Here is a 55,370-nt window from a genome sequence, read left to right on the forward strand (position 1 = left end):
CCCGCCGTGGTCACCGCCATGGCGGTCGCGGCCGCGCTCCCCGTCCCCGCCGCGGCGGCGGCGCCCGTCCCGGCCGGTCCGGCCGCGGCGCGCGCCGCCGACCCCGCCTTCGACTTCAACGCCCCCAAGGTCCTGGCCACCAACCTGACCGTGCCCTGGGGCCTCGCGTTCCTGCCCGACGGCAGCGCGCTCATCTCGGAACGGCCGTCCGGCCGCGTCCTCAAGCTGGCCCCGGGCTCGACCACCCCGACCGAGGTGGCGAAGCTCACCGGCCCCGTGTCGACGGGTGAGGGCGGGCTGCTCGGCCTCGCCGTCTCCCCGACCTACGAGCAGGACGGCTACGTCTACGCCTACTACACGTCCTCGTCCGACAACCGGATCGTCCGGTTCAAGCTCGCGACGCCCGCGCAGCAGGAGGTGCTCTACTCGGGGATCCCGAAGAACACCTTCCACGACGGCGGACGCCTCGCCTTCGGCCCCGACGGCAAGCTCTACGCCACCGTCGGCGACGCCGGGACGCGGACCAACGCCCAGGACGCGAACTCCCCGTCCGGGAAGATCCTGCGGATGAACCCCGACGGCACCCCGCCCGCCGACAATCCGTTCCCGAACTCCCGGGTCTACTCCCTCGGCCATCGCAACGTGCAGGGCGTCGCCTGGGGCAACGGCCAGATGTACGCCACCGAGTTCGGTGAGAACTCCTGGGACGAGATCAACCACATCGTCCCCGGCGGCAACTACGGCTGGCCGAACGTCGAGGGCAAGGGCGGCGAGCCCACCTACCACGACCCCATCGTCGTCTGGCAGACGCGGGAGGCGTCGCCCAGCGGCGCCGCCGTGGTGGGCGACACCCTGTACGCCGGGGCCGTCGGCGGGCGGCGGCTCTGGACGGTCCCGCTGGACGGCAAGGGCGGCACCTCCGGCGCCCCGACCGCCGTCCTCCAGGGCACCTACGGGCGGATCCGCACCGTCGCCCTCGCCCCCGACGGCAGCCTCTGGATCATGACGAGCAACCGGGACGGCCGCGGCTCGCCCGCCGCGACCGACGACCGCGTGATCAGCTTCCCGAAGAAGAGCCGCTAGCCGGGTCGCCTCCGGCGCTCCCGCGGCTGGACCGCCTGCGCCGGCCGGACGAGCTCGGGTCGTCCGGCCGGCCGCGGGTTTCCCCGCGTCCCGCCCCTTCCCCGAACCCGGCGGCCGTGCTCTGCTGGACGGAGGGCCGCGCCGCCCGCGGCGCCCGCGACCGAAAGGCAGGACGGACATGGCGGACGCCCCGCTGAGCCCCCTCGACCCGAGCCGGCTCCAGACCGACCGGCCGCACTCGGCGCGCGTGTACAACTACATCATCGGCGGCGCGGACAACTTCGCCCCCGACCGCGAGACCGCCGCCGAGGTCCTCGCGGGCTGGCCGGGGCTGCGCGCGTCGATGCTCGCCAACCGGGCGTGCATGCGGCGGATGGCCCGCTACCTCACCGGTCTCGGCCTCCGGCAGTTCATCGACGTCGGCAGCGGCATCCCCGCCTCGCCGAACCTGCACGAGGTCGTCCAGGCGGCGGCGCCGGACGCGCGGATCGTGTACGTCGACAACGACCCCGTCGTCCTCGCGCACGCGCGCGAGCTGCTGACCAGCACGGCCGAGGGCCGCACCGCCTACATCCAGGCCGACATGCGCGACCCGGAGGCGCTGCTCGGCGACCGCGTCCTGCACGGGCTCGTCGACCTGTCCGCGCCGGTCGCGCTCACCGTGATCGCGATGCTCCAGTTCGTCGCGGACGCGCGGGGCCTGGTGGAGGCGCTGGTCGGGCCGCTCGCGTCCGGCAGCCATGTCGCGGTGACCGTCCCGACCGGGGACCTCGCGCCCGAGTCGCGGCGGCTCGCCGAGCAGTACACGCGCAGCGGGATCCCGATGTACCTGCGCGACCGCGCCGAGGTGGAGCGGCTGTTCACCGGCCTGGAGATCCTCGCGCCCGGCGTCGTCCCGATGCCGCGCTGGCGCCCCGACCCCGGCGACGCCCCGCTCCCCGACACGGCCACCAACATGTACGCGGCCGTGGCCCGCAAACCCTGACCGCCGCGCCTCAGGGGACGTACAGCGACAGCGTGTCCGCGACGCACGCCGGACGCTTCCCACCTTCGACCTCGACCGTGACCCGCACCGTCGACAGCTTCCCCGCCGGGGAGTTCTTCAGGTCGACCAGCTCGGCGCCGCCCCGGACGCGGGCGCCGGTCCTGACCGGCGCGGGGAAGCGGACCCTGTTGAGCCCGACGTTGACGCCCATCGACACCCCGGCCACGTGGAAGATCTCCGGCATGAACGCGCTCACCAGCGACAGCGTGAGGTACCCGTGCGCGATGGTGCCGCCGAACGGGCCGTCCGCCGCTCTCCCGGGGTCCACGTGGATCCACTGGTGGTCGTCGGTCGCCGCGGCGAACAGGTCGATCCGGCGCTGGGTCACCTCGCGCCAGGGGCTGTAGCCGAGGTGCTCGCCCTTCGCGGCGGCGAACTCGGCGAGGTCGGCGAAACGTCTCATGGCGCCGATCCTCACGAGCCGGTCCGGCGGCGGGCAATGCCGCCGCGGCACAAGAGGCCGCCTCCCGGTTTGTCCCCCGGCCGACGTCCGGACGGTCATGTCCCCTGCCAGCGGGGGTAGGGGCAGGGGGAGGCGCAACCGGCAACCGAGGGGACGGCATGGACGACGCCCGAAAGGAGGAGTACCACGGCAAGGCGCCGGAGCTGTTCGAGCCGGCCCCGGTGGGCGTCGCCATCACGAACGGCCCGGACCACGTCCTCACCTACACCAACAACGCGTTCCGCAGGAGCTTCGGGGAACGGGCGCTCGGACGCCCGATGCGGGAGACGTTCCGCGACCTCCTCCAGGAGGACTACCTGGACCTGTTCGACCGCGTCCTGTCCACCGGCCTCCCGGTCAGCCTCGCCGAGGCCCCGGTCAGCCTCTACTACCCCGACAGCGGGTACGAGGAGCGGTTCTTCTCGTTCAGCCTGTCCAGGATCTCCACCGACCGGCCGGGCGTCCTCGTGCTGGTCGTGGACGTCACCCGGCAGGTCCTCGCCGCCCAGCAGGCCGACCACACGGTCGAGCGGCACCGCCGCGCCCTGCACAGGTTCCAGAGCCTCCTGCGGGTCAGCGCGGACATCGTCTGGGTGACGAACCCGGAGGGCGAGCCCATCGAGCCGAGCCCCGGCTGGGAGCGGGTCACCGGGCAGACCTGGGAGGAGTTCCGGGGCCGGGGCTGGCTGCGGGCGCTGCACCCGGACGACCGCGACCCCGCCCTGCGGTCGTGGCGCGCGGCCATCGAGGACGCCCGCCCGTGGGAGTACGTCCTCCGGCTGCGCACCGTCGACGGCGACCACCGGCACTTCGAGGTCCACTCCGCGCCCGTCTTCGAGGACGGCGCCATCGTCGAATGGGTCGGGACCTGCGTCGACATCGAGCAGCGCTGGCGGCTGGAGCGGCGCAGGGAGCTGCTGGAGCGGGCCGCCGTCGCGACCAGCGAGCACACCGGGGTGCGGGAGATGCTCGGCGCGCTCGCGGACGTCCTCGTCCCGGCGCTCGCCGACGGGTGCGGCGTGCACCTGCTGCCCGACTTCACCGACCGGCCGGGCGGCGCGCCGGTCGTCGCCGAGCGCGTCGCGACCGCCGCGCGGGCGGGGCTGCCGCGCCAGCCGCCGTTCGGCGAGGAGTGGTTCCCCGCCGACAGCGAGTTCACCCGGACGGTCCGGCGCCGCCGCCCGCTGTACCGGACCTTCCCGCCCGGGGAGCCGCCGCGCGGCCTGTTCCCGGAGGTCACCCGCGACTGGCTGGTCAAGGCGAGCGCGAACAGCATCGTCCTGCTCCCGGTGACCGTGGACGGGACGGTCGCCGCCGTCGTGACCGCCGCCGCCACCGCCGACCGCGAGCCGATCAGCGAGGACGACGTCGCCCTGCTCGGCCAGCTGTTCGACCACGCCCACGACGCGCTGAGCAGCGCCATCCAGTACCAGCGCACCCACCAGGTCGCGCTGGCCCTCCAGCACAGCCTGCTCGCCGAGCCGCCCGCCGTGCCCGGCCGCGAGATCGTGGCCCGGTACCGGCCGAGCCCCGCGACCGCCGAGGTGGGCGGCGACTGGTACGACTCATTCGTCCTGCCGGACGGGGCGCTCGTCCTCGCGATCGGCGACGTGGCGGGCCACGACCTGGCCGCCGCGGTCGCGATGAGCCAGCTCCGGAACATCCTGCGCGGCCTGATCGTCGACCGCGCGGGCCCGCCGGGGGAGATCCTGCGGCGGCTCAACATCGCCATGGCCACGCTCACCCCGGACGGCACGGCCACCTGCGCCCTCGCCAAGATCGAGGAGCGCGAGCCGGGCGAGCCGCGGCTCAGCTACGCCACGGCGGGCCACCCGCCGCCGCTCCTCGTCGGCCCGGACGGCGACGCGCGCCTCCTGGAGGACGGCACCAACCCGCTGCTCGGCCTCGGCGACCTCTACGACCTGCCCTTTCGCAGCGCGACGCTGGGCCTGCCGCCCCGCCACACCCTGGTGCTCTACACCGACGGCCTGGTCGAGCGGCCGGGCGAGAACCTGAACGTCGGGCTGGGACGGCTCCGCGAGCGGGCGGGCGTCCTCGCGGGGCGCCCGCTCCCCGCCTTCTGCGACGGCCTGATCGGCCACCTCCCGACCGCGGGGATCGACGACCTCGCCATGATCGCGCTCCGCCGTCCCGGCGCGGACTGACCGATATCTTGGGCCGGACGCGGGATGTCGAAAGGAGGCGGGCCGGTGGCGCGCAGACCGCTCGGGCAGCTGGAGGCCGAGGTCCTCGCCGCGCTGGCCGCGCTCGGCGGCGACGCGAGCACGGCCGAGATCGTGGCGCGGCTCGACGGCGACCCCGCCTACACGACGGTGAACACGATCCTGCACCGGCTGCACGAGAAGAGGCTCGTGTCGCGCACCAGGTCCGGGCGGTCCTACCGGTACCGGCTCGCCGTGGACGAGTCGGCCCTCGTCGCGGGACGCATGCACGACCAGCTCCGCCACGCCGGCGACCCGGGCGGGGCGCTCAGCCGGTTCGCGCGGTCGCTCAGCGCCGCCGAGGCCCGCGCGCTGCGCGAGTTCCTCGACGGCCTCGACAGGCCGGAGGACGCCGGGTGACCTGGTTCACCGTCCTGCCCCTGGCGATCGTGCTGGCGCTGGCCCTGGCGCTCGGCCTGGCCCCGCTGCCGCTGCATCCGTCCTGGTCGGCGCGGCTGCTCGCGACGACGGCCGCGATGACGGCGACGGCCGCGCTCGGCACCGGGAGCTTCGTCGGGATCAACTACGCGGCGTCGCTGGCGCCGGCCGCGGCCGCGCACGTCCCCGAGTGGGCGCTGTTCGGCGACGACCGGCCGGTGCCCCACCCGGTCGGCGTCCCGGCGATCGCCCTGACGCTCGCCGGGCTGGGCGCGGCGGCCCGGACGGCGCTCCGCTGGACGCGCGAGCTGCGCGCCGCGCGGACGGCGGCGGCCGGGGAGCCGCTGGAGACGGACGTCCCGATCGCCGTCGCGGTGCCGGGACGCGACGGCGGGGTCCTCCTCTCCAGGGGGTTGCTGAGCGGGCTGACGACGCGGGAGCTGCACGTCGTGTTCCAGCACGAGACGTCCCACCTGCGGCACCGGCACCACCGCTACCTCGCCGCCGGGCTGCTCGCGGCGGCCGTCCTGCCGCCGCTCGGGACGCTGGACGCGCGGCTGCGCCTCGCGGTGGAGCGCTGGGCGGACGAGGACGCCGCCGAGGCGGTCGGCGACCGGACCCTGGTCGCCCGCACGATCGCGAAGGTGGCCCTCGCCCAGCCCCGGGCCGCCGGGCCGGGCGCCGCGTTCGCCGAGTCCGGGGTCGTCCAGCGCGTGGAGGCGCTGCGCGGCACGGCCCCGGCGAAGAACGCGGTCACCGGCCCGCTGCTGTGCATGGGCAACGGCGTCGTCACCGGCACGCTGACCGCGACGACGCTGCAGCTCGACCACGTCCTCGTGTCGTGCCTCGTGTCGCTGCTCGCCTTCGGGTGACCCGGCCGGGAAATGACTCGAACCCCGCGCGCCCGCGGCGCATCCTTGAGTCAGAGGCGCAGACGAAGGAGATACGCCGCGACGCACGGGGGCGAGACGACGATGAGCGACCAGGGGCTGCTCCGGCTGGGTGCGCGGATGGCCGAGGTCGAAGGGGCCTACGTCCGGGTGCTGCGGGCGCCCGGGCCCCGCGAGGAGGAGCGCGGCCTCGCCGAGCTGGCCGAGGCGGCGGCGCTGCTCGCCGCGGCGGCGCGGAGCGTGGCGGGCGCGCGGCCGCGGGTGGGGGAGCACCGGCACCGGGCGGCGACGGCGGCGCCCGAACGGACGCGGCTGCGGCGCCGGATCGTCCGCGTCCGCCGCACCACGGAGTGGATCATCGCGCGGGCGGGCGGCCCGCGCGGCTGAGCCGGGTGGCCGCGCGGCTCAGCCGACGTGGACGACCGGGCGCCGCTCGACGTCCGGTTCGGCCTGGCGGAGGATCTCGCGGGTGAGGGGCGGGATGTCGCCGCCGCCGAAGACGAGGTAGCGCAGCAGCGCGCCCACCGGGTTGCCCTCCACCCAGTGGAAGTAGACGTGCGCCTGCTTGCCGGTCTCGTCCTGGACGTGCAGCAGGATCGCGGCGATGGCGTTGGCGATGCTCGGGCTCTCGGCGCGCAGCACCCGGTAGCCGTGCCGCTCCTCGCCGACGACGTGGACGGTCGACTCGAACTCGGAGGCGTCCGAGACGGTCATCTCCAGGAACAGCAGGCCCTCGTCGGCGCGGAGCCGGTGCAGCGCCCACGCCTCGTCCGCCTTGTCGCGGTACTCGCGCTCGTCGCGCTCGTCCGGCTCGTTGGCGATGACGCGCAGGTCGCGGGTCTCGGCGAGGAACCGGCGGGCGGTCTCGTCCAGGTCGACGCCGGTGATGCGCAGCTCGGTGGAGCGGGTGGCGCGGGAGATCAGCGACGTCACGACGATCGCGACGCAGAACAGCACGGCGATCACCACGCCGTCCGGGCGCTCGACGACGTTCGCGACGGTCGCGTACACGAGGACCGCCGTCACCACGCCGAACCCGGCGCCGACGCGGCGCCGCCCGCGCCGCCACGCGGAGAGGGTGGCGGCCACGGCGGCGGACAGGATCAGCGCCAGCACGCCGGTCGCGTACGCGCCGCCCTGCGCCTCGACCTCCGCGCGGAACAGCAGCGTGATCACGAACGAGACGCCGGTGAAGATCAGGACGAGCGGCCGGGTCGCGCGCGCCCAGTCCGGCGCCATCCCGTAGCGGGGCAGGTAGCGCGGCACGATGTTGATCAGCCCGGCCATGGCGGACGCCCCCGCGAACCACAGGATCGCGATCGTGCTGACGTCGTAGACGGTGCCGAACCAGTCGCCGAGGTTCTCGTGCGCGAGGTAGGCGAGCGCCCGGCCGTTGGCCTTGCCGCCGTCCTCGAACTCCTTCTTCGGGATCAGCACGGTCGTCGCGAAGCTGGAGGTGATCAGGAAGACGCTCATCACCGCCGCCGCCGTGGTCAGCAGCTTGCGCGCGCCCCGGATGCGCTGTTCGAGACCGCCCTTGACCAGCGGCATCACCGCCACCCCGGTCTCGAAGCCGGAGAGGCCGAGGGCGAGCTTCGGCATCACGAACAGCGAGACGGCGATCATCGCGACGGGGCTGGAGTGCTCGGTGGTGAGGACGTCCGTCCAGTCGCCGACGAGCGAGGCGTCCCCGGCGACCTTGGCGAGGGCCGTGCCGACCACGACGACGTTCAGCGCGAGGTAGACCGCGACCAGCACCACGGCGATCGAGATCGCCTCGCTGAAGCCCACGAGGAAGATGCCGCCGAGCGCGGCGATCAGGATCAGCGTGACGGGGATCTGCCAGCCCGCCATGACGTCCGGGACGAACGGGTTGTGCAGCAGGTGCGCCGTCGCGTCGGCCGCCGACAGGGTGATGGTGACGATGAACGCGGTCGCGACGAACCCGAGCAGGAACAGCACGAGCAGCTTCCCGCGCCAGCCGGGCAGCAGCCGCTCCAGCATCGACAGCGAGCCGAGCCCGTGCGGGCTCTGCCCGGCGACCGACCGGTACACCGGCAGCGCGCCGAACAGCGTCAGCGCGACGAGCATGAGCGTCGCGATCGGGCTGAGCGCCCCGGCCGCGAGCGCGGCGATCCCCGGCTGGTAGCCGAGGGTGGAGAAGTAGTCGACGCCGGTCAGGCACATGACCTGCCACCAGGCGTGCTGCTTGTGCGGCGCGTCCTCGTGGCTCGGCCTGCGGTGCGGCCCCGCCTTCCGGCCGGGGCGGTGCAGCCCCTGCAGCAGCCATCTCCGCACCCCTGAGCCCGTGTCCCCCTGGATCGACGTGCTCATCCGCATTCACCTCGGTCCCACCCTGACCAACAAAAACAGGACACCTTACTGGCGTCAGGACGGATCGTGCGCCCCCTCCGGAAGAAAGAACGGCGAACACGCGCCGGGACGGGCCATCGGCCACCGGTCGCGGTGCGGGGCGGCGAGCCGTACTCTAACCGGCAAGATGAACTTGACAAGTTAGGTGCGACGCTGGCTAACTCTAACTGTCGTAAGTGCCTTCAACAGTTAGGTGGAGCGATGGACGTCCGTCATCACACGGTCCGGGTCAACGGGCTCGACGTCTTCTACCGGGAGGCCGGGGACCCGGCCAAGCCCGTCCTGGTGCTGCTGCACGGGTTCCCCACCAGCTCGGCCATGTACCGCGACCTGCTGCGCGACCTGGCCGACGACTTCCACCTCGTCGCGCCCGACTACATCGGCTTCGGCCAGTCGGCGATGCCGTCCGTGGACGAGTTCGACTACAGCTTCGACAGCCTCGCCGAGGTCACCCTCGGGCTGCTCGACGCGCTGCGGCTCGACCGCTTCGCCATCTACGTCCAGGACTACGGCGCCCCGATCGGGCTGCGCATCGCCAGCCGCCACCCGGAGCGGATCACCGCGATCGTCACGCAGAACGGCAACGCCTACGAGGACGGCTTCACGCCCTTCTGGGACGTCCTGTTCGAGTACTACAAGGACCGCGAGACCCACGAGCCGACCGTCGCCGCGTCGCTGAGCCTGGAGGCGATCCACTGGCAGTACACGCACGGCGTCCCCGCCGACCGCCTGGACCGCGTGTCGCCCGACTCCTGGACCCTCGACATGAGCTACCTGGACCGTCCCGGCAACAAGGAGATCCAGGTCCGGCTGTTCTGGCTGTACCAGACCAACATCGCCGCCTACCCGGCCTTCCAGGAGTACTTCCGGACGCACCGTCCGCCCATGCTGATCGCCTGGGGCCGCAACGACGAGATCTTCGGCGTCGAGGGCGCCCGCGCCTACACCCGCGACCTGCCGGACGCCGAGCTCCACCTCCTCGACGCCGGGCACTTCGCCCTTGAGACCCACGGCCGCGAGATCGCCGCCCTCATCCGCGGCTTCCTTCCGCGCGCGCTCGCCTGACCTCCGGCGCCATGCTCGACGGGCCGCGACCGATGGCGCGCCGTCAGGTCCTGGCGGGGAGGGCGGCGCGGGCGACGGCGTCGCGCTCGGCCGCCTCGCGCTCGGCGGCCGCCCGCTCGGCGGCGGCGCGCCGGTCGTAGGCGGTGCGGGCGGCGGCGATGGCGCCCTGGTGCTCCTCCGTCCACCCGACCAGGGCGCGGATGGTGCTGTGCAGGGTCGCGCCCATCGGCGTGAGCGCGTAGTCGACGCGGGGCGGGACGGTCGGGTGCACCGTCCGGCTCACCAGCCCGTCGCGTTCGAGGTGGCGCAGCGTGCGGGTCAGCATTCGCTGGCTGACCCCGTCGATCGCGCGGCGCAGCTCGGTGAAGCGCAGGCTCCGCTTGTCCAGCAGCGCGATCACGAGGAGCGACCACTTGTCGGCGACGCGGTCGAGGATCTGCCGGACCTCGCAGTCGGCGCGCTGGTCCCACTGGACGACGTCGTCGTCGAGGCCGGTATCACAGCGGTTACCGAGGGACTCCGAAGTTCCGTCTTCCATGCTCACCGATGGTGCCCGACGATGCTGTCGGTTACAAGAGGGAACCGACCGACATCCGGGGAACCGCCCCGGACGGCTCCCTCCGCGAAAGGGCGCCATGTCCAATTCCGTGTCCAATTCCGCGGCAGAGGCCGAGGACGGGTCCGCCCGCCTGACGGGACGCGCGCGGGCCGTGCTCCTGGTGCTGTGCGGCGCGATCTTCCTGGAGGGGATCGACGTGGCGATGCTGAACGTGGCGCTGCCGTCGATCCGCGCCGACCTCGGGCTGTCGACCGGGACGCTGTCCGGCGTCGTCAGCGCCTACGTCCTCGGCTACGGCGGGTTCATGCTGCTCGGCGGGCGCGCCGCCGACCTGCTCGGGCACCGCCGGGTGTTCGTCGCCTCGCTCGGCGCCTTCCTGGTGTCCTCCGGCCTCGGCGGGCTCGCCACCGAGGGCTGGATGCTGCTCGTCGCCCAGTTCGCCACCGGGGTCGCCGCCGCGTTCATGGCGCCCGCCGGGCTGGCGCTCGTCACGTCCAACTTCCCGGAGGGGCCCGCGCGGACCAAGGCGCTCGGCCTCTACGCCGGGACGGCCGCGGGCGGCTTCTCGCTCGGCGTCGTCGCGGGCGGCGTGCTCGCCACCGCCGGATGGCGGTGGGTGTTCTTCGCGCCGGTCGTCCTGTCGGCGCTGATCCTCGCGGCCGCGCTGGCCGTCGTCCGCGACACCCGGGGCGAGCGCCCGCGGGGCGGGTTCGACCTCGCGGGGGCGTTCAGCGTCACGGGGGCGATGCTGGCGCTGGCGTACGGCGTCGTCCGGCTGGAGCATCCCGGTGAAGGGGCCTGGGCGACCGCCGGGATGTTCGCCGCCGGTCTGGTGCTGCTGGGGCTGTTCGCGGCGGTCGAGCGGAGGTCGTCGTCCCCGCTGGTGCGGCTCGGGGTGCTGCGGTCGGCGCCGCTCGTGCGGGTGAACGTCGCCGCGCTGCTCTTCCTGGCCGCGTTCTCGGGGTTCCAGTTCCTCGCCACGCTGTACTTCCAGGAGGAGCGGGGCTGGAGCACGCTGGAGACCGGGCTCGCCATGCTGGTGATCGGCGTCGACACCGTGCTCGCGCCCGTCCTGACGCCGCGGCTGGTGGAGCGGTTCGGCAACGTCCGCGTGCTGTTCGGCGGGGTCGTGCTCGCGGCCGTCGCGTACGCCCTGTTCCTCCCGGTCGGGACGGACTGGAGCTACGCCGCCATGCTCCCGTCGCTGGTCCTGCTCGGCGTGTCCTTCGCCCTCGCCTACGGGCCGTTCACCATGGCGGCCACGGACGGCGTCGCGCCGGACGAGCACGGGCTCGCGGGCGGCCTGCTCTACACCTCCATCCAGTTCGGCATGGCGCTCGGCCTGTCCGCCGTCACCGCCGTCGGCGTCGCCGCCGGGTCGGGGATGGACGGGCTGCGCGCCGCGCTGGTCGTCCCGGTCGCGGCGGCGGCGCTCGGCGCGGCCGTCGTCGCCACCGGCCTGCGCGCTCCCCGCGCCCGCCCGGACGCCGGTCCCGCGACGGCTCCGGCCGCCCGCGACACGGCCCGCATGTCGTGATGCGGTCCGTGACACCGCCGGGGGTCGGTGACCGCGCCCGGCACGGACGGATCGGGCGGCGATCGGATATGCATGAAGGGTGATCGATCCCTCCGGGCCCATGCCGAAGTACCTCCAGCTCCGCGCCATCCTGCTGGACATGATCGAGGACGGCGGGCTGCCGGTGGGGGCGCCCGTCCCGTCCGAGCGCGACCTCTGCCGCAGGTTCGGGCTGTCGCGGGCGACCGTCCGGCAGGCCGTCGACCAGCTCGTCGCCGAGGACCGCCTCCGCCGCGTCCACGGGAAGGGCATGTTCGTCGCGCGCCCGAAGGTGCGGATGCCGAAGGAACTGGTGTCCTTCACCGAGGACATGCGCGCCCTCGGCATGGCGCCCGGGTGCCGCGACCTCCGCGCCCGGACGATCGAGGCCGACGCGCGCCTCGCCGGGTACTTCGGCGCGGCGCCCGGGCTGGCGGTGCACGTGCTGGAGCGGCTGCGCCTCGCGGACGGCGAGCCCATGGCGGTGGAACGTTCTCATATCCCGGCGTCCCTCGCGCCCGGCCTGTTCGAGCGCCGCGCGCCCGGCGGATCCCTGTTCAGGACGCTGGAGACCGAGTTCGGGATCGTCATGGACGAGGGCGACCAGACGATCGAGGCGGGCCCGGCCGGGAAGGACGACGCCGCGCCGCTCGGCATCGCGCCGGGCGCCGCCGTGTTCTTCCTGCGCCAGCGGACCTACAGCCGCGGGGTCTGCGCCGAGGTCGCCTTCTCCACCTACCGGGCCGACCGGTACCGCATCCACCTCGGGCTGAAGTCCCCGCGCCGCTCCGCAGGGTAGGCGGGCGGAGTCAGCGTTCCGGCGGTTTCACCCGTTCGGCGAGCCGGTCGATCGCCCGGGCGGTGGTCTTCGCGGCGAACACCGTCCACAGGATGAGCGGGCCCAGCAGCCAGCCGCCGACCACGTCGCTCGTCCAGTGGTAGTCGCACCACACCAGCGCCGTTCCGTACGAGCCCGCCGCGACGGCGACGACGGCTCCGACCGCCCACGGTCTCCAGCGCGCCAGCGGCCAGGCGGCGAGGATCAGCGCGGTCCCGTAAAGGGTGAGGAATGTGGTGGTGTGACCGGACGGGTAGAACCCGGTCCCGCCGTTTCCCGGATCGGCGGGATTGGGGCCCGTCCGGTGGTAGAGCAGTTTCGGAATCATCACGGTGACGACCAGCAGCACCACGGCCGCCACGGCGTGGAGCATCGGCCGGACGTCGCGGCGGAGGAACGCCAGGACGAGGGCGACGAGGGCCAGGACCGTCCCGGCCGCGACCGGGTCGCCGACCCTGGCGTACTCCCGGGCCGCGTGCGTCGGCGCGGACCAGCGTCCGTCCGCCGTGGCGTGGACGACGGCGTCCCTGATCGTCACGTCCAGGTGGACGACCGGGCCGCCGACCAGCACGAGGAGGGTCCACACCGCCAGCGCGACGGCCAGCGCGAGGGGCGCGGCGGCCCGCCGCCACCGGCCCGCTCCCGGCTCGGCGGGCGGCGAGACTGGTCGTCGCATTTCGGACGCACGCACGAGCCAACCCCCGGTCGCCACCTGTGCCTGGTCTCCACGTCCGGGACGAGGTCGGCGCGGCGGCCCCTTCGCCCGGCAGGACGACGGTACAGCGCGCGGTCGCCCGGCCGCGGCGACGCGCCGCTGCCCCCGTCCATTGTTGGGTAAGATCATCAGCAGTTGTCCGGCCCCCCGAGAAGGTGCTTCTTGACGACCGCCGAATCATTAGGTGATCGGGAATCCGGCCCGGAATACGCGCCGCGCCCTTTCCGGGAATTCCCGCCCGAGTGGAAAAGGGCCGCGGGCCCGGCGGAAGCGGTGTAGCCGTGGCGGAAGGCGCGGTGCGGGTGTTCTCCGCCCACCTCGACGACGCCGTGCTGTCGGCGTCCGTGCAGCTCGCGCGTCCGGGCGCGGAGGTCGTGACGGTGTTCGCGGGCGCGCCGCCGGAGGACGTCGAGAACACCGAGTGGGGACGGCTGACCCGCGCGAGTTCGGCCGCCGAGCGGCACCGGGAGCGGCTGGCCGAGGACGACGCCGCCATGTCCGCGCTGGGCTGCGCCTGGCGGCGGCTCGACGAGCCCGAGGACGAGTTCCGCACCGGCGCGCCCGACCTCGGACGGCTGGCCGACCGCCTCCGGCCCGACGTCGCGGACGCGGCCGAGATCTGGATCCCGGCCGGGATCGGCGGCCACCCCGACCACGTCGCGCTGCGGAGGGCCGTCCTCGCCGCGCTGGACGCCGCCGGCGACCGCGCCACCCCGGTCCACCTGTACGCCGACCTCCCCTACACGATCGCGCACGGCTGGCCGACCTGGGTCACCGGGGCCGAGCCCGCCGACTACCTCGACCCCGACCGGTGGGTCGTCGACGAGCTGGTGGGCAACGGCGTCGACCCGGCCGGGCTCGCCCGCCGGGCCGTCCGGCTCGCGGCGGACGAGCGGGCGCGCAAGGCCCGCGCCGTCAGGGCGTACCGCAGCCAGCTCCCGGCGCTCGGGCTCGGTCCCGCCGACACGCACCGGTGGACGGCCCTCCTCGCCCACGAGGCCGCGTGGCGGCTGGCGCGCTGACCGCCCGGCCCGGCGCGCGGCGGTGTCGATGAGGCTGTCCCCCCTGTTCGCGGTGCGGGGAGCCTGACCGCCGATCGGGGTGATCGCCGCACTGCGCCGGGCCGTGCCGCGGCCTAGCGTCGGTGGACATGACCACAACCGAATCCAGGCGGGGACGCGCCGTCCGGAGGGCGGTCGCGGTGCTCGCGGCGGGCGCCGCGATCGGGGTCCCGGCCGTGGCGCCCGCGCCGGCGCGGGCCGCCGTCCCGCGCGGCTGCGACCACGCCGCCGCCCGGCGGGTGCTCGACCGGATGACGGGCGTCCACGGGCTGACCGGCGCGGCGGTGCGGGTGGACGACCCGCGCTGCGGGACGTGGACGGCGGCGACCGGGCAGGCCGACCGGCGGAACGGACGCCCCATGGACGCCGCCTCGCGGACGAGGATCGGCAGCATCACGAAGACGTTCACCGCGACCGCCGTGCTCCAGCTCGCGGCCGAGCGGCGGATCTCGCTGGACGCGCCCGTCGCGCGCTACCTGCCCGGCCTGCTCGACCGGAACGGCCACGACGGCCGGCGGATCTCCGTGCGGAGCCTGCTGAACCACACCAGCGGCCTGCCCGACCACATGGACTCCTTCGCGTCCACCGACGAGTTCCGGTTCCGGCACTTCGAGCCGGTGGAACTGGTCGACCGCGCGCTGTCCCTGCCCGCCCCGAAGACCGGATGGCATTACTCCACCACCAACTACGTCATCGCGGGGCTGCTCATCGAGAAGGTGACCGGGCACCGCGTGGAGGACGAGATCCAGCGCCGGATCATCGCCCCGCTGCGGCTGCGCGACACCTACTGGCCGGGCGACGAGGTCCGGATCAGGGGCCGCCACCTGCGCGGCTACGTGCGGCAGGAGGACGGCACGGTCCTCGACTACACGGAGCTGAACACCACGGTGGCGTGGACGGGCGGCGCGCTGGTCTCCACCCAGCGGGACGTGTCCGTCTTCCTTGGAACGCTCCTCGGCGGCCGCCTGCTGCCGCCCGCGCTGCTCGCGGAGATGAAGGACACGGTCGCCCTCGACCCCGACCGCGTCTGGGACGGCGCCGCCTACGGCCTCGGCCTGATCGGCACGCCGCTGCGCTGCGGCGGGACGTGGTGGGGCCACGCGGGCGACATCGACGGCTTCACCTCGATCGCGGGCGCCGCGCCGTCCGGCCGCCGGGTCGCGATCGCGTTCAACGAGAACCCCGCGACCAAAGAGGCGTTCGACGACGAGCTGAACCTCGTCCAGACCGCCCTGTGCGACACGTGACGAAGGGACTCACGGTGACCACGATCCGATCGGCGGCCGTGCTCGTGATCGGCGCCGCCGCGGCCGCCGCGCTGGCGGTGCCCGCGATGTCGGGGACGCCGTCCTCGACCGCCGCGACCTCCGCCGCTGGGCAGGGCGGTCTCGGCCGGTTCTACCAGCAGCGGCTCGACTGGAAGGCGTGCACGCTCGGCGCGGGCGACGAGACCGGCAAGGAGCTGGACGCCGCCGGGGCCCGCTGCGCCGACGTGACCGTCCCGCTCGACTACACGAAGCCGGACGGCCGGACGATCACGGTGGCGATCTCCCGGCTGAAGGCGTCCGGCCCGGGGCCGCGGCTCGGCATGATGCTGCTCAACGGCGGCGGGCCCGGCGCGGCCATCGACCTGCCGCCCTACATGCGGACCCTGATGGGCGCGGCCGGCCCGCGCTACGACCTGGTCGGCATGGACCCGAGGTCGCTCGGCCGCAGCGCCGGGATCGACTGCGGCTGGCCCAGCGCCACGTGGATCAAGGGACCGGGACCGACGCGCCGCTCGTTCGAGCGGGGCGCGGCCTTCGCGAAGGACCTGGCCGACCGCTGCGCCCGGACGAACGCCGACGTGATCCAGCACATCAGCACCCGCAACATCGCCCGCGACATGGACGTCATCCGGGGAGCGCTCGGCGAGAGCAGGATGTCCTACAACGGTGCGTCCTATGGCACCTACCTCGGTTCGGTGTACGCGACGATGTTCTCCGGCAGGCTCGACCGCGTTGTCCTGGACAGCTCGCAGGACCCCTACACCTGGGGCCCGCGCCTGATCGCCGGGACCGAGGGCGCCAACGAACGCGCCCTCGCCGCGTGGGCCGGATGGGCCGCCGAGCGCGACCGGGCGTACGGCCTGGGCGACACCCGAGACGAGGTGCTCGCGGTGGTGCGCGGCATCGCCGCCGAGGCGGGCCGCCGCCCGCTCGCGGTCGGCTCGTACCGGCTGGACGCCTCGATGCTCCCGATCGTGCTGATGGACAACCTCGGCACCGACGAGGACGGCGCCCGCGCGGTCCTCGCCGACTCGGTCCGGGTGCTGCGGGAGGCGGCGGCGGGACGTCCGGCCGAGCCCACGCCCGAACTGGACGACGAGCTGGCCTACCTGCTGACCGGCGCCGATTCCGCCGAGGGCAGCGGCCAGTCCGCGATCATCTGCGGGGACCGGGCCGCGCCCCGCGACCCGGCGTTCTACTGGCGGGAGGTCCAGAGGCACCGGCGCTCGTCCCCGACGTTCGGAGCGCCGGCCCACAACATCCAGCCCTGCGCGTTCTGGGCGGTGCGTCCCGCCGAGCCGCCGACCAGGATCGACGCGGACCTGCCCGCGCTGATGGTGGCGGCGACCGGCGACACCCGCACCACCTACGAGCGGAACGAGACCGTCCACCGGCTGCTGCGCGGCTCGCGGATGATCACGCTGGACGCCGCCGTCCACGCGCCCTATCAGCGCGGTTACCCGAACAGATGCGTCCGGGACCGCGTGAACGCCTACCTGCTGACCGGCCGCCTCCCGGCCGCGGACCAGACCTGCCCGCCGGAGCGGTGACCGGCCCCGCGTTCACCGCTGGAGAATCAGGTGGAATTTCCCGATTGGAGATTCGAGTCGTGGACGTCCATGACGACGGCGCCGCTGGTGTCGCTGTCGCCTATCTGCGCGTTCACGTCCCCGGTGCCGCCGGTCACCACATTCGAGTCGTCGTAGGTCGCGATGTTCCGCTTTCCCCGGACGGTGGTGCCGAGATTGTCGTAGCCGTCGGCTCCGATCGTGAGGCTGTTCTTGCCGGTGGCGTTGGATTCGCCCTCGTCGGTCACCGTGCTGGAAGTCTGCCCTTTCGGGGTCGCCGGCGTCGCCGGCCGGCCGACCGGCTCGGCCGTCGGGCGGGGTTCCGCCCGCCTGTCGTTGTCGTCGCCGTTCTCGCCGTCCTCGGTGTGGTTGCCCGACTTGACGGTCGAGCCCGAAACGTCGACGGCGTTGAGGCCGCTCGAATCGGTGTCACCGGTGTTCGCGTTGAGCTGCCCGTTGCGGTTCACGAAAAGGTTGGAATCGTCGTAGACGGCGATCTGGTCCTGGCCGGAGACGTTCACCGAATGGTCCTCGTATCCGGAAATGGCGGTGCTCTGCCCCTTCTCCCCGGCCGGGACCGGGAACTTCGGCGGCGTGGCCCGCGTGCGGGTCTTGCGGACGGGCCGCGGCTTCCCGGCGCGGGCGCCCGCCGGGCGCGGAGTCCCGTACCTGGCCTGGGGGAGGGGCCGCGAACGCGTCGCGGCCGGATCCGTCCTGGTCGGAGTCGCGGGCGCGCCGTTCGCCGAGGCGCCGGACTGCAGCGTCGAGTTCCTGTCGTCGATTCCCAGGGTTCCGCTTGACGAGACGTCACCGGTGTTGGCGTTGGGCCGGGCGCCGTTCCCGATCGTCGCCACCGACCGGTCGGTGACGATGGTGTTGTTGTCGCCGTAGACGTTCACCACCGTGACGGGTGCCTTCGCGCCATTCCCCACGTGTTGCGACGGCGGCGGCGCGGCCGGTGGAGTCGCGGCGTTCGCGCCGTTGCCGAGCAGGACGGTTCCCGCCGCCGCGATGGCGATCAGGAAAATGCGAAACGTCATACTTCCCCCTTCTTGGACGCGCGGACCACCCGGAACCGGCGCGCCGTTGACCCCGTCACGATTTACCGCAGCATCGTAACGAGGGTGCGAAGAAGGACGCTAAGGAAGTCGTTTAATGAAGAGTCAACATCGTGCCGCCTCCTCGCCCGGGAGTGCGGGCGGTATTGCCGAATTCGGGGGAATGGTGCGGTGTTCTTCAGCCTTCGGGGTAGAAGAGGAACAAAGTGCAGCCTGTCGTGGTCTGCGGGACGTGGCTGGAGCCCGCCGGGGCGTGGATGAACGACCCCGCCGGATAATCGCGGACGCCGTCGTTGAAGACGCCCGACGTGACGAAGACTTCCTCCGGGCCCGGCTCGTGGACGTCTACGCCCTGCCAGCGGGAACCCGGATCCATTTCCAGCACGTGGGCGGAGGCGCCATTGTCCCCTTTCCATAGCGTGCGTAGGCGAATGCCCGGGAAGAGTTCGCGAACCGGGGCGTCCTGGACGGCCGCCCACACGCAATCGACTGTCGCCATGGGGCCACCCTGCCCGGGCGCTCGCCCGCGCCCCCAGTGTCAGGAAAGACGCCCTAGGGTACTTTTCTGCCATGCATCGGGTGGTGGCGCTCGTCCGGCCGCGGCAGCTGACCTTCGAGCTCGGCTTCGTGGCCCAGGTGTTCGGGACGCCGTGGCCGGAGCTTCCCGTCCGCTACGGCTTCGGCGTGTGCGCGGAGCGCCCCGGCCCGGTCAGCACCCGCGCCGGGTACTCGATGCTGGTCGAGGACGGGCTGGAGGCGCTCGGCCGCGCCGACACGGTGGTCGTCCCGGGCTGGACGCCCGTCGAGGAGCCGCCGTCGCGCGCGGTCGTCCGGGCCCTGCGGGACGCGCACGAGCGCGGCGCGCGGCTGGTCAGCATCTGCACCGGCGCGTTCGCGCTGGCGCACGCGGGCCTCCTGGAAGGACGGCGGGCCACCACGCACTGGGCGCGGGCACGGGAGCTGGCGGACCGGTTCCCGTCCGTCCAGGTCGACGCCGACGTCCTCTACGTGGACCACGGGGACGTCGCCACGAGCGCCGGCGCCGGCGCGGGCATCGACCTCTGCCTGCACCTGGTGCGCGCCGACCAGGGCGCCGGGTACGCCGCGCACATCGCGCGGAGCATGGTCATGCCGCCGCACCGCGAAGGCGGCCAGGCGCAGTACGCGGCGCCCGCCCGTCCCGTCCAGATCGACGGGTCGCTCGCGCCGCTGCTGGACTGGGCCGCCGGACGGCTGGCCGACCCCATCGGCGTCCAGGACATGGCCGCGCACGCGGGCGTCTCCGCGCGCACCCTCGCCCGCCGGTTCACCGACCAGCTCGGCGTCGGCCCGGGGCGATGGCTGCTCGCCCAGCGCCTTTCCGCGGCGCGGGAACTGCTCGAATCCTCCGACCTGCCGCTGGACGCCGTCGCGCGGCGGGCCGGGCTTTCCTCGTCCACCAACCTCCGCAGGCGCTTTCTCCGCGCCCTCGGCACCACTCCCGGCGCCTACCGCCGCGCATTCCACGCCCGAAAGCCCTGACGCGACCGAAGGGGCGGGCGCCATTTCGTCCCGGCGCCGTCAGCCCGGCGGTTCGGGGACGAGTTGCTCGCGGGCGAGGCGCTCGACCAGCACGGGGACGAAATCCCGAATGGGCCGGTTGTCGAAGCGGCGGTACACCGAGTCGACGGTCTGGGTCACCTGCTCGGGACGGCGCCGGCCGGCGAAACTGCGCAGGAGGCGGTCGGTCACCTCCCGCATGACGTGCTCTTCGCGCTCTATCGGATTCCCGGACGGGGTCATCGGCAGGCCCCCGCGGCCGGGCGGCGGCTGGGGGATGAACTGCTCGGCGAGGTGCGAATACCCGAGCGAGCACGCGCCCACCCGCGGCTGGACGGTGTCGATCGTCGCCAGGTCGGCCTTGATGGCGACGCTGACGAGGGAGATGAGCAGCGCGATGTCGTCGTCGCCGCCCAGCCAGATCCGCAGCCAGCCGTTGCCGGGCCGGATCCGCACGGAGGCGCAGTCCATGAGGGGGCGGCGCATCCGCCAGATGAGCGGCCAGGTCAGATACAGCTCGGCCAGATCACGGCCGTGCAGATGGAGGATCTGGTCGCCTCCGCAGGCGAACGCTCTGCCGAAACCGCAATCGGCTCTGCACAACCTCAGCGCCGGCCAACCGCTCAACTGCTCCACGACGCAGTCGGTCGGACAGATCCCCAGACCACCGGTCCCGCCCATACCCGCAGGATCCAGCCTCGACCAGCATGATCAGTACCCGCGCCGCGAAATCGTTACCAGAATGGTTGCCGAACCGCCGATTTCTCGTCCGCTCCGCGCCAAACCCGTCACCTAAGAGCGCGACAACGGCCACGGTGAGCGGCACCCGATTCCCAAACGGAGCAAAAGCGTACTTGCTTCACTTTGCCGTCGCGCCCTTAAATCCAGTTACGGTCTATCCCATGAAAGCCGGGCATCCCCTCCTCCGGTCCAGAGCGGCTCGATCCCGGCTCCAGGGCGGGTCGGCACGCTGGGCGGGTCCGGTTCGCATCGCGGCGAAGGAGGATTCATGGCGCACGAGACAGGGCCCACCGCGCTGGTCACCGGGGCCACCAGCGGCATCGGCCTGGAGATCGCCAGGCGGCTCGCCGGGCTGGGCGCGCGCGTCTACGTGACCGCCCGGCGGCCGGACGGGGTGGCCGGCACGGTCAAGGAGCTGCGCGACAAGGGCGGCACGGCGGACGGCGGCACCTGCGACGTCTCCGACGCCGCGCAGATCAGGGCGCTGGTGGCGGACGCCGTCGACCGGTTCGGTCCGATCGACGTCCTCGTCAACAACGCCGGGCGCAGCGGCGGCGGCGAGACCGCCGAGATCTCCGACGAGCTGTGGTTCGACGTCATCAACACCAATCTGAACAGCGTCTTCCTGATGACCAAGGAGGTGCTGACGACGGGCGGGATGCGGAAACGGGGACGGGGCCGCATCATCAACATCGCCTCCACCGGGGGCAAGCAGGGCGTCGTGCACGCCGCGCCGTACTCGGCGTCCAAGCACGGCGTGGTCGGGTTCAGCAAGGCGCTCGGGCTTGAGCTCGCCTCCACCGGGATCACCGTCAACGCCGTCTGCCCCGGGTTCGTCGAGACGCCGATGGCCGAGCGGGTGCGCGAGCACTACGCCGGGATCTGGGGCGTCACCGAGCGGGAGGCCCACGACCGGATCACCACGCGCGTGCCGATCGGCCGGTACGTCGAGGCCCGCGAGGTCGCCGCCATGGTCGAGTACCTCGTCCACGACGACGCGGCGGCGGTGACCGCACAGGCCCTGAACGTGTGCGGCGGGCTGGGCAACTACTGATGGGCGCCGCACGGATCGCCGTGGTCACCGGCTCCTCGTCCGGCATCGGCGAGGCGATCGCCCGGCGCCTCGCCGCGGCGGGCCACGGCGTCGTCGTCAACTCGGCCCGGTCGGTGACCGCGGGCCAGAAGGTCGCCGCGGACCTGCCGAACGCCCACTACGTCCAGGCGGACGTCTCCGCCGAGTCCGAGGCGGCGGCGCTGATCGACGCGGCCGTCGACCGGTTCGGCCGCCTGGACCTGCTCGTCAACAACGCGGGGCGGACGCGCGCCATCCCGCACACCGACCTCGCGGGCGCGACGCCCGAGGCGTGGCGGGAGATCCTCGCCCTCAACGTCGTCGGCACCTGGCAGACGACCGTGGCGGCGATGCCGCACCTGGCGCGCGCGAAGGGCTCGGTGGTCAACGTCTCGTCCGTCGCGGGGAGCCGCCCCGCCGGGAGCTCCATCCCGTACGCGGTGAGCAAGGCCGCCATCGAGCACATGACGCGGCTGCTCGCGGCGGCCATGGGCCCGGACGTGCGCGTCAACGCGGTGGCCCCCGGCCTCGTCGCCACCCCGTGGACCGAGCGGAGCGAGTTCTTCGAGCCGATCGCCGAGAAGGTGCGGCAGAGCACGCCGCTGCGGCGCGTCGGGACGCCGGAGGACGTCGCGCGCGCGGTCCTCGACCTCAGCGAGATGACCTACACGACCGGACAGGTGCTGCTGGTGGACGGCGGAGCCCACCTCATCTGACGGCGTCCGACGACCCGGGGAGACGACCCGGGGAAGGGGAGAGCATGTCCTCGTACACGGCACCGCGGTCCGGCGTCCTCGCCGCGGCGGACGAGGTGGCCGCCGTCGCCCAGAAGTGGGCCGAGACGGCGGAGCGGGAGCGCAGGATCACGCCCGAGACGGCGGACGCCGTCCGCCGCGCGGGCTTCCTCCGGCACTTCGTGCCGCGCCGCCGGGGCGGCGCGGGCGGCGGGTTCCTGGAGTACCTGCGCGCGATCACCAGGGTGGCGGAGGGCGACGCGTCGGCCGCGTGGGTCGCCGGGGTCGCCGCGGCCGTCGGACGCATGGCGGCGTTCCTGCCCGAGGAGGGCCAGCGGGCGCTGTGGGAAGGCCACCCGGACGGCCCGGACGTCTTCCTCACCTGCGCGCTCATGCCGGGCGGCACGGCGGTCGACGCGCCCGGCGGCTGGCGGGTGAGCGGGACGTGGCGCTTCCTCAGCGGCGTCCACTACGCGGACTGGGCGCTGCTCTGCTGCCCGGTGCCGACGCCCCGCGCCGACGGGCCGGAGGTGCGTTTCCTCCTGGTGCCGAAGTCCGCGTACACCGTCGAGGACAGCTGGGACGCGACCGGCATGCGCGCCACCGGCAGCGACTCGGTCGTCCTGTCGGACGTGTTCGTGCCGTCCGCCCACTCGTTCGCCCGCGCCGACCTGCTCGACGGAACGCCGCGCGAGGCGGGCGACCGCTGCCACGCCGCGCCCCTGCGGGAGGTCAGCGGCCTCGGGTTCGCCGGTCCCGTCCTCGGCGCCGCGATCGCCGCGCACCGCTGGTGCGTCTCGGCCGCCGCCCGCAAGAGGGCGATGGCGCCGCCCGCCGCCGCCCGCATCACCGGCGGCGAGGAGGCTTCGACCGACCTCCTCCTCGCCGGGGCCGACCTGCGGCTCGCCGGGGCGCGGCTGCTGCTGGAGCAGGCCGCCCGCGACGCCGACGAAGGACGCCGGAGCAACCGGGCCGCGTGGGTGTACGCGTACGCCGCGGAGACGGCGGCGGCCTGCGTCCACGACCTGTTCGCCCATTCCGGGACGAGCGCCCAGGCGACCTCCCATTCCCTCCAGCGCCACTGGCGCGACGCCGTCGCGGGCGCGAGCCACGCGGCGCTGCGCCCGGAGCCCGCCGCCCGCGCGCACGCCGCCGACCTGCTGGCGTCCACGGCGCCGTAGCCAGGTGCCGTAGTCACGACCGGGAGCCATGACCAGGAGCCACGATGCAGATGCTCTTTCACGACGACTTCGCTGAGGGGCTGCGCCACACCGGCCCCCGCGCCCCCTGGACGGTCCGGCCGGGGGAGACGTCGCCGAGCGGCGACGGCGTCCCGCTCGCCTCCGCCGGCGGGCTGGTGGTGGAGCCTCCGGGCGCCGACCCGGACACCGGGCTGCCCGCCTTCGCCGGGACGTCCGCCGCCGGGCCCGTCGACCACCTGCGCTGGGCGGCCTTCTCGGCTCCGTGGCCCGTCCCGCCGGACGGGGTGCTGACGGTCGCCGCGCGGATGTCGGCGCGGCAGTTCAACACCCACCGCCATCCGTTCGGTCCCGCCGCGCGGGCGGCGGACGTCGAGCGGCGCAGCGGCTACGGGGCGCTGGTGGCGGCCGAGCGCGGCGCGGGCCTGGTGATGGACTTCGCGCTCACCGAGACCCGGGCGTGGGCGCTGTACGTGCGGATCCCGGCGCCGGACGCGGGAGGCGGCGGGTTCTCCTACGAGATCGACGTCGCGGCCCGGGCGCCGGACGAGTTCGCCGAGTACGCCATCGCGGTGGACGGCGCGGAGGGCCGGGCCCGCTGGCTGATCGACGGCAAGGAGGTGTTCTCGGTGTCCCCGCTCGGCCTCCCCCTGGGCCAGGACGTCCCCGCCCACTGGCGGGTCGACGGCGGTTTCGCGCCCGTGCGGGCGAAGGCCCTGGCCGCCGGGCTCGGACTGCTCAGCGAGGAGTTCTACGGGCAGGGGGTGCGGCTCGCCGTCCAGAGCCTCTCGGTGTACGGCGAGGACGGCGCGCGGGCGTAGCGGGCGGATGTTCCAGCGTCCGCACAGCCGGGCTCAAGGGGCGCTCCACCGCGCCCGCCTAGCGTCGGCCGCATGAGATTCCTTTTCGTTTCCGGAGGAAGCGCGGGCGCGGTCTTCCCGCTCATCCCGCTGGCGCAGACGGCCCGGAACGCCGGGCACGAGGTCATCGTCACGGCCACCGAGGGCGTGGTGCCGCTGATCGCGGCGGCGGGGCTGCCGGGGGCCCCGCTCAGCACGACGAGCATGTGGGACTTCATGCTGAAGGACAACTTCGGCAACAAGCTGGAGATCCCCGCGGACCCGCACGAAAGGAACCTGTTCAACGGCAGGGGGATGGCCCGGCTCGCCCGCGGCAGCATCGACGCCGTCTCCGCCCTGATCGAGGACTGGCGGCCCGACGCGCTGGTGTCCGGCGCGCTGTCGTACGTCTCCCCGCTGCTGGCGCACCGGTACGGGCTCCCGTGGGTGCGGCACGCGCTCAACATGGGCGAGCCCAAGGTCATCGACCTGTCGGCGGAGGCCGAGCTCGGTCCCGAGCTGGCCGCGGAGGGGCTGGACGGGTTCCCGGACCCGGACGTCTACGTCGACATCTGCCCGCCGTCCGTCCGCGACCCGGAGGCCGGACCGGCGCAGTTCCTGCGGTACATCCCGTTCAACACCCAGCGGGCCCTGGAGCCCTGGATGTACGTCAAGGGGGACAAGCCGCGGATCCTCGTGTCCGCGGGCAGCCGCGTCACCGCCGACTACGAGCTGGACGCGCTGTCCGCGCTGGTCGGCAAGGTGGCGGCGCTGGACGTCGAGATCCTCATCGCCGCCCCGGACGACGTGGTCGAGGGGCTCGGCGAGCTGCCCGGCAACGTCCGCGCCGGCTGGCTGCCCCTGGACGTCGTGCTCCGCACCTGCGACCTGCTGGTCCACCGGGGCGGCGGCAACACGATGCTGCACGCCATCGTCTGCGACGTGCCGCAGCTGGTGATCCCGGCGATGCCCAAGCAGATCGACATGACCCGCCGGCTCACCGAGTACGGCGCGTCGCTGATGCTGCTGCCGGGCGAGGACGACTCGCCGGACAACGTGGCCAAGGCCGCCCGGGAACTGCTGGACGACCCCGCCTACCGGCGGCGGACCGAGGAGCTGAGCCGGGAGATCGCCGCGCTGCCCGGCCCGTACGAGGTGAACCTCCGCGTCGAGGAACTCGTCCGCGACCGGTAGGACCGTCCCCGGTGTGACTCCACGGGGGTGACTCACGGGGATGGCTCACGGCGTGAGGACGACGCGTCCCGGGCACATCCCCGACTCGACCAGCCGGTGCGCCTCGGCGGCCTCCGACAGCGGCAGCGTCGCGCCGATCTCGTGCCGGACCTCCTCGCTCAGCAGGGCCGAAGCCAGCTCCACGTGCTCGGCGTGGAACTGCTTCGGCCTCGCCGCCCGCCATCCCGACAGGGTGAACCCGGTCACCGACCGCATGCCGAGCAGTTTCAGCAGCGGGACGTCGGGGACGTCCCGCCCGCCTCCGGACGAGCCGTAGAAGACGAGCCGCCCGCGCGGCGCGAGCAGGTCGATCCCTTCGAGCAGGGTCCGCCCGCCGGCGCTGTCGAGGATGACGTCGACGCCCGCCCCGCCGGTGGCGGCGCGGACCTGGTCGTCCCAGGGGCCCGCGTGGCGGTCGACCGCGACGTCCGCGCCGAGCTCCGCCGCGAACCCGGCCCGCGCGGGGCCGCCCGCCGTGCCGATCACGAGCCCCGCGCCCTTCCGCCTCGCGAGCTGGACGCTCAGGTGCCCGATGCCGCCCGCCGCCGCGTGCACGAGGACGCTCTCCCCCGGCCGGAACCGCGCGGCGTCCAGGGTGCCCGCCGCGATGGGCCCCGGCGCCGGGATCGCCGTGGCGACCGCGGCGTCCAGCTCGGCGGGGACGGGCAGCAGCGCGGCGGCGTCGACCGCGACGTACTCGGCGTACGCCCCGAGCAGCGTGTAGGCCCCCACCCGCGCGCCGACGCGCGCCGTGCCCGGCACGCCGGGGCCGAGCCTGACCACCTCGCCGACCACGTCCCCGCCCAGCACGAGCGGGAGGGACGGCGACCACATGGGAGCGGGGAAGCGGTCCCCGCGCATCTGCGTCTGCGCGTAGCCCACGCCGACGGCCTCGACCTTGACGAGGACCTGGCCGGGCCCGGGGGCGGGCACCGGGATCCGCTCCGGCCGCAGCACGTCGGGGGAGCCGAACTCGTGCAGGACCACCGCGCGCATGCCCATCCGTGCCTTCCTCTCCACGAGTGACTCTCAGGCCGCCGGCGCCGTCCGCCCGGCGATCCGGCGGACGCGGTCGACGATCCTCGCCTGGGCCCGGGTGGCCCGGCTCGTGCCCGCCCGCCCGGCGCGGACGTCGGCGGCGAACGCGGCGAGGCTGTTGCGGAACTGGTCGTCGGCGGCGACGGCCTCCTCGTACCGCCGTCCCGCCCGCTCGACGCGCAGGACCGGCTCGTGCTCGGCGGGAGTCGTGAAGACGTGCTCGACGGCGAGCCGCCCCGCCGACCCGAGGAACCGGTAGCCGGACGCGTAGTAGTGGTCGAACCCGAACTCGCAGTGCACCGACGCCCCGCCGGGCGCGCGCAGCAGCGCCGCGCCCGCCACGTCGACGCCGAGGGCCGGGTCGATCCGCAGGTGGGCGCCGAGCACGTCCAGGTCGGGGCCGAGGAAGCGGACGGCGGCGCGCAGCGGGTACCCGCCGCAGTCGAGCAGCGCCCCGCCGCCGAGCTCGGGCCGGTGCCGGACGTCCCCGGCGGGACGGGGCGGGATCGCGAACACCGCGTCGAAGGAGCGGATCTCGCCGATCAGCCCCTCGGCCAGCAGCGCGGCGACGCGGGCGTGGAGCCGGTGCCCGGGGAACATGTAGTTCTCCCGCAGCACGAGGCCCGCCTCGAACGCCGCCGCGTGCAGCCGCTCGGTGTCGCGGGCCTCGGTGGTCAGCGGCTTCTCCGCCAGCACGTGCTTGCCCGACGCCAGCGCGCGGCCGATCCAGTGCGCGTGCAGCCCGGACGGGAGCGGGATGTAGACCGCGTCGATCTCGGGCATCTCCAGCAGGGCGTCGTAGCCCTCGACGGGACGCCCGCCGAACCGCGCGGTGATCTTCTCGGCCTTCGCCCGGCTCCGGCTCGCGACCGCGGCGAGCTCCAGCCCGGCGACCCCGGACAGCGCGGGCAGCACCCGCCGGACGGCCACGTCCGCGCCGCCGACCACGCCGAGCCGCAGCACGTCCCGGCCGCCCGCGGACGGGCTCATGACGCGATCGTGCCGAAGACGCGGTCCACGAAGACGAGCGCGTCGCCCTCGCCGACCTCGCCTCCGATGACCTCGCCCACGAGGATGTCGTGGTCGCCGCCCGCGTACCGCGCCCAGACGCGGCACTCCAGGACCAGCCGCGCGCCGTCCACGGCGAGGGCCCCGCAGCCGGTGCGGCGGAAGCGCCCGCCGGCGAACTTGTCGGCGCGCTTGGTGGCGAACAGCCGCGCGAGCGCCGCCTGGCCGGGCCCGGCCACGCTGACGACGAACGAGGACGCGGCGGCGAAGGCGGGGTAGCAGTTCGCGTCCCTCGCCACGCACACCGAGACGAGCGGCGGGTCGAGCGAGACCGACGTGACCGTCCCGGCGGTGAAACCGTGGTCGGCGCCGCCGCCGTGCCGGGTGGTGACGATCGACACCCCGGTTGGGAGCCGGGCCATCGCCGCCCGGAACGCGGCGCCGCCCGCGGTCACCGCGGCGGACATGGCCGTATCTTCCACGGCGAAGACCTCCTCCAATTGCGGATCGTCTCGTGTTGCGGATCGTCTCGTGTCGGTGGACCGCCGCCGACTCTTCCCCGGCCGCCTCGAAGCGCGCTCGACCCCCGCTGGGCGGACGCGGCCGGGGCGGGGCTCCGGGCGGGGCTCCGGGCGAGGGCGGCCCGGAGCGCGTCCCGGGCCGCCGTCGCCCGGTCACGCCGCGGTCGACAGGTGCGGCTCCCAGAACCAGGGATTGCTCTTGTACCAGTCGACGGTCGCGGGGAGCCCCTCGTCCAGCGTCCACCGGGGCCGGTACCCGAGGTCGGCGCGGATCGCGCTGTCGTCGACGGCGTACCGCAGGTCGTGCCCCTTGCGGTCCTCGACGCGGCGGACCGCGCTCCAGTCCGCCCCGCAGAGGTCGAGGAGCCTGCCGGTCATCTCCAGGTTGCTGAGGGCCGTCCCGCCGCCGACGTTGTAGACGGTCCCGGCGGACGCGCGGGTGGCCACCAGGTGCACCGCCCGGCAGTGGTCGTCCACGTGCAGCCATTCGCGCACGTTGCGGCCGTCCCCGTACAGCGGCACCTGGCGTCCCGACAGCAGGTTGGTGATGAAGCGCGGGATGAGCTTCTCCACGTGCTGGTGCGGGCCGTAGTTGTTGCTGCAGCGCGTCACGCGCACGTCGAGGCCGTGCGTGCGGTGGTAGGCGCGGGCCATCAGCTCCCCGCCCGCCTTGGACGCCGCGTACGGGGAGTTGGGGAGCAGCGGCTCCCGCTCCGTCCACGCGCCCCGCTCGATCGACCCGTAGACCTCGTCGGTGGACACCTGCACGACCGTGACCGGTCCCGCCCGCAGGCACTGCTCCAGCAGGAGTTGGACGCCCACGACGTTCGAGCCGCTGAACAGGCCCGCGTCCGGTCCGAGCGACCGGTCGACGTGCGACTCCGCCGCGAAGTTCACCACCAGGTCGTGCCCGGGGACGAGGCCCGCCAGCAGGTCGGCGTCGCACAGGTCGCCGCGCACGAACGTGAGGTTGGCGTGCTCAAGCGGGAGGTTCCGGGTGTCCCCGGCATAGGTGAGCTTGTCGAGGACGGTCACCCGCGCGTCCTCGAATCCGGGGTAGCCGCCGCCGAGCATCGTCCGCACGTAGTGGGAGCCGATGAACCCGGCTCCGCCGCAGACCAGCACCCTCATGAGCCGATCTCCACCCGCGCGTCGTCGCCGACGCACACGCTGCCGACCGCGTCGCCGGAGCCGGTGATCACGGCCCTGCTGCCGATCACCGACGCGCGGACCCGCCCGAGGCCGCGGACGGACGCGCCGTCCAGCACGATCGTGTCGCTCACGCCGACCCCGCTCAGCCGGGACCCGGCCCCGACCGTGACGTCCGGCCCGACCACGCTGTCCTCCACGACGCTCCCGGCGGCGATGGCCACCGGGCCGGTCAGCCGGGACGCGCGCACCCGCGCCCCGCGCTCCACGACGACGCGACCCGTGATCTCGGTCCGCTCGTCGACGTCGCCCTCCACGCCCGGCGGCATCCGTTCGAGCATCCTGCGGTTGCAGTCGAGGAGGCCCTCGATGGTCCCGGTGTCCGCCCAGTAGTCGGTGTACTCGGCGGCGAGCACCCGCTGGCCGGACGCGACCAGGTGCGCGATGGCGTCGGTGATCTCCAGCTCGCCGCGCGCGCTCGGCGTGATCGCGCGGGTGGCCGCGTGGATCGCGGCGGTGAAGAAGTACCCGCCGGTCAGCGCGAGGTCGCCGACCGGCTCGCGCGGCTTCTCGGCGAGGGAGAGCACCACGCCCTCCGGGTCGACCTCGGCGACCCCGTAGTTCTCCGGGTCGGTGACCTTCTTCGTGACGACGAGCGCGCTGGGCCGCTCCTCGCGGAACCGTTCCGAGGCGCCGGAAAGCCCCCCGGCGAACACGTTGTCCCCGAGGAGCATCACGAAATCGTCGGCGCCGAGGAAATCGGCGGCCGTCTGCACGCAATGCGCGAGCCCGAGCGGCGCGTGCTGCGGGATATAAGTCAGGTCGACGCCATGCGCGCGGCCCGAGCCGAGCGAATTCTCGATCTCTTCGGCACGGCCGCCGACGATGATCCCGACGTCTCGTATCCCGAGTTCCCGGATCACCTCCAGGCAGTGCACGATCACTGGTTTGTTGGCCACCGGGACGAGTTGCTTGGCCATGGTGTGGGTAAGCGGCCGGAGACGGGTGCCCGAACCGCCGGAGAGCAGGAGTGCTTTCATCTTCGACGTCCTCACTGGACTATTCGGCCTTTGTTGCCGGGCCTTCACCACGAACTGTCCACGGCGCTGATCGAAGCCCGGTCGAATGCCACTGGTCCGCCGCCGAAGCCCGCTGGCGGCGCCCCGGCCGAGTCCGCCGCCGGGCCTCCTCGGGACGCGCGTTACAGCGTTCTTCGAGGGCGCCTCAAAGCGATCCGGCGATGCTGTCGGCGTTTTCAGCGGGCCGCGACACCGGTGCCGGCGCCGACGCGAATTCAGGTGAGGAAACGGGCATGGAGCTTGGCGGGAGTGTCGGTGACTGGATCGGCAGGCGGCAGCGGATGCGCGGCTACTCCGTCACCAGGACGCCATTGAGTGAAATGGACGGCTGGTACTTCCGTCCGGACGACGGGGATCTCGTCCACCGCAGCGGGGGATTCTTCGAGGTGCAGGGAATCGAGGTGTCCATCGAGGGCCGTCCGTCCTGGACCCAGCCGATCATCAGACAGGACGAGATCGGAATACTCGGCATCCTCACCACCGAATTCGACGGCGTCCCGCATTTCCTGCTGCAGGCGAAGATGGAGCCCGGCAACGTCGGCCCGCTGCAGGTCTCGCCCACCGTCCAGGCCACCAGGAGCAACTACACCCGCGTCCACCGGGGCGCCTCCGTCCCTTACCTGGAGTACTTCCTCGAACCGGAGGAGGGACGGGTGGTCTTCGACGCCCTGCAGTCCGAACAGGGGTCGTGGTTCTGGGGGAAGCGCAACCGGAACGTCGTCGTCAGCACGGCGAACGACGTCCCGGTCAAGGACGGCTTCCGCTGGTTCTCCCTGGACGAGATGGCCGAGGCCATCCGCGTGGACAACCTCATCAACATGGACACCCGCACGGCCCTCTCCGGCCTCGCCCGGCTGCCGGGAGCGGAGCATCACCCGCGGCACCCGACGTCCCACGTGCTGAGCCGGTTCACGGCGGCCAAGGCGGGACGGCGCTTCACCCGCCGCCGCCTCCCGCTCCGGTCCGTGCGCGACTGGACGGTCGGCGGCGACCGCATCGCCCGCGCCGACGGACGCTTCTTCGAGATCATCGGTGTCGCGGTCGAGGCGGGCGACCGCGAGGTGGCCCGCTGGTCGCAGCCGATGCTCGCGCCCGCGGGCACCGGTGTCGTCGCCTTCGCCGCCCGCAGGTTCGGCGCCGAGCTGCACGTGCTGATGGAGCTGCGCAGCGACGCGGGGACGTTCGACCTCGTCGAACTGGGCCCGACCGTGATGTGCCTGCCGTCCAACTACGAGACCCCGTCCTCAGACCCGGTCACCGGAGGGCCGCCCCCTTATCTGGAGGCGGTGCTCGGCGCGCCGCCCGAACGGCGGCTCGTGGACGTCGTCCATTCCGAGGAGGGCGGCCGCTTCTACCACGCCCGCAACCGCTATCTGGTGGTCGAGATGGACGACGGGTTCGCCGAGCGGCCCGGCGGCGGCCACGTGTGGGTGTCGCTCGGCCAGCTTGCGGCCTTCGTCCGGTACGGCAACGTCGTCGACGTCGGCGCCCGCTGCCTGCTGACCTGCCTCATGCTCGCCGGACATCACCCCGTCGTCGAGCCGGGCCGGTGACCCGCGCCGCGTGCGCCTCACGCGCCCAGCAGCTCCGCGTGGATCTTCTCGATCTCGGGTGACGGGTCGATTCCGAGCTGGCTGCTCAGGACCTCGCGCAGCGACCGGTAGACGCCCATGGCGTCGCTCCGGCGCCCGTTCTGCCACAGCGCCAGGATGAGCTGCTCGTGGATCCATTCGTCGTAGGGAAAGGTCAGCCGGAGTTCCTGTAGATCGGCGATGATGTCCGCCTGCATTCCGCAGGCCGCCTTCGCGCGGATGCACATCTGCAGAATGCTCCGGTACCGCTCCCGCAGGTTGATGACCTGCGGGAGGAGGCGCGGCCCGAGCTTGACATTGGAGAGCGGCCCCTCGGACCAAAGGTCGAGCGCCTGTTCGAGTGCCTTGATGGAGCGAAAGTACTCGCGCTGCTCGTAGAGCTCGCGGCCCTCGGCGGCGAGGGCGTCGAAGAGGTGCAGGTCGAGGTCCGCCGGCCGGATCCGCAGGATGTAGCCGGGCATCTTCGTGACCAGCGGTTCGTCGTCGTCCTCGCCCACCTTGGCGCGCTCCAGAATGCGGCGGATCTGGTAGATGTAGGTCTGCACGGTGGTGTTCGCGCTGCGCGGCGGGTTCTCGTCCCAGAGCTCCTCGATCAGGGTGTCGGTGGGCACGATCTTGTTGGCGCGCAGGGCGAGGAGCGCGAACACCTGGAGCACCTTGGGGGCGCTCGGGGTGAAGTCCCGGCCCTGGCTTAAGATGGTCAGCGGCCCGAGAAGGCGCACGTTGAAGGACACCCCGGATCCGGGGTCGGCGTCGGTCGAGGACATTTCCGAGTGGATGAACCTGAGTTCTGAAGGCCGGGTTGCGGCCATGAAAATCACTCCCCTGGAAAACGTTCACTCATGTACCCGGCTGGCGGCAGACGGCGCTCATCTTCACGGGCCGTTGTCTGGTGGTTGACATGGGAGCACTGAACGCAGCGCGCGAATCGACGACGTCGAATGCCGGTAAAGTCGGACTTCGTCCTGCCCGGGACGTTACACCGAATCAGACTTTCTTTGTAGGCTGCATACGTTGAAAACTAGGCTACCGGACTGCGGCTGTCTAGATCACCTTCGTCCGGGGCCTGACGTGGCCAATAATTCTTGATCTTGTGAGAAACCGCATCTCACGACCGGTGTTCCCCGTTTCCGGTCGGCCGGCGCCATTTTATTGACCGGCCCGCAAGACGGAAGTGAAGTCCCGTGTGGGGACCGGCGGACACGGGTAGGGGGCCGCCGCGGGAAGGCCCGCGGCGGCGGTGCGACTACAACGACAATTGCTCCCGCAAGGGGAGCCGAGAAGCCGGTGGCGGTCAGTGCGACGGGCCGGTCGAAGCCACCCGATTCGCGGCGCGCTCGCCGGCGCGCGCACCGTCGGGCGATCGGTCCCGGTCATAGGTGATCCGGCGCGACTTCAGGAGCAGTTCGCCGCCCTCGCGGACGATGACGTCGTGCACGACGCAGCTCGGCCCCACGACCAGGTCGTCTCCGGGGCGCGTGGTCAGGATCAGCGCGTAACAGGTCGAGCGCAGGGTCCCGTCCTCGGCCTCCCGCAGCGCGACGTGGGTGAACCAGTGGCGGCGCTGGACCGGGTCGCCCGCGAACCGCTGCCGGTGGAAGTCGTCCAGTTCTCGTTCGATACCCCGCCGGGTCCGTGCCGCCGGACGCGACGGCGAGTGCTCGAACTCGCCGTCCTCGGTGAAGGTCGCGGCGTACCCGCCGAAATCACCGCCGTCCAGCGTCTGCATCTGCCAGGCGTAGAAATGCAGGACTTCGGCGTAGAGTGCGGGCGACACGGTGGAATGCGACATCGCTCTCCTCAGGTTCGATCGGTCCTCTGGATCGTCCTACGGGTTCTTCGAGGAGTCCTTGAGAGCCCCTGGGCCGACCCATTGGTCGGAGAATCGGGAAGTGCCGCCCATTACTCCGCTTACTTCGCGCCGCGCGCGGCGGCGGCCGCGCCGCCGCGCCCGGGACGGGAATCGGGTCAGCCGCCGCCCGCCCGCCCGCGGCGCGCGGCGGCCGCGAGGAAGGCGGCCGCCACGACGGCGACGACGGTGAGGGCGAAGGCCCACTGGAAACTGCCGGCGAACGCGTCGGCCACGGCGGTCGGCCGGTGCGCGCCGTCCAGCCCGGTCTGCAGGCTCACCGCGAGGACGGCCACGCCGACCGAGCCGCCGAGCTGCTGCAGGACGCTGATGATGCTGGTCGCGTTCGGGATGTCGGCCCGGTTGAGCGGCGCGTAGGCGGCGGCGGTGATCGGCATCAGGGCGGCGCCGACCCCCACCCCGCGCACCGCGAGGACGGCCGACAGCCACACGTAGGAGGTGTGCGCGCCGACCACGGCGAGCGGCACCGTGGCGACCGCGCAGAGGGCGAGGCCGACGGCGGCGACCGGCCCGCCGCCGACGCGGTCGGTGAACCGTCCGGCCAGCGGCATCGCCAGCGCCGCGCCGAGGCTCTGCGGAAGCAGCAGCAGCCCGGCGCTCAGCGGGCTCTCGCCGCGGGACAACTGGTAGTACAGCGGCAGCAGGAACAGCGCGCCGTACAGGGCCGCGCCGGTGAAGAACATCCCCACCGCGGCGGCGGAGAAGGACGGCCGCCGGAACAGCCGGATGTTCAGCAGCGGCTGCTCGGCGCGCCCCGCGTGCACCACGAACGCGACCACCAGCGCCAGCCCGCCGAGCAGCGGGCCGTAGGCGGCCGGGGCCGCGAGGCCGCCGCTCGACTGGACCTCCGACAGCCCGAACACGATGAGCGCCAGCCCGGCGGCCAGCAGCGGCACGCCGAGCGCGTCGAGGCGGCGGGCGGTGCGCGCGGCGTCGTCGGACGGCAGCAGCCGCGCGGCCAGCCCCAGCGCGAGGATGCCGAGCGGGAGGTTGATGTAGAAGATCCAGCGCCAGGTGGTGGTGTCGGTGATCAGCCCGCCGAGCACCGGGCCGAGGACGGGCATCAGCAGCATCGGGATGCCGAGGACGGCCATGACGCGGCCCATCCGGTCGGGCCCGGCGGTCCGGGCGATGATGCCCATGCCGACCGGGTTGATCAGGCCGCCGCCCACCCCCTGCAGGACGCGGAAGGCGATCAGCGCGCCCATCGACCAGGCCGCGCCGCACAGCACCGAACCGGCGACGAACAGGACCAGCGCGACCGTCCACACGCGCCGGGGGCCGAAGCGCTCGCTGGCCCAGCCCGCCATCGGGATGACGACGGCCAGTGCCAGCAGGTAGGAGGTCGAGACCCACTGGACGGCGCCCACCGAGGCGTCCAGGTCGGAGCCGATGGACTTGAGGGCCACGTTGACGATGGTGGTGTCCAGCAGCGCCATCGCCAGCCCGGCGATGACCGCGGTCGCGGCCAGCCAGACGTCGCGGGTGATGCCGCCGGGCGGTGTCGGCGGATCGGCGGCGGGCCGGTCCGGCCTTGCCTTGGCGGTGTGTCCACTGCTCATGCGCACTCCCCGAGGGTCGTTATTCCACCGGCTGGTGGATATTATCCCCCAACTGGTGAGAACGCTAGGATGGAGTTCATGGCGAGTGAGCGAGCACCGCACGAACTGCGGGGTCCCCGCCGCGCCCCGCGCGGCGACGAACGGCTCCGCGACGCGGACCGGACCCGGCGCAAGCTGCTGGCGGCCGGGCTGGAGGAGTTCGCGGCGCACGGCTTCGCCGGGACGCGGGTCGCCGACATCGCCCGCCGCGCGGACGTGGACAAGCAGTTGATCAGCTACTACTTCGGCGGCAAGGCGGGCCTGTACACCGAGGTGATGCGCGGCAGGCTCGCCCAGGAGACCCTGGTCAACGACCCGGATCTGCCGCTGAGCGAGATCGCCGTCCGGTACCTGCGGCACAACCTGAGCGACCCCACGATGGCGAAGCTCCTGCTGTGGGCGGGCCTCGCCAACTCCGCGGAGCCGCTCGACACCCTTCCCGCCGGGAGCCTCGACCTGTCGAGCATGGAGCGGCGCCGGCGGCGGGGCGAACTCGCGGACGACCTCGACCCGGCCGCCGTCCTGCTGCTCATCATCGGCGCGGTGAACGCCCCGGTCGCGCTCCCGCAGATCGTCGAGGCGATCTTCGGGGTGTCGCCCGACGCGCCCGAGTTCGAGGAGCGCTACGCCGAGCAGCTCCGCCGCATCGTCGACCGCCTGTCCGGCCCGGGACCCTCCTGATCGCGGCGCGGTCGGCGCGCCCGAGTCTTGACATCAAGGTAACTTGAGGTTCTAACCTCTCCAGTCAAGTTCGGTGGCGCCCAGCGCGTGCAGCACAGGCCGAGGGACTCGGCCGGACAAGGAGAGCGCATGAACATCGGTGTCGGCCTGCCCGCCCATGTCCGCGACGGCATCGACGGCGACACGGTGGTCGCGTGGGCCGAACGCGCCGAGGCCAGGGAGTTCGCCACGCTCACCGCCGGCGACCGGCTCGTCCACTCGACGCCGGAGCCGCTGATCACGCTCACCGCCGCCGCCGCCGTGACGTCGCGCATCCGGCTCGCCACCGCCGCCCTGGTCGCCCCGGTGCGCGCCAACCACGCCCTGTTCGCGACGCAGGCCGCCACCCTGGACAACATCGCCGGACCGGGCCGGCTGCGCCTCGGCCTGGAGCCCGGGCTGCGGGAGGACGACTACGAGGCGTCCGGCGTGAGCTTCGCCGCCCGCGGCCGGACCTTCGACGCGCAGCTGCGCACCCTGAAGCGGGTGTGGGCGTCGGGCGTCGGACCGGCCCCCGCCACGCCGGGCGGCCCGGAGCTGATGTTCGGCGGGATGTCCCAGGCGACGCTGCGGCGCATCCGCACGCTCGGCGGCGGCTGGTGCGCCGCCGACTGCTCCCCGGACGAGTTCGGACGGTTCGCCGCGCTGGCGCGCCGGGCCTGGAGCGACGGCGGGCACCGCGGCGAGCCGCCGATGTCGGTGTCGGTGATGTTCGCGCTCGGTCCCGACGCCGAGGCGCGCGTCAGCGCCGAGCTGCGCGCCTACTACGCCTACGTCGGCGAGGAATGGCTCCAGGAGACGGTCGACCGGGCGTGCACCGACGAGAAGGGCGTCCGGACGGCCGCCGAGCAGTTCGAGGGGGCGGGCTGCCAGGAGGTGGTGTTCACCGCGAACAACCGCGACCCCGAGCAGGTCGACCTGCTCGCCGACGCGCTCGGCCTCTAGCCGCGCGGGCTCGGTCTCCGGGCCCGGCTCCGGCCGTCCGCGAAAGGGCTTTGAGGGCCTCTCAAGCGGACGCGATCACAGTGATGGTGCCAACCGGCGCTGTGCTCCGAAAGGCCGGAGAGGGAGGGGACCTGATGACGCGTCGAGTCGTGATCACCGGGGTCGGTGTGCGCGCCCCGGGCGGACCGGGGCGCGAGGAGTTCTGGGACCTGATGATGTCCGGCCGGTCCGCGATCCGCCGCATCTCGTTCTTCGACGCCGGGATCTTCCGGTCCCGGATCGCGGGCGAGTGCGACTTCGACGCCGCGGCCGAGGGGTTCACCCCTCGGGAGCGGCGGCGGATGGACCGTGCCTCGCAGTTCGCGGTCGCCTGCACGGCCGAGGCCCTCGCCGACAGCGGGTTCGAGGTGGAGCGGGCCGGGCCGCACCGGGTGGGCGTGTCCCTCGGGAGCGCGGTGGCCGCCGCGACCAGCCTGGAACGCGAGTACCTCGTGCTGTCGGACTCGGGACGGCACTGGGAGATGGATCCCGGCTACCTGTCCCCGCACATGCACGGCTACCTCGCGCCCGACGTCATGGCCGCGGAGGTGGCCTGGCACGTGGGCGCCGAGGGGCCGGTGACGCTGGTGTCGGACGGCTGCACCTCGGGCCTGGACGCGGTCGGGCACGCCGCCGACCTCATCCGCGAGGGCAGCGCCGACGCGATGATCGCGGGCGCCACGGACACGCCGATCACCCCGATCGTGGTCGCGTCCTTCGACGCGATCAAGGCGACGACGACCCGCAACGACACGCCCGAGGAGGCGTCCCGGCCGTTCGACGCGACCCGGGACGGCTTCGTCCTCGCCGAGGGCGCGGCCATGTTCGTCCTGGAGGAGCTGGAGCACGCGCGCCGCCGGGGCGCGCACGTCTACGCGGAGATCGCCGCCCACGCGACCCGGCTGAACGCCTACCACATGACCGGCCTCAAGACCGACGGCCGGGAGATGGCGGAGGCGATCAGGACCGCGCTCGACGAGGCGCGCGTCGACCCGTCCGACATCGGCTACGTCAACGCCCACGGGTCGGGGACGAAGCAGAACGACCGGCACGAGACGGCCGCGTACAAGCGGGCGCTGGGCGAGCACGCCTACAAGGTGCCGGTCAGCTCCATCAAGTCCATGATCGGGCATTCGCTCGGCGCGATCGGCTCCATCGAGCTGGCCGCGTGCGCCCTCGCGATCGACCGGGGCGGCATCCCGCCCACGGCGAACCTGGAGTTCGTCGACGGCGAGTGCGACCTCGACTACGTCCCGAAGGTGGCCAGGGAGGAGCGGGTGGAGAACGTCCTCAGCGTCGGCAGCGGGTTCGGCGGGTTCCAGACCGCCGTGCTGCTGCGGTCCCTTCGGCGGGAGTCCCGGTGAGCGCGGCGGAGAGCGGCGGCGACCCGCGCGGGACGGCGGTGTGGATCACGGGCGTCGGCGTCGCCGCGCCGACCGGGATCGGCGCGGCGGACCACTGGGACGCCACGCTGCGGGGGCGGAGCGGCATCGCGCCGCTCACCCGGTTCGACACCGGCGGATACCCGTCGGTGCTCGCCGGGCAGGTCACCGGCTTCGACCCGGAGGCGCACCTGCCGAAGCGCCTGCTGCCCCAGACCGACGTCTCCACCCGGCTGGCGCTCACCGCGGCGGCCGAGGCCATCGCGGACGCCCGGCTCGACACCGGCTCGGTCGAGGACTACGACATGGGGATCGTCACCTCCAACGCGACGGGCGGGTTCGAGTTCACCCACCGGGAGTTCCGCAAACTGTGGCGGCAGGGGCCGTCGTTCGTCAGCGTCTACGAGTCGTTCGCCTGGTTCTACGCGGTGAACACCGGCCAGATCTCCATCCGGCACGGGCTGCGCGGGCCCGGCAGCGCGTTCGTCGCCGACCACGCGGGCGGGCTCGACGCGCTCGGGCACGCGCGGCGGCTCATCCGCAAGGGGACGCCGGTCGTCGTCGCGGGCGGGACCGACTCCGCGCTCGACCCCTGGGGGTACGCCTCGCACATCGCCGGCGGCCAGATCACGCGGGAGAGCGATCCCGCCCGCGCCTACCTGCCGTTCGACGCGGGCGCGGCGGGCCACGTCCCCGGGGAGGGCGGGGCGCTGCTCGTCCTGGAGAGCCGGGCGAGCGCGGAGGCCCGGGGAGCGGCGCCGCGGGCGGAGGTCGCCGGCTACGCCACGGGCTTCGACCCGGCCCCCGGCCGGGGGAGGCCGCCCGTCCAGCGGCGCGTCATCGAGTCCGCGCTCGCCGACGCCGGGATCGGGCCCGGCGACGTCGACGCGGTCTTCGCCGACGCCGCCGCGGTGCCCGCCGCCGACGCCGCGGAGGCGCGGGCCGTCCGCGAGGTCTTCGGCCGCAACGGCGTCCCGGTGACCGCGCCGAAGGCGCTGGTCGGACGGCTCGGGTCGGGCGGCGGCCCGCTGGACGTCGCGACCGCCGCCGCCGCGCTGGACGCGCAACTGATCCCGCCCACGGGGGCCGACTGCCGGGTGCCCGACTCCTACGGCATCGACCTCGTCCGGCTCGTCCCGCGCCCGGCGCCGCTGCGCGCCGTCGTGGTCCTCGCCCGCGGGCTGCGCGGGTTCGCCAGCGCGGTCGTGCTCCGCACGGCCGGCGCGCACTGACCGCACGCGTCACGCACCTCGCACCCCGCACCCTTCACCTCGTACCTCGCGAAAGGAGATCATCATGCGGGAAATCCGGTTCGCCGACCTTCGCCGCCTGCTCGTGGAGAGCGCCGGTGAGCTCGACGGCGTCGAGCTCACCGAGGACGTCATCGACGAGCCGTTCGACTCGATCGGCTACGACTCCCTGGCGCTGATGGAGACGGCGGCGGCGGTGAGCAAGGAGTACGGCGCGGACATCCCCGACGACTCGCTGGGGGACGTCGAGACCCCGCGCCAGTTCCTCGAACTCGCCAACGCGGCTCTCGTCGCGTCCTGAAAGCCCGGAAGAAAAGCCCGGAAGAAGGTGCCGCACCAATGAGCACGCCCCTCCGATCCACCGTCCACCAGCGGGACGTCCGGGCGCCGGCCGGACGCGTGTACCCGCTCATCGCCGACGCCTCCCTCTGGCCCGCCGTCTTCGCGCCCACCGTGGCGGTCCACCACCTCCTCAAGGGCGAGCGCGAGGAGCGCTTCCGGATCTGGGCGCTCGTCAACGGCGCGGTGTCCGGCTGGACGTCGCGCCGCGCCCTCGACCCGGACGGGCTCCGGGTGACGTTCGAGCAGGAGCGCAGCCGTCCGCCCGTCCTGTCGATGTCGGGGTCCTGGACGGTGCGGCCGAGCGGCCCCGACCGCAGCACGGTCGAGTTGCGGCACGAGTTCGTCCTCGACGATGGTCCCGCCGAGGGGCACGAGGCGTACCTCCGCGCGCTCGACGGCAACAGCGAGCGCGAGCTGGCGGCGCTCGCCGAGGTCGCCGAGATCGGCGACGCCCTCGACGTGGCGCTGCAGACCTTCGAGAGCGCCGTCACCGTGCGGGCCGGGGCCGAGGAGGTGTACGAGTTCGTCGCCCGCGCCGACCTGTGGCCCGAGCGGCTGCCGCACGTCCGCGACGTCCAGCTCCGCGAGGACGGCCCGGGAATCCAGGACCTCGACATGGAGACGATCACCGTGGACGGCGGCACCCACCGCACCCGTTCGCACCGCGTCTGCGAAAGGCCCGCGTGGATCGCCTACAAGCAGGTGGTCCTCCCGGAGACGCTCCGGGGGCACAGCGGCGTCTGGTCCTTCCAGGACGACGGCAAGGGATGGGCGACCGCCGTCTCGCGGCACACCGTCCTGCTGGACCCGCGGCACGCGACGCCCGAGGAGCGCGACCGCGTCCGCGCGCTGCTGGAGAAGAACAGCCAGGCGACCCTCCTGCACGCCACGTCCTTCGCCGGTCAGGACGCCTGATGGACGCGCGGGCCGACGTCCGGGCCGACGTGGTGGAACTGGGTCCGGGGCTGTTCGCCTACGTCCAGCCCGACGGCGGCTGGTGCCTCAACAACTGCGGCATCGTCGCCTTCGGGGACGGCGCCCTCCTCGTCGACACCGTGGCCACCGAACGGCGGGCGCACGCGCTGCGCGCCGCCGTCGACGCCCTGGCCCCGGGCCCCCTCCGCACGATCGTGAACACGCACCACCACGGCGACCACATCTTCGGCAACTTCGTGTTCGACGCCGAGGTGATCGCCCATGAGCGGGCGGTGGACGAGATCGCCGACACCGGGCTCGGGCTGACCGGGCTGTGGCCGGACGTCGAGTGGGGCGACATCAGGCTCGTCCCGCCGACGACCACCTTCTCGGACCGGCTCACCCTGCGGGCGGGGGAGCGCGTCGTGGAACTGCACCACGTCGGTCCCGCCCACACGACCAACGACGTGGTGGTGTGGCTGCCCGAGGAGCGGGTCCTCTTCACCGGGGACACGGTGCTCAGCGGCTGCACGCCCTTCACCGTGATGGGCTCGGTCGCGGGCTCCATCACGACGATGGAGCGGCTGCGCCGCTTCGGGGCGACGACCCTGGTCTGCGGCCACGGCCCGGTCTGCGGCCCCGAGGCGATCGACGAGACCGAGGAGTACATGGCCTGGGTCACGGGCCTCGCCGAGCGGGGCCGGGCCCGCGGCGACGACCCGCTGCGGACGGCCCGCGCCGCCGACCTCGGCCGCTGGGCCGGCCTCACCGACCCGGAGCGGCTCGTGGCCAACCTCCACCGGGCCTACGCCGAACTCGACGGCGCCGCCCCCGGCGCCCCGCTCGACGTGGTCTCGATCTTCGGGGAGGTGGTCGAGTTCAACGGCGGGCGGCTCCCCGCCTGCGCGGCGTGACGGCCCGGCGTCCGGGCGCGCGGCCCGCCCCCTCGCCCGCCGCGCGCCCGAACCCGCCGGTCAGCGCCTCTTGCCGACGCCGATCTGCATGAGGTCGCGGCCGGGCACGACCGGCCCGGCGAAGTCGCGGCCCGCGCGGCGCCACCGCCCGTCCGGGAGGTGGCCGGGCGAGAAGTGGTTGAGGACGAGCCTGCCCGCCCCCGCCCGCCGCGCCACCTTCCCGACCTGCTCGATGGTGGTGTGGGAGCCGATCATGTGGTTGATGTAGCCGTCCTTGGTCTCCTGCGGGACGGGCAGCGCCGCGATGCTCTGCTCCACCCACGCCTGGTCGATCACCTCGTGGACGAGGACGTCGCAGCCCCCGGCGAGGTCGACCAGGTTGTCCGAGACCGTGGTGTCGCCGGAGAACACCACCGAGCCGTCGTCGGTGTCGAACCGGAAGCCGAACGCGGGGAACATCTGCCCGTGGTCGACGAGCGTCGCGGTCACGCGCACCCGGTCGTCCTCGAAGACGGGGATGGGCCGGTTCAGGCGCGGGATCTTCCGGCCGGGCGCTGCGCCGTCCGGCAGCGCGATGTCGTGCGCCTTCACCCGGGCCGTGATCGCCGGGGAGCCGGTGTCGAAGAGCCGGTCGTTGAAGTCGGTGGCGAACGCGGCGACCAGGGACGCGGTCATGTCGACCGTCCCGGGCGTGGGCGCGGCCGGGTTCACCGGGTCCGGCGTGGGCCGGGCGGGCGGGAACACCGCCGGGAGGGCCCCGCGCCGCCCCGGCCCGAAGACCTGGACGGGCCGGTCGTCCCGGCCGAGCCCGCCGCCGCAGATCCCGTAGAGCAGCAGGCCCGGGTAGTCGGCGACGTGGTCGGAGTGCAGGTGGGTGAGGAACACGGCGCGCAGCTCGCCGAGGTCGTTCTTGCCGTCGCCGGGCCCGAGCAGCCCGGCGTCGCGGAAGTTGTGGACGGACGAGTTCCCGCAGTCGACCAGGTAGATGGCGTCGCCGACGACGAGGGCCGAGGAGACGCCGTCCCGGTCCGACCCCTTCCACCAGATGGGCCCGCCGGCGGTGCCGAGCAGGACGAGCCGCGTCCGGTACCCCTTCGCGGCCGGGGCGGCGGGCGGCGCCGCCGACGCCGTACCGGTCAGGACGCCGGACACGGTCATCGCGCCGGCCGCCACCCCGGCGGAGCGCAGCAGCCCCCGGCGGGACAGCCGCGGGCGGGGCTCCCCGCACGACTCCTCGCGGGCCCCTTCGCGGAACTCTTCTCGGGACTCTTCGCACATGGTGGGACGACCTCTTCCTTCGCTGGGGGTGGTCGGAGGCATGCGGCGAGACGGTCGCCGACGACCGGCGAGGGGCGACAATCTCTGTAGCAATCACTACGGAGATTGGCGTGACCCTACGGCCGATCGAGGCGCGCTGGCAAGACCCCCCGCGTGCCGTCCAGGTAGGCGAGGACCGCCCGGACGCGGCGGTGGCCGGAGTCGTCCGGGGCCAGGCCGAGCTTGGCGAAGATGTTGCCGACGTGCTTGTGGACGGCGTTGTCGGAAATGCGCATCCGCTCGGCGATGGCCGCGTTGTCGTGGCCCTGCGCCATCAGCGCGAGGGACTCCCGCTCGCGGGCCGTGAGGGCGTCGAGCGGCTCGCCGGGCCGGGCGAGGAGCTGGGCGATCACCTCGGGGTCCATGGCGGTGCCGCCGGAGGCGACGCGGCGCAGCGCGTCGATGAACTCGGCCACCCGCCCGATGCGGTCCTTGAGCAGGTAGCCGATGCCGCCGCGCCCGTCGGAGAGCAGCTCGCCCGCGTACTCGCGCTCGACGTACTGCGACAGCACGAGGACCGGCAGCGCGCCGTGCTCGCGCCGGGCCCGCAGCGCGGCGTGGATCCCCTCGTCGCGGAAGGCCGGCGGGAGCCGCACGTCCACGATGGCGATGTCGGGACGGTGTTCGGCGACGGCGGCGAGGAACGCCGGGCCGTCCCGGACGACCGCCGCCACCTCGCAGCCCTTCGACGCGAGCAGCAGCTCCAGCCCGCTGGACAGCAGGACGTTGTCCTCCGCGATCACGACCCGCACGGCGCCGCAACCTCCGGAACGATCGCTACACGGACGGCGAGGGTGGTGGGGCCGCCCGGCGGGCTGTCGAGGCGGACGGAGCCGTCCAGCGCGGCGACCCGCCGCCGGATCCCGGTGATCCCGGTGCCGCGCGCCTCGTCGGCGCCGCCCCGCCCGTCGTCGGTCACCTCGATGGCCAGCACGTCGCCCGCGCGCTCGACCCGGACGTCCGCGCGGGTGGCGGCGGCGTGCCTGGCCACGTTCGTCAGCGCCTCGGAGATCACGTAGTAGGCCACCGCCTGCACGGCCGCCGGGAGCCCGTCCAGCCCGGCGCGCTCGACCCGGACCGGCACGCCGGACCGGGCGGCGAGCGCGGCCAGCGCGCCGTCCAGGCCCCGGTCGGCGAGGATCGGCGGGTAGATCGTCCGGAGCACCGCGCGCAGCTCGGCCATCGCCTCCTCCGCCGTGTCGTGCGCCTGCCCGATCAGCGCCGCGACCGCGTCCGGGTCGTCCGCGAGCGACTCGCGGGCGACGCCGAGCTGCATGGCGATGGCTGCGAGGCGCGCCTGCGTCCCGTCGTGGAGGTCGCGTTCGATCCGCTGGAGCTCCGCGCCGTGCGCGTCGACCACCCCGACCCGGCTCCTGGTCAGCGCGTCGACCCGTGCGGTCAGCCGGTCGCGGGCCGAGGGCGCGAGCACCGCCAGGCACATCCGCGCGTGCAGCCGCGCCAGCGCCGGGAGCGCCCACCATGCCGCCGCGCCGAGCACGGCGAGCTGCGCGGACCCCGCGGCCAGCGCGGTCGTCCACCCGTCCACGCGGACGTCGCCGACCGAGAACAGGGTGGGACGCGCGCCGGCGGGGAACGCCCACCACGACGTCATCGCGACGACGGCGACCACGATGTTGCCGAGGCACACCAGGGCGGCGAGGCCGAGGGGGAACCCGGCGGCGACGTGCGCGACCGCCCAGGCGAGGTTCCGGTGCGTCCGGCCCTCGGCCGGGACGCCGAGGAGCCGCGCCGCCCGCCGCCGGTGCCAGTCCGCCCAGCCCCGCGCCACGGGCGGCGCGAGCAGCACCGGCGGCGCGAGCACCGTGGCCACGGCGGTGACCAGCGTGCCCAGCAGGTAGGCCGAGCCGCGGAATGCCCGGTCGCGCATGCGCGCCCCCTCCCTCCCGACGCCGGGTTGGAGATCATTGTCCGCCGCCGGTCCTCGCCGGGCACTACAGCGGGCTGTAGTACGGCGCCTGCGGCTGGCCGTATCGGACGGGACGCCCGCCGCGCCTAGCGTCCTCGGCCATGAAACCGAGATCCGTGCTGACCCGGCTCGTGCCGGTCGCCGCACTCATCGCGCTGTCCGCCGCCGTCGCGCCGCTGAGCGGGGCCGAGGGCGGTTCGCGTCCACCGCTCCACTGGAAGCGCTGCGCCCAGGGGCGCGGCGACACGCTCGGCCGCGAGCTCGACAAGGCGGGCGCGCGGTGCGCGGAGGTCGCCGTCCCGCTCGACCACTCCAAGCCGGGCGGACGCACGATCACGCTCGCGCTGTCGCGCATCCGCGCCAAGGACCGCGCCCACCGGATCGGCACCCTGGTGCTCAACAACGGCGGCCCCGGCGAGCCGACCCTCGGCATGCCCCTGGACGTGCGCACGGCCATGAAGGACGTCGCCGACCGCTACGACCTCGTCGGCCTCGACCCGCGCTTCGTCGGGCGCAGCACGCCGCTCGACTGCGGCTGGCCCGTCGGCATGTGGCTCCGGTCGGCGGGCGCGACCCGCGCCCGGTTCGACCACCAGGCGGCGGTGCAGCGCGACCTCGCCGAGCGCTGCGCCCGCCGCCACGCCGACGTGCTCCCGTACGCGAACACGCGCGACACGGCCCGGGACATCGACCTCGTACGGCGCGTCCTCGGGGAGCGGCGGATCTCGTTCCTCGGCTACTCCTACGGGAGCTACCTGGGCGCGGTCTACACCCAGATGTTCCCCGGACGCACCGACCGGGTCGTCCTGGACAGCGCGGGCGACCCGGACGCGTGGGGCGCGCGGGCGCTGCGCGGCACCGAGGACGAGGCGGAGCGCGCCCTGCGCGGCTGGGCGGCGTGGGCCGCCGAACGCCACGGCGCCTACGGCCTCGGCGCCACCCCCGCCGAGGTGCTCGCGACCGTGGACGGGATCGTCGCCGCGGCTGAGGAGCGCCCGCTGCGCGTCGGCCGGTACGAGGTGGACGACCAGGCCGTCCCGTACCTGCTGTCGGTCGGCCCAGGGGACGACCGTCCGGCGGGCCGCGCGGAGTTCGCGGCCACCGTCCGGACGCTGTACGCGGCGGCGCGCCGCCGTCCGGCCGACCCCGGCCCCGAACTCGACGGCTTCCTCGCGTTCGTCCTCACCAGCGAGGGCTCCCCGCTCGCGAGCCCGGCCGCGGCGATCACCTGCGGCGACCGCGCCGTGCCGCGCGACCCGGACGCCTACTGGGACGACGTCCAGCGCAGCCGGGCGCTCCACCCCCTCTTCGGACCGCTCAAGAACAACATCTGGCCGTGCGCGTTCTGGCCGAACGGCCCGCGCGAGGCCCCGACGCGCATCGGCAACGCGACTCCGACGCTGATCGTGTCCGCGACCGGCGACACCGCCACGACCTACGCGGGCAGCCGGGCCATGCACCGGGCGCTGACCGGCTCGCGCCTGCTCACCCTGCGCGGCGCCACCGCCCACGGGATCTACGGCGAGTACGGCGACGCCTGCGTGGACACGGCGGTCAACGCCTACCTGGCCACCGGCCTCCTCCCGGCCGCCGACCCGACCTGCGACGCCGGGACGGCCTAGGGTTCACCGGGTGAAGGTCCGCTCGCTCGGTTTCCGCACCGATCTGCTGGTTCGCCGCCTGGCCGGGGCGACCGTCGTCGATCACCCGTCTCACCGGGTGGTCCGGACGCCCGCCAATCCGTTCTTCTGGTGGGGCAACTTCGTGCTCGTGGCGCCCGGCGCGCTGCGCGACGCCCCCGGCCTGTTCGCGGCGGAATTCCCGAACGCGTCCCACGTGGCCATCGGCGTGGACACGACCGAGGGCGGAACGGTCCGGCGCGCGGAGTGGGAGGGGCTCGGAATGGACGTCGAGATCGACTCGGTCCTGACGGCGTCGTCCCTGCGTGCTCCCGCGCGACCGGCGCGAGCGGACCTGCGGCCGCTGGCCGGGGACGACTGGGAGCGGGTGGCGCGGTTGCGGCACGCGTGCGAGGGGCCGGAGCCGTCGCGCGAGCACGCCGCCTTCCTGGCGGCGAAACTCGCCGAGGAGCGGCGGCTGTGCGAGGCGGGCGCCGCCACCTGGTTCGGCGCCTTCGTGGACGGCGAACTGCGCGCGGGCCTCGGCGTCGTCCGCGACGGCCGGGGCGTCGCGCGCTACCAGCGCGTCGAGACCCATCCGGAGTTCCGGCGCCGCGGGCTGGCGTCGTCACTCGTCCATCACGCCGGAACGGACGCGATGGCCCGGGGAGCGCGGACGCTCGTGATCGTCGCCGAGCCGCGGGGCCCGGCGATCGGCGTCTACCGGTCGCTCGGTTTCGTCGAATCGGAGCGGCAGGTCAAGGTCTCGGCCGGGGTGTAGAGGACCTCGCGGGCCTCCTCGGCGGCGCGGTAGAGGCTCTCGGTGACGAAGTCGAGGAAGCGGGCGGCGTTCTCCAGGCGGGCGGCGGCCGGGGTGCCGGGGCCGAGGACGGCGACGCCCTGGCGCGCGGCGTCGGCGAACTGGCCGTTGGAGCGGGCGCTGCGGATCATCGACTGGTACCACAGGTCGTCGTCCACGACGTAGCGGTCGCGGCGCCGCTCGTCGCGCCGGCGGCGGACCAGTTCGAGGTTCTCCAGGAACGTGATCGCCTTGGAGACGGACGCCGGGCTGACCCGCAGCCGCTCCGCCAGCTCGGCCGCGGTGAGGCTCCCCGAGTCGGTGGTGTAGAGGCACGCCAGCACGCGGGCCATCATCTTCGGCAGGCCGGACGTCATGAAGACGGTGGTGAGCAGGTCGGTGTACTCGCGCACGGCCGCGGCGTCGCGCCCGTCGGGCCGCTCGGCCGCCGCCGCCCCGCGCGGCGCGGCCCGCCCGCGCCGGTGGGCGCGGCGCTCGGTGGCGTGGTGGGCGAGGTCGGCGCGGTAGCCGGTGGGCCCGCCGTTGCGCATCACCTCGCGGGTGACCGTCGAGGTCGGGCGGTCGAGCCGCCGGGCGATCTCGGCGTAGGGGAGGCCGTCGGCGAGCCCCGCCGCGATCTGGCGGCGGTCCTGCTGGGTGAGCCTGCCTCCCGGCATCGCGATCTCCTCCGTCACGGTCGCGGACGCCTCCACCATAGCGTTCACCTTCTCCTCATTGCAATGGACGGCGGACCGTCATTGCGTTAAGCGCGAAGGCTGTTGCAACACTTCTAAGGCTACTACCTGCTTAGATGTTCAGTCTGTGCAACGTGTTGCTTGCAGAGATTTGGAACGCAACGTAGCGTTTTCGACATTGGAAACAGCGAGCGCAAGGAGCGCACGATGCAGAGGTTCGACACCCCCGACCCGATCTCCGCCGTCGTCGAGATCCCCGCCGGACGCGTCCGGTTCATCGCCGCCGACCGGGCCGACAGCGCCGTCGAGGTCCTCCCGGCGAACGCCGCCAAGGGACGCGACGTGAAGGCCGCCGAGCAGACCGCGGTCGACTTCGGCGACGGGGTCCTGCGGATCAAGGCCGCGCCCGGCGGGCGGGCGCTCGGCCAGTCCGGGGCCGTCGAGGTGACGGTCAAGCTGCCCGCCGGTTCCCACGTCAAGGCGACGACCGGCGCGGCCGAGCTCCGCGCCGTCGGACGCCTCGGCGACGTCGTCTTCGACGGCGCCTACCGCAGCGTCAGGATCGACGAGGCGGCGGACGTCCACCTCACCGCCTCCGACGGCGACGTCGAGGTCGGACGCCTGACCGGCTCGGCCGACATCAGCACCATGCGCGGCGACATCACGATCACCGAGGCCGCGGGCGGCAAGGTCGTGTTGCGCACCCGGTCCGGCGACATCTCGATCGGCGCCGCCGCCGGGGTCTCGGCCGCCCTGGACGCGGGCACCGCCTACGGCCGCATCGACAACGCCCTCAAGAACGACGGCGCCCCCCGGCTCGACATCCGCGCCACCACCTCCCACGGCGACATCACCGCCCGCAGCCTCTGAGGAGCAGAACCATGACGAACCTGGCCATAGCGGCGAACGGGCTGCGCAAGTCCTTCCCCGGCAAGGACGGCGCCAAGGTCGTGCTCGACGGCATCGACCTGGCCGTCCCCGAGGCGACGATCTTCTCCCTGCTCGGGCCGAACGGCGCGGGCAAGACGACCACCGTCCAGATCCTGTCCACCCTGCTCCGCGCCGACGCCGGAGAGGTCAGGGTCGCCGGGTTCGACCTGGCCCGCCAGGCGGACGACGTGCGCGGCGCGATCGGCGTCACCGGGCAGTACTCGGCCGTCGACAAGCTGCTGACCGGCGAGGAGAACCTGCTCCTGATGGCCGACCTCCGGCACCTGTCCCGCCGCGACGGCAGGCGCAGGGCGGCCGGGCTGCTGGAGCGCTTCGACCTCGTCGACGCGGCGCGCAAGCCCGCCGGAACCTACTCGGGCGGCATGCGGCGCCGCCTCGACCTGGCGATGACCCTGGTCGGCGACCCGCGCCTGATCTTCCTGGACGAGCCCACCACCGGCCTCGACCCGCGCAGCCGCCGCACCATGTGGGGCATCGTCCGGGAACTGGTCGCGGGCGGCGTCACCGTCTTCCTCACCACCCAGTACCTGGACGAGGCCGACCGCCTCGCCGACCACATCGCCCTCCTCGACGACGGACGGCTGATCGCCGAGGGCACCGCCGAGGAGCTGAAGCGGCTCGTCCCCGGCGGCCACGTGTCCCTGCGGTTCCCCGACGACGACGCGCTGAAGGACGCGCTCGACGCCCTCGGCCGCGGCTTCGTGGACCCGTCCGACGACGACCGGCTCACCCTGCAGGTCCCGTCGGACGGCGGGGTCGCGTCGCTGCGCGAGCTGCTCGCCCGGCTGGACGCGGCGGGCGTCGAGCCGTCCGGCCTCGGCGTCCACACGCCCGACCTCGACGACGTCTTCCTCACCCTCACCGGCCGCGACACCGGCCGGACCACGGATCAGACCACGGAGGTCTCCCGATGAGCGCCCTCGGTCTCGCGGCCCGCGACTCGTCCACGATGGTCCGGCGCCAGCTCAAGCGCCTGGTCCGCTACCCGTCCATGACGGTGCAGCTCGTCGTCACGCCGGTCGTCCTGCTGCTGCTGTTCGTCTACGTCTTCGGCGGCACGCTCGGCGCGGGCATCGGCGGCGGACGCGACGCCTACGTCGACTACGTCGTCCCCGGCATCCTGCTCATGGCGGCGACCATGGCCGCGACCGGAACGGCGGTGATGGTCGCCACCGACATGACGGAGGGCATCATCGCCCGTTTCCGCACCATGCGGATCTCGCGCGCATCCGTCCTCACCGGACATGTGGTCGCGAGCGTCATCCAGCAACTCGTCGGCATGGCCGTCGTCGTCGGCGTCGCCCTGGCGGTCGGCTTCCGTCCCGACGCCACCGTCGTCGAATGGCTGGCGGCCGCCGGGCTGCTCACCCTGTTCGTCGTGGCGATCACGTGGCTGTCGGTCGCGCTCGGGCTGAAGTCCCCGACGCCGGAGGCGGCCAGCAACGCGCCGATGCCCCTCGTGTTCCTGCCGTTTCTCGGCAGCGGGTTCGTCCCGACCGACTCGATGCCGACCGTGCTGCGCTGGTTCGCCGAATACCAGCCGTTCACGCCCATCATGCAGAGCGTCCGGGGCCTGCTGCTCGGAACGCCGATCGGCGACGACGCCGCCATCGCCGTCGCGTGGTGCGCCGGAATCGGCGTCGCCTCCTATCTCTGGGCCAAGCACACCTACAACAAGGCCTGAGGGTGAACGCGGCGTGAAGAGGCACCAATGAACGAGCCATGATCGGGTAAAGGGTCGGCATGCGAATCGGTGTGCTCGACGTGGGTTCCAACTCCGCTCATCTCAAGGTGGTGGACCTCGCCGTCGGCGCGCCGCCGGGCCCGGTGACCACGGTCAAACGCCCGACCCGGCTGGCCGAGGCGATCGACCCCGAGGGGGCGGTGGAGAAGACGGCGGTCGACCGGCTGGTCGCGTCGGTCGGGGAGGCCGTGTGCGCCGCCGCCGCGCACGGCGTCGAGGAACTCGTCTCGTTCGCGACCTCGGCGGTGCGGGACGCCGCCAACCAGGAGGAGATCGTCGCCCGCGTCGCGGCGTCGACCGGCGTGCGGCTCGGCTTCCTGTCCGGACGGGACGAGGCGCGGCTGACGTTCCTCGCCGCCCGCGCCTGGTACGGCTGGTCGGCCGGGCGGCTGCTGCTCGCCGACATCGGCGGCGGCTCGCTGGAGATCGCCCACGGCGACGGCCAGGAACCGGCGCTGGCGCTGTCGCTGCCGCTCGGCGCGGGGCGGCTCACCCGCGCGCACCTGCCGGGGGACCCGCCGTCCCGCAAGCACGTGCGCCGGCTCCGCCGCCAGGTGTACGAGCGGCTGGCCGAGACGTCCGCCGAGGTGAGGCCGGGCCTGGAGGGGGAGCGTCCGGTCCGGGCGGTCGCGACGTCGAAGACGTTCACGCAGCTCGCCAGGCTGACCGGGGCGCCCAAGCGCAAGGCGGGCCCGTACGCGCGGCGCGTGCTGGACGTGGACCGGCTCCGCGAGCAGATCCCCGTCCTCGCGGCGAAGCGCGCGGCGGCCCGCGCGAAGCTGCGCGGGGTGTCGCGGCCGCGGGCCCCGCAGATCCTCGCCGGCGCGATCGTGGCCGAGGCGCTGATGACGACCCTGGAGGTCGACCGGGTCGACATCTGCCCGTGGGCGATCCGCGAGGGCCTGATCGTCCGGCGCCTCCAGGCGATGACCGACCCGGCGGCGGCCGACGACGAGACCGCGCGGCTCACCCAGGCCGTCCCCGCCACCGCGGCGCGGCCGCGCCCGGCGCCCGTCCGCACCGGCTGACCGCCCGGCCCGGACGGCGTCCCCGCTGGTCGGCGCCGGGCATGTTTCCCGGCCGCGTGTCGAGGCAGGAGACCCCCGCCCAGAGGGAGGGGGCGCGCATGGCAGACATCGACCGCATAGCCGATCCGTGGGGGACGAGGACGCCGTACGGCCCGGGGGACGAGTGGCCCGCCCGGGTCGACTCCTTCCTGGAGAAGGACGTGGCGCCCGGCGACGTCGACCGGTGGGTGCCGACGGCGTCGATCCTGCACTCCAACGGCGACGGGATGGACCTGGCCGTCAAGGACGGCCGCCTCGTCGGGGTCCGCGGCCGCCCCGGCGACCGGGTCAACCGCGGACGCCTCGGCCCGAAGGACCTGTACGGCTGGCAGGCGGGCCGGTCGCCCGACCGGCTGACCAGGCCGCTGGTGAGGCGGCACGGCGCGCTGGTGGAGACCGACTGGGACACCGCCATGGACGCGGTCGTCCAGCGCAGCCGCGCCCTGCTCGACGAGCGGGGCCCGTCCGCGCTCGGCTTCTACACCACCGGGCAGCTGTTCTGCGAGGAGTACTACACGCTGTCCGTCATCGCCCACGCCGGGATCGGCACCAACCACCTGGACGGCAACACCCGGCTGTGCACGGCGACGGCGGCCGCCGCGCTGAAGGAGTCGTTCGGCTGCGACGGGCAGCCCGGCTCCTACACCGACATCGACCACGCGGATGTCATCGCGCTCTTCGGGCACAACATGGCCGAGACGCAGACCGTCCTGTGGATGCGAGTCCTGGACCGGCTCGCGGGCCCCGACCCGCCCCGCGTGATCTGCGTCGACCCCCGGACGACGCCCGTGGCGCGGGCGGCGGGCCTCCACCTCGCGCCCCGTCCGGGCACCAACGTGGCGCTGATGAACGGGCTGCTGCACGAGGTCATCGCGGCCGGTCACATCGACCGCGCCTACATCGACGCGCACGTGGTCGGCTACGAGGAGCTGGAGAAGCGCGTCCAGGAGTACCCGCCCGGCCGCGTCGCGGAGATCTGCGGCGTCCCCGCCGGGCTGGTCCGCGAGGCCGCGCGGACGCTGGGCAACGCCGAGCGGCTGCTGTCGACGGTGCTCCAGGGCTTCTACCAGTCGCACCAGGCGACGGCGGCGGCCGTGCAGGTCAACAACCTGCACCTCATCCGGGGGATGCTGGGGCGTCCCGGGTGCGGCGTCCTGCAGATGAACGGGCAGCCGACCGCGCAGAACACCCGCGAGTGCGGCGCCGACGGCGACCTGCCCGGCTTCCGGAACTGGGCCAACGACGAGCACGTCGCCGACCTCGCCCGGATCTGGAACGTGGAGCCGAAGCGGATCCCGCACTACGGGCCGCCGACCCACGCCATGCAGATCTTCCGGTTCGCCGAGCAGGGCTCCCTCCGCTTCCTGTGGATCAGCGGGACGAACCCGGCGGTGTCGCTGCCGGAGCTCTCGCGAGTGCGCGAGATCCTGGCGCAGGAGCGGCTGTTCGTCGTCGTCCAGGACATCTTCCCGACCGAGACCACCGAGCTGGCCGACGTCGTCCTGCCCGCCGCGACCTGGGGCGAGAAGACCGGGACGTTCACCAACGCCGACCGGACCGTCCACCTGTCGGAGAAGGCCGTCGAACCGCCCGGCGAGGCGCGCCCGGACCTCGACATCTTCCTGGACTACGCGTCCCGCATGGGCTTCACCGACAAGGACGGCGCGCCCCTCGTCGGCTGGACGGACCCCGAGTCGGCGTTCCGGGCCTGGCAGGAGTGCAGCCGTGGACGCCCCTGCGACTACACGGGGCTCAGCTACGACCGGCTGCGCGGGGCGGACGGCGTCCAGTGGCCGTGCGACGCGGAGCACCCGGACGGCACCGAGCGCCTCTACACCGACGGGCGGTTCTGGGCCGCGCCCGACCGCTGCGAGAGCTACGGCCGCGACCTGCTCACCGGGACGCCCGTGGAGCCGGTGGAGTACCGGTCGCTCAACCCGTCCGGGAAGGCGGTCGTCAAGGCCGCCGGGTACGTCCCGCCGCACGAGGAGCCGGACGGCGAGCACCCCTACCACCTGATCAACGGCCGGACGGTGTACCACTTCCACACCAGGACCAAGACCGGGCGCGTCCCGCGGTTGCGGGACGCCGCGCCGGACGTGTGGGTGGAGATGTGCGCGGCCGACGCCGCGTCCCACGACCTGCGCGAGGGCGACCTCGCCGAGATCTCCAGCCCGCGCGGCGTCGTGCACGCGAAGGTGCGGATCGTCGAGGTCCGGGAGGGCGTCCTCTTCCTGCCCTTCCACTACGGCTACTGGGACGCGCCCGCGGGCGCCGAGCCGACCCGCGCCGCCAACGAGCTGACGGTCACCGACTGGGACCCCGCGTCCAAGCAGCCGCTGTTCAAGGTCACCGCCGCCCGCGTCCGGCGGCTCGAAGGGGAGGAGCGGCGATGAACAAGATCGGGCTGCTGTTCCGGGAGCTGCACCGCAGCGAGCGCGGGCTCGCCCAGGAGCTGCTGCGCGTGTCCGAGCGGCACGTCGCCGACCATGAGATCCACCACATCGGCCGCGACCTGGCCGCCTGGTCGCGGCGGCACCTGCGGGAGCTGGCCGAGGTCGGCGGCTCGTACGGGGTGCACCTCGGCGCGGACCCCGCGCTGGAGAGCGGGCTCGGCTCGATGCTCCGGGAGAGGGGCGGGCGGCTGGTCGCGCACCACGCCGCCCCCGGCCTGCTCCTGCTCCGCGACCTGCGGGAGGTCCACGTGCGGGCGGCCGGGGTGTCGGTCGACTGGGAGCTGCTCGCGCAGGCCGCCCAGGCGTTGAAGGACGACACGCTGCTCGCGCTGGCCCAGCGCTGCCACCCCGACACGCTGCGGCAGATGCGGTGGGCCAACGCCCACCTCAAACAGCTCAGCCCGCAGATCCTCGCGGGCTGACCGGACGGTTGAACGGACAATTACGTCGTATCGGGGCGTATGGGGCGCGCGTGAGCGGGTACCGCAACGGGGCGTCAACGTGACGGAGGAGATGATGACCGTTCAGCAGGCCGCGACCCGGGGGCCCGCCGCGCGAGCGGAGGTTCCGGTCCTGCCCGGAGCGCGGGGCCCGCTGTCGCGGGCCGTCATGGATGCCCTGACCGGCGGACCGCCGGGCCCGTCCGATGTACTCGCGGCCGTCGCGTCGGCCGACCCCTACGGTGAGGATCTGCACATCGCCCTGCACACCTGCTTCGAACTGCACTACCGGGGGTTCGCCGACGTCGACCCCGACCGGGAGTGGGACCCGGACCTGCTGCGCCTGCGCGGCGCGATGGAGGCCGTGTTCCTGGACGCCCTGCGCCGCGACACCGACCTCCGCGATCCCGACCGCCTTGACCCCGGCGACGTGGACGGCGCCCTGGAGGAACTCCTGGTCGAGCCCGTCGACGGGCACGGCGTCACCCACTTCCTCCAGGACGAAGGGGAGCG

General features: G+C 73.7%; 54 protein-coding genes (1 of these 54 running past the window's edge). 35 read left to right on the top strand and 19 right to left on the bottom strand.

What is annotated here, in order from left to right; all coding sequences use genetic code 11:
- Positions 1–1,083, top strand: a 1,083-nt coding sequence (locus tag ACH01S_RS32470; protein WP_255220360.1) for a PQQ-dependent sugar dehydrogenase, incomplete at its 5' end; no start/stop codon positions are given.
- A gap of 178 nt (positions 1,084–1,261) precedes the next feature.
- Complete coding sequence (locus ACH01S_RS32475) at positions 1,262–2,068, top strand: SAM-dependent methyltransferase (RefSeq protein ID WP_174564930.1); 807 nt, start codon at positions 1,262–1,264, stop codon at positions 2,066–2,068.
- Positions 2,069–2,078: 10 nt separating this feature from the next.
- On the opposite strand, the gene ACH01S_RS32480 is transcribed toward ACH01S_RS32475, so the two are convergent.
- On the bottom strand, positions 2,079–2,531 hold the full coding sequence (locus ACH01S_RS32480) for a MaoC family dehydratase (RefSeq protein WP_067900812.1): 453 nt from the start codon (positions 2,529–2,531) through the stop codon (positions 2,079–2,081).
- A gap of 158 nt (positions 2,532–2,689) precedes the next feature.
- On the opposite strand from ACH01S_RS32480, the gene ACH01S_RS32485 reads away from it, so the two are divergent.
- From ACH01S_RS32485 to ACH01S_RS32500, 4 genes are all read left to right on the top strand, one after another.
- Positions 2,690–4,735 carry a SpoIIE family protein phosphatase gene (locus ACH01S_RS32485; RefSeq protein WP_083981396.1) on the top strand — a complete coding sequence of 682 codons (2,046 nt, stop codon included), beginning with the start codon at positions 2,690–2,692 and terminating at the stop codon, positions 4,733–4,735.
- 45 nt (positions 4,736–4,780) lie between these two features.
- Positions 4,781–5,152 (top strand): BlaI/MecI/CopY family transcriptional regulator, encoded by a 372-nt coding sequence (locus ACH01S_RS32490; protein WP_067900592.1) that lies wholly within the window; start codon positions 4,781–4,783, stop codon positions 5,150–5,152.
- Entirely contained in the window at positions 5,149–6,042 is an 894-nt protein-coding gene (locus ACH01S_RS32495; RefSeq protein ID WP_067900595.1) for a M48 family metalloprotease, read from the top strand. The genes ACH01S_RS32490 and ACH01S_RS32495 overlap by 4 nt, the downstream gene beginning before the upstream one ends.
- A gap of 102 nt (positions 6,043–6,144) precedes the next feature.
- Positions 6,145–6,447 (top strand): hypothetical protein, encoded by a 303-nt coding sequence (locus tag ACH01S_RS32500; RefSeq protein WP_067900599.1) that lies wholly within the window; start codon positions 6,145–6,147, stop codon positions 6,445–6,447.
- Between the two features lie 18 nt (positions 6,448–6,465).
- Here ACH01S_RS32500 and ACH01S_RS32505 read toward each other — a convergent pair whose 3' ends face one another.
- The gene (locus ACH01S_RS32505) at positions 6,466–8,394 is read right to left on the bottom strand and encodes an APC family permease (RefSeq protein WP_067900602.1); all 1,929 of its coding nucleotides are present in this window, start codon (positions 8,392–8,394) and stop codon (positions 6,466–6,468) included.
- 240 nt (positions 8,395–8,634) lie between these two features.
- On the opposite strand from ACH01S_RS32505, the gene ACH01S_RS32510 reads away from it, so the two are divergent.
- Positions 8,635–9,498: an alpha/beta fold hydrolase gene (locus tag ACH01S_RS32510; protein ID WP_067900605.1), complete on the top strand. Its 864-nt coding sequence runs from the start codon at positions 8,635–8,637 to the stop codon at positions 9,496–9,498.
- 43 nt (positions 9,499–9,541) lie between these two features.
- Here ACH01S_RS32510 and ACH01S_RS32515 read toward each other — a convergent pair whose 3' ends face one another.
- The gene (locus tag ACH01S_RS32515; protein WP_067900608.1) at positions 9,542–10,036 is read right to left on the bottom strand and encodes a winged helix-turn-helix transcriptional regulator; all 495 of its coding nucleotides are present in this window, start codon (positions 10,034–10,036) and stop codon (positions 9,542–9,544) included.
- Positions 10,037–10,145: 109 nt separating this feature from the next.
- Between ACH01S_RS32515 and ACH01S_RS32520 the strand changes: the two genes are divergently transcribed.
- A complete protein-coding gene (locus ACH01S_RS32520; protein ID WP_246236404.1) occupies positions 10,146–11,594 on the top strand; it encodes an MFS transporter in 1,449 nt (482 codons plus the stop codon).
- Between the two features lie 79 nt (positions 11,595–11,673).
- Positions 11,674–12,411 carry a GntR family transcriptional regulator gene (locus ACH01S_RS32525; RefSeq protein ID WP_067900614.1) on the top strand — a complete coding sequence of 246 codons (738 nt, stop codon included), beginning with the start codon at positions 11,674–11,676 and terminating at the stop codon, positions 12,409–12,411.
- Positions 12,412–12,421: 10 nt separating this feature from the next.
- Here ACH01S_RS32525 and ACH01S_RS32530 read toward each other — a convergent pair whose 3' ends face one another.
- Positions 12,422–13,126: a phosphatase PAP2 family protein gene (locus tag ACH01S_RS32530; protein ID WP_067900616.1), complete on the bottom strand. Its 705-nt coding sequence runs from the start codon at positions 13,124–13,126 to the stop codon at positions 12,422–12,424.
- A gap of 320 nt (positions 13,127–13,446) precedes the next feature.
- Here ACH01S_RS32530 and ACH01S_RS32535 point away from each other — a divergent pair, with 320 nt between their 5' ends.
- The 3 genes from ACH01S_RS32535 (at position 13,447) to ACH01S_RS32545 (ending at position 17,044) form a co-directional block, all read left to right on the top strand.
- Positions 13,447–14,187 carry a PIG-L deacetylase family protein gene (locus ACH01S_RS32535; protein ID WP_067900620.1) on the top strand — a complete coding sequence of 247 codons (741 nt, stop codon included), beginning with the start codon at positions 13,447–13,449 and terminating at the stop codon, positions 14,185–14,187.
- Between the two features lie 128 nt (positions 14,188–14,315).
- Positions 14,316–15,473, top strand: a complete 1,158-nt coding sequence (locus ACH01S_RS32540; protein WP_067900623.1) for a serine hydrolase domain-containing protein — start codon at positions 14,316–14,318, stop codon at positions 15,471–15,473.
- 14 nt (positions 15,474–15,487) lie between these two features.
- Positions 15,488–17,044: an alpha/beta hydrolase gene (locus ACH01S_RS32545; protein WP_067900819.1), complete on the top strand. Its 1,557-nt coding sequence runs from the start codon at positions 15,488–15,490 to the stop codon at positions 17,042–17,044.
- A 26-nt stretch (positions 17,045–17,070) separates the two neighbouring features.
- On the opposite strand, the gene ACH01S_RS43980 is transcribed toward ACH01S_RS32545, so the two are convergent.
- Together ACH01S_RS43980 and ACH01S_RS32555 are read right to left on the bottom strand one after the other, a co-directional pair.
- The gene (locus tag ACH01S_RS43980) at positions 17,071–18,102 is read right to left on the bottom strand and encodes a hypothetical protein (protein ID WP_067900627.1); all 1,032 of its coding nucleotides are present in this window, start codon (positions 18,100–18,102) and stop codon (positions 17,071–17,073) included.
- Between the two features lie 196 nt (positions 18,103–18,298).
- On the bottom strand, positions 18,299–18,619 hold the full coding sequence (locus tag ACH01S_RS32555; protein WP_067900629.1) for a cupin domain-containing protein: 321 nt from the start codon (positions 18,617–18,619) through the stop codon (positions 18,299–18,301).
- Between the two features lie 71 nt (positions 18,620–18,690).
- On the opposite strand from ACH01S_RS32555, the gene ACH01S_RS32560 reads away from it, so the two are divergent.
- Positions 18,691–19,641 (top strand): helix-turn-helix domain-containing protein, encoded by a 951-nt coding sequence (locus tag ACH01S_RS32560; protein WP_067900630.1) that lies wholly within the window; start codon positions 18,691–18,693, stop codon positions 19,639–19,641.
- 39 nt (positions 19,642–19,680) lie between these two features.
- Here the strand turns inward: ACH01S_RS32560 and ACH01S_RS32565 are convergent, their stop codons facing one another.
- Positions 19,681–20,262: a three-helix bundle dimerization domain-containing protein gene (locus ACH01S_RS32565; protein WP_148344037.1), complete on the bottom strand. Its 582-nt coding sequence runs from the start codon at positions 20,260–20,262 to the stop codon at positions 19,681–19,683.
- A 406-nt stretch (positions 20,263–20,668) separates the two neighbouring features.
- On the opposite strand from ACH01S_RS32565, the gene ACH01S_RS32570 reads away from it, so the two are divergent.
- The 5 genes from ACH01S_RS32570 (at position 20,669) to ACH01S_RS32590 (ending at position 25,438) form a co-directional block, all read left to right on the top strand.
- Positions 20,669–21,454, top strand: a complete 786-nt coding sequence (locus ACH01S_RS32570; protein WP_067900635.1) for an SDR family NAD(P)-dependent oxidoreductase — start codon at positions 20,669–20,671, stop codon at positions 21,452–21,454.
- A complete protein-coding gene (locus ACH01S_RS32575) occupies positions 21,454–22,188 on the top strand; it encodes an SDR family NAD(P)-dependent oxidoreductase (RefSeq protein ID WP_067900638.1) in 735 nt (244 codons plus the stop codon). The genes ACH01S_RS32570 and ACH01S_RS32575 overlap by 1 nt, the downstream gene beginning before the upstream one ends.
- A gap of 44 nt (positions 22,189–22,232) precedes the next feature.
- The gene (locus tag ACH01S_RS32580; protein WP_067900641.1) at positions 22,233–23,387 is read left to right on the top strand and encodes an acyl-CoA dehydrogenase family protein; all 1,155 of its coding nucleotides are present in this window, start codon (positions 22,233–22,235) and stop codon (positions 23,385–23,387) included.
- Positions 23,388–23,431: 44 nt separating this feature from the next.
- Positions 23,432–24,226, top strand: coding sequence for a DUF6081 family protein (locus ACH01S_RS32585; RefSeq protein WP_067900644.1), 795 nt, complete (start codon positions 23,432–23,434; stop codon positions 24,224–24,226).
- Positions 24,227–24,298: 72 nt separating this feature from the next.
- A complete protein-coding gene (locus tag ACH01S_RS32590) occupies positions 24,299–25,438 on the top strand; it encodes a glycosyltransferase (RefSeq protein ID WP_067900646.1) in 1,140 nt (379 codons plus the stop codon).
- A 45-nt stretch (positions 25,439–25,483) separates the two neighbouring features.
- On the opposite strand, the gene ACH01S_RS32595 is transcribed toward ACH01S_RS32590, so the two are convergent.
- The 5 genes from ACH01S_RS32595 to ACH01S_RS32615 all read right to left on the bottom strand — a co-directional run bounded on the left by ACH01S_RS32595 (position 25,484) and on the right by ACH01S_RS32615 (position 30,233).
- Complete coding sequence (locus ACH01S_RS32595; RefSeq protein ID WP_246236403.1) at positions 25,484–26,479, bottom strand: quinone oxidoreductase family protein; 996 nt, start codon at positions 26,477–26,479, stop codon at positions 25,484–25,486.
- Between the two features lie 27 nt (positions 26,480–26,506).
- The gene (locus ACH01S_RS32600) at positions 26,507–27,505 is read right to left on the bottom strand and encodes a Gfo/Idh/MocA family protein (RefSeq protein WP_067900650.1); all 999 of its coding nucleotides are present in this window, start codon (positions 27,503–27,505) and stop codon (positions 26,507–26,509) included.
- Positions 27,502–27,990, bottom strand: coding sequence for a flavin reductase family protein (locus ACH01S_RS32605; protein WP_067900653.1), 489 nt, complete (start codon positions 27,988–27,990; stop codon positions 27,502–27,504). Before ACH01S_RS32605 ends, ACH01S_RS32600 begins: the two co-directional genes overlap by 4 nt.
- Before the next feature lie 207 nt (positions 27,991–28,197).
- Entirely contained in the window at positions 28,198–29,175 is a 978-nt protein-coding gene (gene rfbB, locus ACH01S_RS32610; protein ID WP_067900656.1) for a dTDP-glucose 4,6-dehydratase, read from the bottom strand.
- Positions 29,172–30,233 carry a glucose-1-phosphate thymidylyltransferase gene (locus ACH01S_RS32615; protein WP_067900658.1) on the bottom strand — a complete coding sequence of 354 codons (1,062 nt, stop codon included), beginning with the start codon at positions 30,231–30,233 and terminating at the stop codon, positions 29,172–29,174. The genes rfbB and ACH01S_RS32615 overlap by 4 nt, the downstream gene beginning before the upstream one ends.
- Positions 30,234–30,505: 272 nt before the next feature.
- On the opposite strand from ACH01S_RS32615, the gene ACH01S_RS32620 reads away from it, so the two are divergent.
- On the top strand, positions 30,506–31,825 hold the full coding sequence (locus ACH01S_RS32620) for an NDP-hexose 2,3-dehydratase family protein (protein WP_067900661.1): 1,320 nt from the start codon (positions 30,506–30,508) through the stop codon (positions 31,823–31,825).
- Between the two features lie 17 nt (positions 31,826–31,842).
- On the opposite strand, the gene ACH01S_RS32625 is transcribed toward ACH01S_RS32620, so the two are convergent.
- The 3 genes from ACH01S_RS32625 to ACH01S_RS32635 all read right to left on the bottom strand — a co-directional run bounded on the left by ACH01S_RS32625 (position 31,843) and on the right by ACH01S_RS32635 (position 35,296).
- Positions 31,843–32,631 (bottom strand): AfsR/SARP family transcriptional regulator, encoded by a 789-nt coding sequence (locus tag ACH01S_RS32625; protein ID WP_067900825.1) that lies wholly within the window; start codon positions 32,629–32,631, stop codon positions 31,843–31,845.
- A gap of 527 nt (positions 32,632–33,158) precedes the next feature.
- On the bottom strand, positions 33,159–33,656 hold the full coding sequence (locus ACH01S_RS32630; protein ID WP_067900669.1) for a nuclear transport factor 2 family protein: 498 nt from the start codon (positions 33,654–33,656) through the stop codon (positions 33,159–33,161).
- Positions 33,657–33,832: 176 nt separating this feature from the next.
- Positions 33,833–35,296 carry a DHA2 family efflux MFS transporter permease subunit gene (locus tag ACH01S_RS32635; protein WP_067900673.1) on the bottom strand — a complete coding sequence of 488 codons (1,464 nt, stop codon included), beginning with the start codon at positions 35,294–35,296 and terminating at the stop codon, positions 33,833–33,835.
- Positions 35,297–35,374: 78 nt separating this feature from the next.
- Here ACH01S_RS32635 and ACH01S_RS32640 point away from each other — a divergent pair, with 78 nt between their 5' ends.
- The 7 genes from ACH01S_RS32640 (at position 35,375) to ACH01S_RS32670 (ending at position 41,842) form a co-directional block, all read left to right on the top strand.
- Entirely contained in the window at positions 35,375–36,016 is a 642-nt protein-coding gene (locus tag ACH01S_RS32640) for a TetR/AcrR family transcriptional regulator (RefSeq protein ID WP_067900828.1), read from the top strand.
- A gap of 129 nt (positions 36,017–36,145) precedes the next feature.
- Positions 36,146–37,000, top strand: coding sequence for an LLM class flavin-dependent oxidoreductase (locus tag ACH01S_RS32645; RefSeq protein WP_067900679.1), 855 nt, complete (start codon positions 36,146–36,148; stop codon positions 36,998–37,000).
- 134 nt (positions 37,001–37,134) lie between these two features.
- Positions 37,135–38,403, top strand: a complete 1,269-nt coding sequence (locus tag ACH01S_RS32650) for a beta-ketoacyl-[acyl-carrier-protein] synthase family protein (RefSeq protein ID WP_067900683.1) — start codon at positions 37,135–37,137, stop codon at positions 38,401–38,403.
- The gene (locus tag ACH01S_RS32655; protein WP_067900687.1) at positions 38,400–39,653 is read left to right on the top strand and encodes a beta-ketoacyl synthase N-terminal-like domain-containing protein; all 1,254 of its coding nucleotides are present in this window, start codon (positions 38,400–38,402) and stop codon (positions 39,651–39,653) included. Before ACH01S_RS32650 ends, ACH01S_RS32655 begins: the two co-directional genes overlap by 4 nt.
- Before the next feature lie 64 nt (positions 39,654–39,717).
- The gene (locus ACH01S_RS32660) at positions 39,718–39,972 is read left to right on the top strand and encodes an acyl carrier protein (protein ID WP_067900690.1); all 255 of its coding nucleotides are present in this window, start codon (positions 39,718–39,720) and stop codon (positions 39,970–39,972) included.
- A gap of 38 nt (positions 39,973–40,010) precedes the next feature.
- The gene (locus ACH01S_RS32665) at positions 40,011–40,928 is read left to right on the top strand and encodes an aromatase/cyclase (RefSeq protein ID WP_067900694.1); all 918 of its coding nucleotides are present in this window, start codon (positions 40,011–40,013) and stop codon (positions 40,926–40,928) included.
- Positions 40,928–41,842 carry an MBL fold metallo-hydrolase gene (locus ACH01S_RS32670; RefSeq protein ID WP_067900698.1) on the top strand — a complete coding sequence of 305 codons (915 nt, stop codon included), beginning with the start codon at positions 40,928–40,930 and terminating at the stop codon, positions 41,840–41,842. Before ACH01S_RS32665 ends, ACH01S_RS32670 begins: the two co-directional genes overlap by 1 nt.
- A gap of 60 nt (positions 41,843–41,902) precedes the next feature.
- Here the strand turns inward: ACH01S_RS32670 and ACH01S_RS32675 are convergent, their stop codons facing one another.
- The 3 genes from ACH01S_RS32675 to ACH01S_RS32685 form a co-directional block, all read right to left on the bottom strand.
- A complete protein-coding gene (locus tag ACH01S_RS32675; RefSeq protein ID WP_218010477.1) occupies positions 41,903–43,120 on the bottom strand; it encodes an MBL fold metallo-hydrolase in 1,218 nt (405 codons plus the stop codon).
- 116 nt (positions 43,121–43,236) lie between these two features.
- On the bottom strand, positions 43,237–43,911 hold the full coding sequence (locus ACH01S_RS32680; RefSeq protein WP_067900701.1) for a response regulator transcription factor: 675 nt from the start codon (positions 43,909–43,911) through the stop codon (positions 43,237–43,239).
- Positions 43,899–45,047, bottom strand: a complete 1,149-nt coding sequence (locus tag ACH01S_RS32685; protein WP_067900702.1) for a sensor histidine kinase — start codon at positions 45,045–45,047, stop codon at positions 43,899–43,901. The genes ACH01S_RS32680 and ACH01S_RS32685 overlap by 13 nt, the downstream gene beginning before the upstream one ends.
- Before the next feature lie 140 nt (positions 45,048–45,187).
- On the opposite strand from ACH01S_RS32685, the gene ACH01S_RS32690 reads away from it, so the two are divergent.
- Together ACH01S_RS32690 and ACH01S_RS32695 are read left to right on the top strand one after the other, a co-directional pair.
- Complete coding sequence (locus ACH01S_RS32690) at positions 45,188–46,708, top strand: alpha/beta hydrolase (protein ID WP_067900705.1); 1,521 nt, start codon at positions 45,188–45,190, stop codon at positions 46,706–46,708.
- Between the two features lie 10 nt (positions 46,709–46,718).
- Positions 46,719–47,486 carry a GNAT family N-acetyltransferase gene (locus ACH01S_RS32695; protein ID WP_067900708.1) on the top strand — a complete coding sequence of 256 codons (768 nt, stop codon included), beginning with the start codon at positions 46,719–46,721 and terminating at the stop codon, positions 47,484–47,486.
- On the opposite strand, the gene ACH01S_RS32700 is transcribed toward ACH01S_RS32695, so the two are convergent.
- Positions 47,426–48,181, bottom strand: coding sequence for a GbsR/MarR family transcriptional regulator (locus ACH01S_RS32700; protein ID WP_067900835.1), 756 nt, complete (start codon positions 48,179–48,181; stop codon positions 47,426–47,428). The two genes, ACH01S_RS32695 and ACH01S_RS32700, sit on opposite strands and share 61 nt — an antisense overlap.
- Before the next feature lie 225 nt (positions 48,182–48,406).
- Between ACH01S_RS32700 and ACH01S_RS32705 the strand changes: the two genes are divergently transcribed.
- The 7 genes from ACH01S_RS32705 to ACH01S_RS32735 all read left to right on the top strand — a co-directional run.
- Positions 48,407–49,069, top strand: coding sequence for a DUF4097 family beta strand repeat-containing protein (locus tag ACH01S_RS32705; protein WP_067900710.1), 663 nt, complete (start codon positions 48,407–48,409; stop codon positions 49,067–49,069).
- Between the two features lie 11 nt (positions 49,070–49,080).
- The gene (locus ACH01S_RS32710) at positions 49,081–50,064 is read left to right on the top strand and encodes an ATP-binding cassette domain-containing protein (RefSeq protein WP_067900712.1); all 984 of its coding nucleotides are present in this window, start codon (positions 49,081–49,083) and stop codon (positions 50,062–50,064) included.
- On the top strand, positions 50,061–50,834 hold the full coding sequence (locus ACH01S_RS32715; RefSeq protein ID WP_067900715.1) for an ABC transporter permease: 774 nt from the start codon (positions 50,061–50,063) through the stop codon (positions 50,832–50,834). Before ACH01S_RS32710 ends, ACH01S_RS32715 begins: the two co-directional genes overlap by 4 nt.
- Positions 50,835–50,893: 59 nt before the next feature.
- Positions 50,894–51,922: a Ppx/GppA phosphatase family protein gene (locus ACH01S_RS32720; RefSeq protein ID WP_067900718.1), complete on the top strand. Its 1,029-nt coding sequence runs from the start codon at positions 50,894–50,896 to the stop codon at positions 51,920–51,922.
- Between the two features lie 98 nt (positions 51,923–52,020).
- Positions 52,021–54,357, top strand: a complete 2,337-nt coding sequence (locus tag ACH01S_RS32725; RefSeq protein ID WP_067900720.1) for a molybdopterin oxidoreductase family protein — start codon at positions 52,021–52,023, stop codon at positions 54,355–54,357.
- Complete coding sequence (locus ACH01S_RS32730) at positions 54,354–54,839, top strand: hypothetical protein (RefSeq protein ID WP_067900723.1); 486 nt, start codon at positions 54,354–54,356, stop codon at positions 54,837–54,839. Before ACH01S_RS32725 ends, ACH01S_RS32730 begins: the two co-directional genes overlap by 4 nt.
- A 79-nt stretch (positions 54,840–54,918) precedes the next feature.
- On the top strand, positions 54,919–55,370 hold the 5' end (the start) of the coding sequence (locus tag ACH01S_RS32735; protein WP_306303269.1) for an iron-containing redox enzyme family protein. It continues 628 nt past the right edge of the window; only the first 452 of its 1,080 coding nucleotides appear in the window; its start codon is at positions 54,919–54,921; its stop codon lies beyond the right edge, outside the window.

This window comes from Actinomadura chibensis NBRC 106107 (genome assembly GCF_001552135.1).
Lineage (GTDB): Bacteria > Actinomycetota > Actinomycetes > Streptosporangiales > Streptosporangiaceae > Spirillospora > Spirillospora chibensis.

Excerpts from the sequence above, each read along its gene's own strand:
- ACH01S_RS32475 (WP_174564930.1), top strand. The coding sequence starts at position 1,262 with ATGGCGGACGCCCCGCTGAGCCCCCTCGACCCGAGCCGGCTCCAGACC.
- ACH01S_RS32480 (WP_067900812.1), bottom strand. The coding sequence starts at position 2,531 with ATGAGACGTTTCGCCGACCTCGCCGAGTTCGCCGCCGCGAAGGGCGAG.
- ACH01S_RS32485 (WP_083981396.1), top strand. The coding sequence starts at position 2,690 with ATGGACGACGCCCGAAAGGAGGAGTACCACGGCAAGGCGCCGGAGCTG.
- ACH01S_RS32500 (WP_067900599.1), top strand. The coding sequence starts at position 6,145 with ATGAGCGACCAGGGGCTGCTCCGGCTGGGTGCGCGGATGGCCGAGGTC.
- ACH01S_RS32505 (WP_067900602.1), bottom strand. The coding sequence starts at position 8,394 with ATGAGCACGTCGATCCAGGGGGACACGGGCTCAGGGGTGCGGAGATGG.
- ACH01S_RS32510 (WP_067900605.1), top strand. The coding sequence starts at position 8,635 with ATGGACGTCCGTCATCACACGGTCCGGGTCAACGGGCTCGACGTCTTC.
- ACH01S_RS32515 (WP_067900608.1), bottom strand. The coding sequence starts at position 10,036 with ATGGAAGACGGAACTTCGGAGTCCCTCGGTAACCGCTGTGATACCGGC.
- ACH01S_RS32530 (WP_067900616.1), bottom strand. The coding sequence starts at position 13,126 with ATGCGACGACCAGTCTCGCCGCCCGCCGAGCCGGGAGCGGGCCGGTGG.
- ACH01S_RS32540 (WP_067900623.1), top strand. The coding sequence starts at position 14,316 with ATGACCACAACCGAATCCAGGCGGGGACGCGCCGTCCGGAGGGCGGTC.
- ACH01S_RS43980 (WP_067900627.1), bottom strand. The coding sequence starts at position 18,102 with ATGACGTTTCGCATTTTCCTGATCGCCATCGCGGCGGCGGGAACCGTC.
- ACH01S_RS32555 (WP_067900629.1), bottom strand. The coding sequence starts at position 18,619 with ATGGCGACAGTCGATTGCGTGTGGGCGGCCGTCCAGGACGCCCCGGTT.
- ACH01S_RS32560 (WP_067900630.1), top strand. The coding sequence starts at position 18,691 with ATGCATCGGGTGGTGGCGCTCGTCCGGCCGCGGCAGCTGACCTTCGAG.
- ACH01S_RS32570 (WP_067900635.1), top strand. The coding sequence starts at position 20,669 with ATGGCGCACGAGACAGGGCCCACCGCGCTGGTCACCGGGGCCACCAGC.
- ACH01S_RS32575 (WP_067900638.1), top strand. The coding sequence starts at position 21,454 with ATGGGCGCCGCACGGATCGCCGTGGTCACCGGCTCCTCGTCCGGCATC.
- ACH01S_RS32580 (WP_067900641.1), top strand. The coding sequence starts at position 22,233 with ATGTCCTCGTACACGGCACCGCGGTCCGGCGTCCTCGCCGCGGCGGAC.
- ACH01S_RS32585 (WP_067900644.1), top strand. The coding sequence starts at position 23,432 with ATGCAGATGCTCTTTCACGACGACTTCGCTGAGGGGCTGCGCCACACC.
- ACH01S_RS32590 (WP_067900646.1), top strand. The coding sequence starts at position 24,299 with ATGAGATTCCTTTTCGTTTCCGGAGGAAGCGCGGGCGCGGTCTTCCCG.
- ACH01S_RS32595 (WP_246236403.1), bottom strand. The coding sequence starts at position 26,479 with ATGGGCATGCGCGCGGTGGTCCTGCACGAGTTCGGCTCCCCCGACGTG.
- ACH01S_RS32600 (WP_067900650.1), bottom strand. The coding sequence starts at position 27,505 with ATGAGCCCGTCCGCGGGCGGCCGGGACGTGCTGCGGCTCGGCGTGGTC.
- ACH01S_RS32605 (WP_067900653.1), bottom strand. The coding sequence starts at position 27,990 with ATGTCCGCCGCGGTGACCGCGGGCGGCGCCGCGTTCCGGGCGGCGATG.
- rfbB (WP_067900656.1), bottom strand. The coding sequence starts at position 29,175 with ATGAGGGTGCTGGTCTGCGGCGGAGCCGGGTTCATCGGCTCCCACTAC.
- ACH01S_RS32615 (WP_067900658.1), bottom strand. The coding sequence starts at position 30,233 with ATGAAAGCACTCCTGCTCTCCGGCGGTTCGGGCACCCGTCTCCGGCCG.
- ACH01S_RS32620 (WP_067900661.1), top strand. The coding sequence starts at position 30,506 with ATGGAGCTTGGCGGGAGTGTCGGTGACTGGATCGGCAGGCGGCAGCGG.
- ACH01S_RS32625 (WP_067900825.1), bottom strand. The coding sequence starts at position 32,631 with ATGTCCTCGACCGACGCCGACCCCGGATCCGGGGTGTCCTTCAACGTG.
- ACH01S_RS32630 (WP_067900669.1), bottom strand. The coding sequence starts at position 33,656 with ATGTCGCATTCCACCGTGTCGCCCGCACTCTACGCCGAAGTCCTGCAT.
- ACH01S_RS32635 (WP_067900673.1), bottom strand. The coding sequence starts at position 35,296 with ATGAGCAGTGGACACACCGCCAAGGCAAGGCCGGACCGGCCCGCCGCC.
- ACH01S_RS32640 (WP_067900828.1), top strand. The coding sequence starts at position 35,375 with ATGGCGAGTGAGCGAGCACCGCACGAACTGCGGGGTCCCCGCCGCGCC.
- ACH01S_RS32645 (WP_067900679.1), top strand. The coding sequence starts at position 36,146 with ATGAACATCGGTGTCGGCCTGCCCGCCCATGTCCGCGACGGCATCGAC.
- ACH01S_RS32650 (WP_067900683.1), top strand. The coding sequence starts at position 37,135 with ATGACGCGTCGAGTCGTGATCACCGGGGTCGGTGTGCGCGCCCCGGGC.
- ACH01S_RS32660 (WP_067900690.1), top strand. The coding sequence starts at position 39,718 with ATGCGGGAAATCCGGTTCGCCGACCTTCGCCGCCTGCTCGTGGAGAGC.
- ACH01S_RS32665 (WP_067900694.1), top strand. The coding sequence starts at position 40,011 with ATGAGCACGCCCCTCCGATCCACCGTCCACCAGCGGGACGTCCGGGCG.
- ACH01S_RS32670 (WP_067900698.1), top strand. The coding sequence starts at position 40,928 with ATGGACGCGCGGGCCGACGTCCGGGCCGACGTGGTGGAACTGGGTCCG.
- ACH01S_RS32675 (WP_218010477.1), bottom strand. The coding sequence starts at position 43,120 with ATGTGCGAAGAGTCCCGAGAAGAGTTCCGCGAAGGGGCCCGCGAGGAG.
- ACH01S_RS32685 (WP_067900702.1), bottom strand. The coding sequence starts at position 45,047 with ATGCGCGACCGGGCATTCCGCGGCTCGGCCTACCTGCTGGGCACGCTG.
- ACH01S_RS32690 (WP_067900705.1), top strand. The coding sequence starts at position 45,188 with ATGAAACCGAGATCCGTGCTGACCCGGCTCGTGCCGGTCGCCGCACTC.
- ACH01S_RS32700 (WP_067900835.1), bottom strand. The coding sequence starts at position 48,181 with ATGCCGGGAGGCAGGCTCACCCAGCAGGACCGCCGCCAGATCGCGGCG.
- ACH01S_RS32705 (WP_067900710.1), top strand. The coding sequence starts at position 48,407 with ATGCAGAGGTTCGACACCCCCGACCCGATCTCCGCCGTCGTCGAGATC.
- ACH01S_RS32710 (WP_067900712.1), top strand. The coding sequence starts at position 49,081 with ATGACGAACCTGGCCATAGCGGCGAACGGGCTGCGCAAGTCCTTCCCC.
- ACH01S_RS32715 (WP_067900715.1), top strand. The coding sequence starts at position 50,061 with ATGAGCGCCCTCGGTCTCGCGGCCCGCGACTCGTCCACGATGGTCCGG.
- ACH01S_RS32720 (WP_067900718.1), top strand. The coding sequence starts at position 50,894 with ATGCGAATCGGTGTGCTCGACGTGGGTTCCAACTCCGCTCATCTCAAG.
- ACH01S_RS32725 (WP_067900720.1), top strand. The coding sequence starts at position 52,021 with ATGGCAGACATCGACCGCATAGCCGATCCGTGGGGGACGAGGACGCCG.
- ACH01S_RS32730 (WP_067900723.1), top strand. The coding sequence starts at position 54,354 with ATGAACAAGATCGGGCTGCTGTTCCGGGAGCTGCACCGCAGCGAGCGC.